The organism is Microbacterium mcarthurae (genome assembly GCF_046064585.1).
GTDB lineage: Bacteria > Actinomycetota > Actinomycetes > Actinomycetales > Microbacteriaceae > Microbacterium > Microbacterium mcarthurae.
In genome coordinates this window covers 394,758-451,869 of sequence record NZ_JAROCE010000003.1, presented here as the reverse complement: position 1 = coordinate 451,869, position 57,112 = coordinate 394,758, and the positions used below count along the sequence as shown (strand labels likewise).

Sequence of the window (57,112 nt, the reverse complement as noted above, 5' to 3'; positions counted from 1 at the left end):
GAGGCCGAGCACGGCCATCCCGACGAGGTAGAAGGCCACCGACCACGTCGTGCCGGTGGACTGCACCAGCGCGGTGGCGATGGTCGGGGCGAACGCGCCGCCGAGGATCGCGCCGATCGCGTACGAGATCGACACCCCCGAGAACCGCACGGAGGCGGGGAACAGTTCTGCGTACAGGGCCGCCTGCGGGCCGTACGTGAAGCCGAGGCCGACGGTCAGGATGAGGAGCCCGAGGAACACCAGCGCGATCTCCCCGGTGTTCACGAGCGGGAACAGCGTGACGGCGCCGATCGCGAGAGCGATCCAGCCGATGATGTACGTGGTGCGCCGACCGATGATGTCGCTCATCCAGCCGGAGAGCCATGTGAAGACGAGCCATCCGACGGACGCTCCGGCGACGGCCCACAGCACCGGGCCGCGGTCGAGCCCGAGCGGGCCGGCGGGGTTGGTGGCGTAGTTCTGGATGTATCCGCCGGTGGACATGTATCCGGCCGCGTTGTTGCCCGCGAAGACGAACGCGGCGATGAGCACGAGGGCCCAGTGCTTGCGGAACAGCTGCACGATGGGCGTCTTGGTCTCTTCCCGGCGCTCGGCGAGCTCGACGAAGACGGGGCTCTCCTCGACGCGCTTGCGAATGTAGTACCCGACGAAGATCAGGACGACGCTGAAGAGGAACGGCACGCGCCATCCCCACTCGAGGAAGGCGTCGCCGGGCGCGATGAGCGCCATGATCGCCATCATTCCGGATGCCAGGAGCAGACCGATCGGCACGCCGATCTGGGGCGAGGCGCCGAAGAGTCCACGCTTGTTCTTGGGGGCGTGCTCGACGGCCATGAGCACCGCGCCTCCCCACTCCCCACCGGCCGAGATGCCCTGCAGGATGCGCAGGAAGATCAGCAGGATCGGGGCTGCGACGCCGATGGCCGCGTAGGTGGGGAGCAGGCCGACGAGCGTCGTGGACACGCCCATGAGGATCAGCGTGACCATGAGCACCACGCGGCGGCCGTACTTGTCACCGAAGTGTCCCGCCAGGAAGGCACCCAGCGGCCGGAACAGGAAGCTGAGCCCCACCGTCAGGAACGACAGGATGAGCGCGATCCCGGGGCCGGCGGGCTCGAAGAAGATCGCGGCGAACACGAGCCCTGCCGCCTGGGCGTAGATGAAGAAGTCGTACCACTCGACGGTCGTGCCGACCACCGTGGCGAAGACGACACGGCGCCGATCGGCGGGAGTGGAGATGGTACCGGTCGGCGTGAAGCCGCCCGCTGTGGGAGAGATTGGAGAACTCATCGTTGGGTGTCCCTCTGTCGACGTCGCTGTCAGTCGGTCGGTTGAACCGCCGCGTCAGATCATATACGATTTCGAATACGACGCAATGAGCAGCGAAGGAGCCTCATGAGCACGACGGATGCCGCAGACCCGCGCTTCGCCGCGCTGCCCGCCCGTCCCGGGAAGGTCATCGCGGTGCACCTGAGCTACCCCTCGCGAGCCGACCAGCGCGGCCGACGGCCCGCGCACCCGTCCTACTTCCTCAAGCCGTCCAGCTCGATCGCCGCATCGGGATCGACCATCGAACGCCCCGCCGGCACCGAACTGCTGGCCTTCGAGGGCGAGATCGCCCTGGTGATCGGCGCGACCGCGCGGCGGGTCGCGGCCGACGAGGCATGGGGCCATGTGGCGGCGGTGACCGCGGCCAACGACTTCGGCGTCTACGATCTCCGCGCGAACGACAAAGGGTCCAACGTCCGGTCCAAGGGGCGTGACGGCTACACGCCGCTCGGCCCCCGGCTCATCCCCGCGGCGACCGTGTCGCCCACCGGCCTTCGCGTGCGCACGTGGGTGGATGGTGCGCTCGCCCAGGACGACACGACCGAAGACCTTCTGTTCCCGCTGACCCAGATCGTTGCCGACCTCTCGCAGCACCTCACGCTCGAACCCGGCGACATCATCCTCACGGGTACGCCCGCGGGCTCGAGCGTCGTCCTTCCGGGGGCCGTGGTGGAGGTCGAGGTCGACGCTCCCGGCGTGGCCGAGTCGCCCAGTTCAGGGCGCCTGGTGACGACGGTCGTCGAGGGCGACGAACCGTTCGACGACACGCTCGGCTCCCTCCCCTCCGTCGACGACCACCAGCGCGCCGAGGCGTGGGGCTCGCGCGAGAGCGCGGGGCTCCCCGCCGCACCCGCACCGTTCCGACTCACCGACGAACTGCGCGCGAAGCTCTCGCGGGTTCCTGTCGCCGCCCTCTCGGGGCAATTGCGCAAGCGCGGATTGAACGATGTCTCCATCGACGGCGTGGCCGCGATGCATCCCGGGTCCACGCTCGTCGGCCTGGCTCGGACGCTGCGTTTCGTCCCCCACCGCGAAGACCTGTTCGCCTCGCACGGCGGCGGGTACAACGCCCAGAAGCGCGCCTTCGACAGCGTCGGAGAGGGCGAGGTCATCGTGATCGAGGCCCGCGGCGAATCGGGGTCGGGCACGCTCGGCGACATCCTGGCCCTGCGCGCGAAAGCCCGCGGCGCCGCAGGCATCGTGACCGACGGAGGCGTGCGCGACTACGCGGCCGTCGCCGCGGTGGGTCTCCCCGTCTTCTCGCGTGGACCGCACCCGGCGGTGCTCGGCCGCCGGCATGTGCCGTGGGACACCGATGTGGCGATCGGGTGCGGCGGCACCACCGTCCAGCCGGGTGATGTCATCGTGGGTGACGGCGACGGGGTCATCGTCATCCCGCCCGCACTCGTCGAAGAGGTCGTCGACGCCGCCCTCGCTCAGGAGGAAGAGGATGCCTGGATCGCGACGCAGGTCGCGGCGGGACACCCCGTGGACGGTCTCTTCCCGATGAACGCGCAGTGGCGCGCCCGCTACGAGAAGGAACGTTCGTGAGGGCCGCGGAAGTGACGCTCAGCAAGTCGCAGCAGGCGTACCACTGGATCAAGGACCGGATCGCGCGTCAGGAGTTCACCCCGGGATACCGCCTGGTGCTCGGTTCGATCGCGAGCGATCTCGACATGAGCGTGGTGCCCGTGCGCGAGGCCATCCGTCAGCTCGAGGCCGAGGGTCTCGTGACGTTCGAGCGCAATGTCGGGGCGCGGGTGTCGATGGTGGACGACTCGCAGTACCGGCACAGCATGCAGGCCCTCAGCATCCTGGAGGGCGCGGCCACCGCGCTGTCGGCACGGGCGCTGACCTCCGACGATCTCCACCGTGCCCGCGCGATCAACGAACGCATGATCGAGACACTCGAGCACTTCGACCCGCGCGTCTTCACCGCGTTGAACCAGGAGTTCCACGCGATCCTGTTCGAGCGTTGCGCGAACCCGCGCATGCTCGAACTCGTCCAGGCCGAATGGGCCCGCCTCGGGCACCTGCGCGACTCGACCTTCAGCTTCGTGCCGGGTCGCGCCGCAGAGAGTGTCCGCGAGCACGAGAACATCCTCCGCCTGATCGAGTCCGCAGCCCCCCTCGGCGAGATCGAGAAGGCCTCGCGCCGGCATCGCGCTGCCACCCTCGACGCCTACCTCATCCACGAACACCCCGACGAGGTCCTCGGCCTCCCGGCGGTCTGACACAGGAAAGCATCCCCATGAGCGACACACAGACGCTGCAGCGGACCATCCCCGCCGATCTGCCCGAGCGCATCCGTCACTACATCGACGGCGCCTTCGTCGACTCTGCCGACGGCGACACCTTCGACGTCCTCGATCCCGTCACCAACGAGACGTACGTCACGGCGGCGGCGGGCAAGAAGGCCGACATCGACCGCGCGGTCGCCGCCGCACGGAAGGCCTTCACCGACGGACCATGGCCTCGCATGCTCCCCCGCGAGCGTTCCCGCGTGCTGCACCGCATCGCCGACATCGTCGAGTCCCGTGACGCGCGGCTGGCGGAGCTGGAGTCCTTCGACTCGGGCCTGCCGATCACGCAGGCGTTGGGACAGGCCCGGCGCGCGGCCGAGAACTTCCGGTTCTTCGCCGACCTGATCGTGGCGCAGACCGACGATGCGTTCAAGGTGCCGGGCCGCCAGCTCAACTACGTCAACCGCAAGCCGATCGGCGTCGCGGGCCTCATCACGCCGTGGAACACACCGTTCATGCTCGAGTCGTGGAAGCTCGCCCCGGCCCTCGCCACCGGCAACACCGTGGTGCTCAAGCCCGCGGAGTTCACGCCGCTGTCGGCATCCCTGTGGGCCGGGATCTTCGAGGAGGCGGGACTCCCCGAAGGGGTGTTCAACCTCGTCAACGGGCTCGGCGAGGACGCCGGCGACGCCCTCGTGAAGCACCCCGACGTGCCGCTCATCTCCTTCACGGGAGAGAGCTCGACCGGGCAGCTCATCTTCGCCAACGCGGCCCCCTTCCTCAAGGGTCTCTCGATGGAGCTGGGCGGCAAGAGCCCCGCGATCGTCTTCGCCGACGCCGACCTGGATGCCGCGATCGACGCGACCATCTTCGGTGTGTTCTCGCTCAACGGCGAGCGGTGCACCGCCGGTAGCCGCATCCTCGTCGAGCGGGCCGTGTACGACGAGTTCGTCGAGCGCTACGCCGCGCAGGCCGCGCGAGTGAAGGTCGGTTACCCCGACGACCCCGAGACCGAGGTCGGCGCGCTCGTCCACCCCGAGCACTACGCCAAGGTCATGTCGTACGTCGAGCTCGGCAAGACCGAGGGCCGACTGGTGGCCGGCGGCGGCCGCCCCGACGGCTTCGACGAGGGGAACTTCGTCCAGCCGACCGTCTTCGCCGACGTCGCCCCCGATGCGCGCATCTTCCAGGAGGAGATCTTCGGTCCGGTCGTCGCCATCACGCCGTTCGACACCGACGACGAGGCGCTGGAGCTGGCGAACAACACCAAGTACGGCCTCGCCGCCTACGTCTGGACGAACGACCTGAAGCGCGCTCACCTGTTCGCGCAGAACGTCGAGGCCGGCATGGTGTGGCTCAACTCCAACAACGTGCGCGACCTCCGCACCCCGTTCGGCGGCGTGAAGGCATCCGGCCTCGGCCACGAGGGCGGGTACCGCTCGATCGACTTCTACACCGACCAGCAGGCCGTGCACATCACCCTCGGCCCGTCCCACAACCCGACCTTCGGCAAAGGAGCCTGAGATGACCGACCGCAGCCAGATGACCCGCACCTCCTCGGGCTTCTTCGTCTCCGCCGAGGCGCCGATCCGCACCGACAACCCCATCCCGACGCCCTCCTCCCCCGCGCCCGACATCCTGCGCTGCGCCTACATGGAGCTCGTCGTCACCGACCTCGCGGCATCCCGGGAGTTCTACGTCGACGTGCTGGGGCTCTACGTCACCGAGGAGGACGGCGACGCGATCTACCTGCGCTCGACCGAGGAGTTCATCCACCACAACCTCGTGCTGCGCCAGGGTCCGGTCGCGGCGGTCGCGGCGTTCTCGTACCGCGTGCGCAGCGCGGACGACCTCGACAAGGCGGTCGCTTTCTATTCCGAGCTCGGATGCCGGGTCGAGCGGCGCCGTGACGGCTTCACGAAGGGCATCGGCGATTCCGTGCGCGTGGAGGACCCGCTCGGGTTTCCGTACGAGTTCTTCTTCGACACCCAGCACGTCGAGCGTCTGTCGTGGCGCTACGACCTGCACACGCCGGGCGAGCTCGTCCGCCTCGACCACTTCAACCAGGTGACGCCCGACGTGCCGCGCGCCGTCAACTTCATGCAGACGCTCGGCTTCCGCGTCACCGAAGACATCCAGGACGACGAGGGCACGGTCTACGCCGCGTGGATGCGGCGGAAGCCCACCGTGCACGACACGGCCATGACCGGCGGCGACGGCCCCCGCATGCACCACGTCGCCTTCGCCACGCACGAGAAGCACAACATCCTCGCCATCTGCGACAAGCTCGGCGCGCTCCGGCGGTCGGATGCCATCGAGCGCGGACCCGGGCGTCACGGCGTCTCGAACGCGTTCTACCTCTACCTGCGCGACCCCGACGGCCACCGGGTCGAGATCTACACGCAGGACTACTACACCGGCGACCCCGACAACCCGGTCGTCACGTGGGACGTCCACGACAACCAGCGCCGTGACTGGTGGGGCAACGCGGTCGTGCCGTCGTGGTACACCGAGGCGTCGCTCGTCCTCGACCTCGACGGCAACCCGCAGCCGGTGCGTGCCCGCACCGACGCGAGCGAGATGGCCGTGACGATCGGGGCCGACGGCTTCTCCTACACCCGCGCCCCCGAGGCATCCCCTTCTTCCGAGTTCAAGCTCGGCAACCAGCTCTAACGAGGCGCGAGTCGCCAGAATTTGTCGCCCAGGCTCGCCCGGAGGCGACAAATTCTGGCGACTCAGGCCGAAAGACACGGAGGAACGCATGCTCACCGAGCAGCAGATCGACCAGATCGCGGCCGAGCTCGCGGAGGCCGACCGCACACACACCATGATTCCGCGCATCACCGCACGGTTTCCGGATGCCACGGTCGTCGACTCGTATGCGATTCAGGGCCGCTGGCGCGACACGCAGATCGCGGCGGGCCGCACGCTCGTCGGGCGAAAGATCGGGCTGACCTCGAAGGCGATGCAGCACGCCACGGGGATCACCGAGCCCGACTACGGCGTCATGTTCGACGACACCGTGTACCGCTCGGGAGACGACATCCCGGTGGAGCACTTCTCGAACGTCCGCATCGAGGTCGAGCTCGCGTTCGTGCTGAAGCAGCCTCTCAAGGGACCGGACTGCACTCTCGAGGACGCGCTGGCGGCGATCGACTATGCCGTCCCGGCCCTGGAGGTCCTCAACTCCCACATCGAGCTCGAGGGTCGCACGATCGTCGACACGATCTCCGACAACGCCGCCTACGGCGCGATGGTCCTGGGCGACGTGCACAAGCGCCCCGACGAGATCGATCTGCGATGGGTGCCCGGCGTGCTCTCGCGCAATGGCGACATCGAGGAGACGGGGGTCGCTGCCGGGGTGCTCGGCCACCCCGCCACGGGCGTCGCCTGGCTGGCGAACAAGTTCGCGCAGCACGGCGCACGGCTCGAAGCGGGCGAGATCATCCTCGCCGGCTCGTTCACGCGCCCGATGTGGGTGTCGCGGGGCGATAGCGTGCTGTGCGACTACGGACCGATGGGAACGATCGAATGCCGCTTCGTCTAGCTCCGACTTTCCGCGACCGCCTCGCGGAGTCGTCCCGCCCCCTCGCGGGGATGTGGGTCTGCTCGGGCAGCCCCCTAGTGGCCGAGATCATCGCGGGCTCGGGGACCGACTGGATCCTCGTCGACATGGAGCATTCGCCCAACGGCCTCACGTCGGTGCTCACGCAGCTGCAGGCCATCGCCGCCTACCCGGCGACACCGGTGGTGCGCGTCCCCATCGGCGACACGGTCACACTCAAGCAGGTGCTCGACCTCGGCGCCCAGAACATCCTCGTCCCCATGGTGTCGTCCGCCGACCAGGCCCGTGAACTCGTGGCGGCGGTGCGCTATCCGCCGCGCGGCGTGCGGGGCGTGGGGTCGGCGCTCGCGCGATCGGCGCGATGGAACCGCGTCGAGGACTATCTCGCCGCCGCCGACGACCACGTCTCGCTCTTCGTGCAGGTCGAGACGGCCGAGGGGGTCGACGCCGCGGGCGACATCGCGGCGGTGGACGGAATCGACGGTGTCTTCGTGGGGCCCAGCGACCTCGCGGCATCCCTGGGTCTTCTCGGCCGGCAGACGCATCCCGACGTCGTGGCTGCGGTCCTGCGGGCCTTCACCGCGGTGCGCGCGGCCGGGAAGCCGGTCGGCGTGAACGCGTTCGACCCCGATATGGCGGAGGCATACCGGGATGCCGGGGCGTCCTTCCTCCTCGTCGGCGCCGACGTCGCTCTCCTCGCCCGAGGCTCAGAAGCCCTCGCGGCCCGGTGGTCGTCGGGCGGCGACGCCTCCGACCGCGCCAGCTACTAGCCGCGGTCGGCTCCCCTCCGGCGCTCCCCGCGAGCGACCCGCGGCACCACCGGTCAGCGGGCGACGAGCTCTCGAGCCGCGAGCTCGGCGAGCACGCCATCGGCCCATTCGCGCGCGACCTCCGCGGCATCCATCGGCCCACCGGCATCGTGGCGGCCGTACTCCCCCACCCGCGTGGCGCCGCACGCGGCGAGCGCTTCGTCGATCATCTCGCTCCCCCGCGAGTAGGTCTTCGTGTAGCTGCGGTCGCCGAGACCGAACACGGCATAGCGGATGCCATCGAGCCCCGGCCGCTCGGACAGGAGCCGCTCACGTAACCCGCGCACGGTCGTGGGCAGTTCGCCGTCGCCGTAGGTCGAGCAGACAACGAGGTGCACTCGGCCGGGGTCGAGGTCGGCGAGGTCCAGGTCGCCGAGGTCGACGACCCGCGTCTCGGCGCGATCTCCGAGGTGGCGCGCGAGGTCTTCCGCAACGAGCTCGGCGTTCCCCGACTCGGTGCCGAAGAGGAGCGTGACGGGCACGCTGCTCTCCCCGCCCGTTTTGGAGCGCGACACCGCAACCGTCGGGAGCGGGGTCGACGTGTCGGCCGCGGCGGCGAGCAGATCCTCCCGCGTGCGGAGCTTGGCCCGCACGCGGCCGGGCGCGGCCCGGAGCGTCTCGCGCGCGTCGATCCGTCGCCATCCGTCGAAGTCGACGTGATCGGGGAGGTCGAGGGCCGCGAGACCTGCCGCTCCGCCGGTGATCGCGCCCTTCGCCACGTCGTCGGCGAGGACGCGGGCGAGGCCTCTCGCGTCGGCGCGCTGATCGGGGATCGTGCCGCGCGGGCCGCGGCGCAGCCAGCCGGCCACGTAGAGTCCGGGCTCGATGCGCCCGTCCGGGTAGGCGCCGGGCTCGACGAGGGTCGTCGGATCCGCGGCGAATCCGACGGCGGTGACCACTGCGTCCGCGTCGAGCCGCACCGCGCCGTCGGCGCCGCGAAAACGCACGCCCTCCGCCGATGCCGAACCTTCGATCGCCTCCGGGGTGAGACCGAACCACCAGTGCACCTGCACCCGGGCGGTTTCGTCGGCGGCGCGCTCGAGCGTCCGGACGGCGTCGACACGGGCGTCCTTGCCCTCGGGCACCGCCGTGAGGTCGGTTCCGTGCACCGTGTGGCCGATGCCCGGGATAGCGGCGAGTTCGCGCACCATGACGGGGTCGAACTTGGCGGTCTCCGGCGCGGAACGCCCGACGACGTGCACGACACGGACATCGCCCGCGACGCGCCCGTGCACGGCGTCGTCGACGTCGCTCCCGTCGAGGTCCGCGCCCGTGCGAGCGATCAACCGCACGACGTCGAGCGCGACGTTGCCGTGGCCGATCACCACCACGCGAGGGCCGAGCGCGACGTCGTCACCGTGATGGTCGGGGTGAGCGTTGAGCAGTCGGGTCAGTGCCCCGGCACCCACGACCCCGGGAAGGTCGGCGCCCGGTACGGTGAGGCGCGCGTCAGCCGAGACACCCGAGGCGAGCACCACGGCGTCGAAAGCGGAGCGGAGCGCGTCGAGCGGGACGTCCTGCCCAACCGCGACGCCGCCGTGGAATCGCACGCCCTCCTCGGTGAAAAGGCGGTCGAACTGCCGCGACACCGACTTGGTGCCCTGATGGTCGGCGGCGACTCCGTAGCGCACGAGACCGTAGGGCACGGGCAAGCGATCAAAGACGTCGATCTCGGCGTGGGGGAAGGAGCGCCGAACCGCTTGCGCGGTGAAGCAGCCGGCGGGGCCCGAGCCGACGATCGCCACGTGGGGAACCATCGCAGCCGGGGCGGCGGACGGCGTCTCGGCGAGGGGGACACGAGCGGCAGCCGACGTGTTCCAGGTGACGGGAAGCTCCAGCATCCCGCGGAACACCCACCCACCGATCACGGCCGGGCGTTCCGGGTGCAGATCCACGCTGCGGAGGCGCTCGAACAGACGCGGCAAGCCGACCGTCGCCACCTCCGCCTTGGCGACCCAGGCGCCCAGGCACACGTGGACACCCTTGCTGAAGGCGAGGTGCGGCTTGACCTCGCGGCGGATGTCGAACTCCGCGGCATCCGCCCAGACGTTCTCGTCCCGGTTGGCCGAAAGGATGCAGATGCCGAGCTTCGCCCCGGCGGGAAGCCGCACCCCGGCGAGCACGGTGTCGGTCGTGACCTGACGCGAGTACAGCCCGATGGGTGCGATCCAGCGGATGGCCTCGTCGAACACCGCGGGCCAGAGGGAAGGATCGGCCTCGACCGCGCGGCGTTGGTCCGGGTGCTCGAGCAGAGCCCACGCGGCGACACCGAGGGCGTCGCGCGGCTCGTTGAGGCCGCCGCCGATCGTCATCTTGATGTTCGCGCGGATCTTCTCGATCGGCATCTCGTAGTCGGCGATGCGCAGCAGCGTCGAGATGAGCGAGTGATCGGGGTGCTTCGCGTGCCACGCGAGCATCTCGTCGAGGGCGGCGTCGACCTCGTCGAAAGAGCGCTTGCCCTTGGTCCACACCTCGGGGTCGTCGGCGTAGTTGCCGGTCGCGTCGATCAGCGTCTGCGACCAGCGCTGCAGATCTTCCTGGTGCACGTTGTGGAAGCCGAGGATCTCGCGCAGGTTCTCCGCCGCATACGGCGCCGCGAAATCCCAGATGATGTCGGCACCCGGCCCCTTGGCGAGCATCTCGTCGAGGTAGCGGTCCGCGTTGCGTTCGAACACGCTGGTCCACGTGCGCTTGACGACGCCCGGCCGCAGCACCGGTTGCCAGGCCTTGCGCTCGGGGTAGTGCTCCGGATCGTCACGGCGCAGCATGGAATGCCCCATGGCACGGATCTGTAGCGAGCCCTCCTCGTTCGCCGAGAACGTCTCCTGGTCGAACTCGGTCGTGTGCACGGCGTCATAGGTCGTGATGAGGTAGCGGCCCACGCTCGGAACCCAGTGCACGCCGCCTTCGGCGCGCAGTCGGTCGTAGATGGGGAACGGGTCGCGGTACAGGTCCGGGATCGTCACCCAGTCGGCGATCGGGGCGGGTCGGCTCACGGTGCACTTCCTCGTGTCGGTGTTCGGCGGCGAACAGTTCGAGTATGGTTCGATGCATACCCCGGGGAAAGCGGTTATTTCCGGTCTCATTCTTCGATAGAACCGATGTGAGGTGCGCCCGATGCCTGACGTGCCCGACTTCACGCTGCGGCAACTGGCCTATCTCGTCGCGGTGGCCGACGCCGGAACCATCGCCTCCGCGGCGGCGGACGTCCGCATCTCCCCGTCGACCCTCTCCGACTCGCTCGCCGACCTCGACCGGCTCGCGGGCACGCCGCTTACAGTGCGACGCCGCGCGCACGGGGTGTCGCTCACGAGCGCGGGGGCCTACGTCGTCGAACACGCCCGGCCTCTGCTGGCGGCATCCCGCGAACTCATGATCGGCCTGCGCGCCGAACCCGGAGAACTCGTCGGGCCCATCACGATCGGGTGTTACCCGACCCTCGCCCCCACCGTGCTGCCCCCGCTCCTGCACGACTTCGGTGAGGCCCACCCGCGGGTCGACCTCCACATCCGCGAGGCCACCCACGATCAGCTCGAGGGGCGGATCGAGTCGGGCGAGGTCGATGTCGCCTTCGTGTACGACACCCTGGTTCCCGGCCATCCGCGCCGCGAGCGCCTCTTCGCCCTGCCCGCCCACGTGCTGCTCGCCGCCGACGACCCCTTGGCCCAGGGAGAGAGCGTGCGGCTCGAGGACGTCGTGTCGCGCGACCTCATCCTGCTCGACGCCCCGCCGTCCTCGGCGCACACGCTGTCGCTGTTCGAGGCGCGCGGGCTCACCCCGCGAATCCGTCATCGCACCGCCAGCTACGAGGCGGTTCGCACACTCGTCGGCCGCGGACTGGGCTACGGCATCCTGGTGCAGCGCCCCGCGAACCCGGCCAGCTACGAGGGCTACCCTGTGGCCATGAAGGAGATCTCGCCGCCCGTCGATCCCGTCGGCATCGACGTCATCTGGTCGGCGACGATCGATCCACCCGAGCGTGTGCGAGCCCTGGTGTCGTTCGCTCGTTCGATCCGCTGGACGTCGTCGTGAGCGTGTTGCGCTGGGCGGTCAAGACGTCCCTCGTGGGCTACGTGCGCGGCATGAGCGACGGGGCGGTCGTCGTCGCGGGCGGCGTGCGCGAGACTGACGGCGGATTCGTCTTCGCCGGCGAGGGGCACCGGTTCTCCGGCAGCGTGACCTTCACCGGCCACGGGGGGATGATGCGCGTGACCCTCGCCGACCCGGCTCTCGTCGACCGCGCGGGCACGTGGGTGCTCGAGATCGCCGACCCCGACGACGACGGTGTGAGGCTGCCCTTCGCCACGGTCGCGGCGTTCGACGGATCCACCGGCACGGGGGTCGCGCTCACCGCCGACGGCGCGGACCTCTTCTTCGGCCCGTACGAGGCGGGCACACCGCTCGAGGATTTCCGCATCGGCTCTTGAGCCGATTGCCTCAGCCCAGAGCTGCCGCGAACGCGGAACGGCCGGGGCACCCGTGGGTCTCCCGGCCGTTCGTCGGCGGCTTTCAGGCGTCAGTCCTCGTCGTCATCGTCTTCCTCGTCGTCATCGCCCACGATCTCGATGTCCTCGACCTCGAGCTCAGGCGTCAGCTGGACGTGCACAAGCGCGTCGGGGAACGACGTCGCACCGGCGAACACGACGATGACCGCGTCGGCGAAGACGCCGACACCCACGGCCTCGAGGTCGGTGCGCAGGTCGATCTCGGCATCCACCTCGTCGTCGTCGAGCGCGTCCTCGATGTCGGAGACGACCTCGTCGACGATCGCGCGCCAGCGGTCCTCGCTGACGCCCAGGATCTCGGAGAGGGATGCCATGATCGCGTCGATGTCGGGATCGTCGACGTCGTCGATCTCGGGGTCGAGGTCGACCTCCACCTCGACGCCGGCGGCGTCCAGATGGGCGAGGCCGACGACGGTGTCGTCGTCGATGCTCGGCTCGTCGAGCAGTCCGCTCTCGGTGACGCGGCGGAGAAGGTCGTTCAGCACGGACTCAGTCATACAGGAACGATGCCACGACGAGCACCATCCGTGTAGCCCCTTGGCAACTCGCACGAGGAGTACCGCATTTCGTCACCCGTCGTCTACCCGGCGGCGGCTACGAGTCGCCCCTCAGAACGCCGAGGCGGGGGTGCGATACGTCGCACCCCCGCCTCGGAGTCGTCACTGAGGAATCAGCAGGCGACGATCTGAGCGTAGGCCGCCCTCTGCGGCGGATTCGACCACCCGGCCGCCGACGCGACTTGCTGAGCGATCAACGCACCCTGGAAGTAGAGCTTCTTGTCCGGGCTGAGGAAGTACCCCGCCCCGACAGGCTCCGTACCAGCCGGCATGGCCGCGTAGGAAAGGTCCAGGGAATTGACAGCCCTCCTTGCACGGTAGGCCGTTCCGTCTGTCTTGAAGTAGTCCGCGAACTGCACGTCGTCCTGGCAGTCCTGCCAGCCGGTTGCCACCTGCACGCTGCCCACGACGAACGATCCTCCCCAGTACAGCTGATCACCGAGCAGGAAGAACCCGGCGCCGACGGGCTTGGCACCCAGTGGAGTGAGGCCGGGCGCCCACGAGCGGTTGGCTGCGGCGGCGCCGCGGGCACGGAAGGCGGCACCTGTGGCCACCCGATACGTCGCCAGCTGCGACGGCCCGCTCTCCTGGGCGAACTCGGCCCATCCGCGTGCCGTGGCGACCCCCGTTCGGATGCTCGCGTTACCGAAGTAGAGAGCGCCGCCCGGAGTCAACCAGTACCCCGCGCCGACGGCCACCGCGTCGGAGGGAACGCTGTTGTAGATGGTGGGATTGACGGAGGTCTGGTCCGCGAGGAAGGCATTGCCCTGCGCACCCCGGTAGTCGGCGAACTGCCGGTCGACTTGCGGGTTCATCCAGCCAATCGCCTCGGTGACACCGGTCGCGACCAATGTGCCTCGGAAGCTGAGCACACCGTCACCGCTGAGGTAGTAGTCCGCACCCCGCGGCTCGGATCCGATGGGCGTCAAGCCTGTGGTCCAGACGGCGTCCTGCGGGATGGCACGCTTCGCCCGGTAGGAGGCCAGGTCAGCGGTACGGTAATCGCAGAAGGGGTCCTGCCCGTTTGCCCATCCGGCCCCCGAGGTGACGCCCGTCCGGATCGCGGCGCCCTCGTACCACAGATCCGTGCCGGCGAGGAAGTAACCGTAGCCCAATAGAGCGGCCCCCGATGGCGTGCCGCCGTAAACGGGGTTCCCCGCGACTGTCCCCGCGGCCCGCTCCGCGACCCCGTTCTTGAAGTAGTCGGCATAGAACTGATCGTTGTTGCGGAAGTACCAACCGACCGCACCGGTCACACCATTGGTGACGCCCTGACCGTCGAAGTACAGCACCCCGGTGCTGTCGAGCGCGTATCGAGCTCCGATCAGGTTGGCGTTCAGGGGCGCATTGCCCGCTATCCACGTGCTTTGGTTGGGGGTCGCACCCCGAGCGCGCAGAGCCTGTCCATCCGTGCGTCTGTAGGTGGCATAGAAGTAGTCGTTGTCGCTCCATGCCCCGACCGACGCGATTCCGGGGGCAACGAGCGTCCCCTCGAACCACAGCTCGTTCGTCGAGGTGCGGAAGTATCCGAAACCGAGGAGCTGTGCTCCGGCCGGCGCGTCCGTGTAGGTCTTCTGGTTCGGCTGCTCGCGGTGCGCACGCCGCACGATCCCATCGGAACCACGATAGTCGGCACGACTACCCTGATCCTTCGAGTCGTACCATCCCACCGCGTCGGCTACACCGGTGACGACGAGCTGTTCCTTGAAGTACAGGCTTCCCGCTGAGGTGAGGAAGTAGCTGTTGCCCAAGGGCACGGCGTCGGCGGGAAGGCTCGGGTAGGACTCCTCGATGCCCCTGTCCCAGAGTCGGTGCAGTTTGCCGTCCGCTGTGCGCACATCTGCATGCGTCCCGCCGGAGTCATTCCACGTCATCACTTTGTCGATCTGAAGATTGACCTTGTCCGCGCCCCAGTACAACGTGTTGTCTGCCGTGAGGAAGTAATCACTTGTGAGAGCTTTGACGTAGGCCACTCCCGTCGGCCGGAACGTCTGATCGGCCGGCCGCTCGTTACCCGCCTGATATCCGACGCCGTCGCGAGTCACGTACGTGCAAACCTGCTCGTTCCAGGTGCGGAACCACCACCCGCTTGCGGAGATGACGTCCGTTGCGATGAGACGACCCTGCCAATACAGCTCTCCGCTCGGGGTGAGGAAGTAGTCCGCCCCGACAGCGGCTGCGTCGTTCGGCATCGGTGAGTATGTGCGCTCGATCCGTTCGTCTCGCGCGCGCGCCAAGGCTCCAGAACTGAGGCGGAAGTCGCAGCAGGTGTTGTCGCGATCGGACCGCGCCACGGCCGATTCGACGGTTCGTGCGACGATCTTGTCGCGCCACCGGAGGACGCCGTCAGCGAGGAAATACCCACCGCCGAGCGCCGTCGCATTAGTCGGGATGCCCGTGTAAGGCGTGTCTGTCGCAGACTCGTACCGGGCGCGGTAGGCCTGCCCCGCCGTGGTGATGTAGTCCGCGTAGTTGGCCTGACCCACCTGGTGCCACCCCATGGCGCTGACAACGCCCGCCACCAGCAGCTTCCCCTGGTAGTAGAGCTCCCCGTTCGCGGCGTCGAAATGATACTCCGCGCGAATCGGCACTGCGCCTGCAGGCATCGGTGACAGCATGAGGTCGATCTTCTCGAACTTCATCCGGACGGCTGCCCCCGACTTGAGACGGAGGTCCGCGTGCAGATCACCACCGGAGGTGCACCATCCGGTCGCCACGTCGACGCCCGCGGTGGCGAACTTGTCGTCCCAGTAGAGGTCGCCGTTGGACGCGAGGTAGTAGAAGCCGCCCACAGGCTTCGCACCCGCGGGCACGTTCGTGTACGCGTTATCGCGAGGCCGGTGCTCCCACGCGCGAAGCGCCTTGCCCGACTGTGTCATGTAGTCGGCGTACGGGGCGTTGCGAGCGCGGTGATACCACCCCGCCGCCGAGGCCACCTGCGCGGCCACGAAGTTCGCCTGGTAGAAGAGGTCGCCATCCGGCGACAGGAAGTAGTCCGCCCCGATCGGCACGGCGTTCTCGGGCATCGGCGAGAAAGTGGCGATGATGTTCTCATCGTGCGCCCGAACGAGAACGCCCGTCGTCAACTCGATGTCGGCGAAGATCTCGTCATTGTCGGCCCATGCCACCACCGACCTCACGTTTCCGGTGACCGGCTTGGCATCCGTGTCCCAGACGAGATCGCCGGCGTCACTCAGGAAGTATCTCTGTCCCACGGGACGCATGCCAGCGGGCACCTTGTCGTATTCGGCCTCCACTCCGCTCCACTTGGCGCGGTACTTGCGGCCGTTGGACAGAACGTAGTCCGCGTACTGCGCGTTGTATCCGCGGTGGAACACGCCGACAGCCGTGACCACGCCGGTTGCCACTCGCGTGTTCTCGAACCACAACTCCCCGTTCGCGGAAAGGAAGTAGTTCGCACCGACCGGTTTCGCCCCCTTGGGGGTGTTGGCCCAGGTCTGGGCGATCGGATTCGTCTGCGATGCCCCCAGTGCGTTGGTGTTCGGCGCGACCGTCACGAGCGTGTTCGCGACGAGCGAGCCGGCAGTGGCCGTGATCGAATTGTCGGAAGCCCCCACCCCGATGTTGATGGGAGGCACGGCGTACTTCCCCGACGCGTCTGTGACACCGCTGTTCGAGCTCGAGCCGCCGTCGAAGGTGTAGCCAGAGGGCAGCGACACAACCACGGACGCGCCCTGGACTGGTTGGGAGCCATTGAGGAGGGACACCTGGACTCCGGTGAGAATTCCGCAGGCGACGGCGGCGTAGGTCGTGTTGTCGAATGCGAGGCGCAGGCCCGAAGCGGCGTGGGCAGGCGCGGCGGTGGCGACAGCGATGGCAGGAACGGCCCACGCCGCTCCGGCGAGGACGGTACGACGACCGATCGGCTTGGCCGTCGCCTGTCCGTCCTCGACGCTGACTCCCCGTTCGGGCACGTCAATGGTCACTTATGTCTCCCCTGAGGTAGTGCGGCCGTCTGCGGCCCCAAAATGCGAATAGAGGCATCGGGTGCAAGCCTCAGGGGAGACTTAACGGCGGATGAGGCGCGCCGATCGAACGCACGGCGGTGCCGCGCCACCGGGTGATCTAGCCGAAAGCGCGGGAGTTCAGCCCTCGGCGGAGGCTGGGCGGGGGTGTCGCGCCACAGTGATCACCCGCGGCGTCACCTGCCTGTGGAGGAACCGTGGACCGGGAGATCCCGCGGCTGCACGGAACTGCTGATATCCGGGCTCAGCGAGCGATCATGCGCTCCGCGGCCTCGACCACATTCGTCATGAGCAGGGCCACCGTCATCGGGCCCACTCCACCCGGGTTCGGGGACACGTACCCGGCGACCTCGGCCACGTCGGGGTGTACGTCGCCGTAGACGCGGTCTTTTCCGGTCTCGGGGTCGGTCTCGCGCGTCACACCGACGTCGAGCACCGCCGCACCGGGCTTGACGTGTTCGGGACGCACGATGTGCTTGACTCCGGCCGCGGCGACGATCACGTCGGCCTCGCGCAGGTGCTTCGCCAGGTCGGTGGTGCCCGTGTGGGTCAGGGTCACCGTCGCGTTGATCTCGCGGCGGGTCAACAGCAGCCCGATCGACCGACCGATCGTGACGCCGCGACCGACGACGACAACCTCCTTGCCCCGCAGGTCGTAGCCGTTGCGCAGCAGCAGCTCGATGACCCCGCGCGGGGTGCAGGGCAGCGGCGTCGTGATCGGTGCGTTGACGTTGAGCACGAGCCGCCCGAGGTTCGTGGGATGGAGGCCGTCGGCATCCTTCGCGGGGTCGATGCGCTCGAGGATCGCGTCGGTGTCGAGGTGCTTCGGCAGCGGCAGCTGGACGATGTAACCGTGGCAGGACGGGTCGGCGTTCAGGCCGTCGATGACCGCCTCCACCTCCTCCTGCGTGGACTCGGCCGGCAGCTCGACCTGGATCGAGTTCATGCCGATCGCCTCGGATTGCTTGTGCTTCATGCCGACGTAGAGCTGCGAGGCGGGATCGGCACCGACGAGCACGGTCGCGATCCCGGGCACGATCCCGCGCTCGCGCAGGGCCGCGACCCGCTCGGCGAGCTCCGTCTTGATCGCGGCCGCAGCGGCCTTGCCGTCGAGTCTCGTCGCCGTCATGGCATCCCTCTTCCTCGTGACGATCGGGGTCACCCCGTCACGCATAAACGCTTCTCACTCGCATAAACGCGTTCTGCCCGTGTTTATGGGCGCGGATCGCGTTTATGCCTCGGGCCCGGCCGCTCCGCAGGACGAGCGTGTGACCGGATGCCGAGCCCCCGCCGCCGAAGGACGGGAGCACCGGATGCCGGGCGGGGCCGCCGCGAGGGCGCCCCGCCCCGGCGGGGCTTACTGCTGCAGGTCGGGGTACAGCGGGAACGCCGCGGTGAGCGCGGCCACGCGGGAGCGCAGCGCCTCGAGGTCGGCATCCGGCTGCAGGGCCAGGGCGATGATGTCGGCCACCTCGGTGAACTCGGCGTCGCCGAAACCGCGGGTCGCGAGGGCCGGGGTGCCGATGCGCAGGCCCGAGGTCACCATCGGCGGACGCGGGTCGTTGGGGACGGCGTTGCGGTTGACCGTGATGTGGATCTCGTGCAGCAGGTCTTCGGCCTGCTTACCGTCGATCTGAGCGTCGCGCAGGTCGACGAGCACGAGGTGCACGTCGGTTCCGCCCGAGCGCACGGCGATGCCGGCGCTCTTGACGTCATCCTGCGTGAGACGGTCGGCGAGGATCGCCGCACCCCGCACTGTGCGCTCCTGGCGCTCCTTGAACTCGGGCGTCATCGCGAGCTTGAACGCCGTCGCCTTCGCGGCGATGACGTGCATGAGCGGACCGCCCTGCTGGCCCGGGAAGACCGCGGTGTTGATCTTCTTGGCCAGATCGGGGTCGTTGGTGAGGATGAGGCCCGAGCGGGGTCCGCCGATCGTCTTGTGCACCGTGGTCGAGACGACGTGGGCGTGCGGGATGGGCGACGGGTGGACGCCCGCGGCGACGAGGCCGGCGAAGTGCGCCATGTCGACCCACAGGTACGCGCCCACCTCGTCGGCGATCGCGCGGAACGCGGCGAAGTCGAGCTGGCGCGGGTACGCCGACCATCCGGCGATGATGACCTTGGGCTTGTGCTCGACGGCGAGACGGCGCACCTCGTCCATGTCGATCACCGATGTCTCGGGGTCGACGCCGTACGCGACGATGTCGTACAGGCGGCCCGAGAAGTTGATCTTCATGCCGTGGGTCAGGTGACCGCCCTGGTCGAGGGCGAGGCCCAGCAGCGTGTCGCCGGGGCGGGCGATCGCGTGCAGCACGGCGGCGTTCGCGCTCGCGCCCGAGTGCGGCTGCACGTTGGCGAACTCTGCGCCGAACAGCGCCTTGGCGCGCTCGATCGCGAGCGACTCGGCGACGTCGACCTCTTCGCAGCCGCCGTAGTAGCGGCGGCCCGGGTAGCCCTCGGCGTACTTGTTGGTCAGCACCGACCCCTGCGACTGCAGCACCGAGACGGGAACGAAGTTCTCCGACGCGATCATCTCGAGGTAGCCGCGCTGGCGGTCGAGCTCCCGCTCAAGCACCTGGGCGATCTCGGGGTCGACCTCCGACAGGGGGGCGTTGAAGTACGGATCGGTCATGCGATCTCCTTGACGATGGTTCCGGATGCCGCGGACTCGGCGAGTCCGCGGAGATACCGCATCGACCCAGGCGTGCGGTCGAATACCGTCAAGCGGTCGCTCCCCGGTGGTGGCCCACCTCAACGCCAGTCGCGACGTCTTCACATTACCGGGTCCGCGCGCGACGCGCCCGGGCCAGTCGCTCACGGGCGAGCTATCCCGGATGCCGCGCGCCGGCGCCCGCGTAAAATAGCGGCGTGACCGACACTCCCCACGTCCGCGCGCAGGCGCCCCTCGCCCCCGGAATGCGTCCGCGCCCGACGGCGGTCGAGATCGGGAGCGTCCTGTGCGGTATCGCCGCGTTCCTGAGCCTCGCGATCTGGGGCTTCACCGCGTGGCCGCTCCCGTGGAACATCGTCGCGGGCCTCGGAGCGCCCGCCTTGGCGATCCTCGTCTGGGCGCTCTTCGTTTCGCCCCGCGCGGTGCTGGCCGTTCACCCGTTCGTCCGCGCCCTCGTCGAGCTGTTCGTCTACGCCGCGGCGACGATCGCATGGTGGAGCATGGGTCAGGCCTGGATCGGCCTCGTGTTCGCGATCGTGGCCGTCACTTTCGGTGCCCTGAACGGCCGCCGGCGCCTGGCGTGACTCCCGACGTCGTCGCGCTCCTGCGGGCGGAGCTGGGCGATCGCGTCGACACCTCGCCCGCCGCGCTCGAGTCCGCGCGCGCCGACAAGTCCGGCCATGCGTCGGCCGGGTCGCCCCTGGCGGTGGTGCACGCGGCATCCGTCGACGACGTCCGAGCGGTTCTGCGTATCGCGACAGCCACCCGCACGCCGGTCGTCCCCCGCGGCGCCGGCACCGGGCTCGCCGGCGGAGCGAACACCGGGCGCGGCGAGATCTCGCTGTCGCTGCGCGGCATGGACCGGCTGGTCGAGGTCCGCCCAGACGACCTTCTCGCGGTGGTCGAGCCCGGCATCCTGAACGCCGAGCTGAACGCCCTTCTCGAACCCCACGGGGTGTGGTGGGCCCCCGACCCTGCCAGCCGCGCGATCTCGACGGTCGGCGGCAACATCGCCACGGGCGCCGGAGGGCTGCTGTGCGCGAAGTACGGCGTCGTCCGCGACGCGGTGCTCGGCGTCGACCTCGTGCTCGCCGACGGCCGACTCCTGCACCTCGGGCATCGCAGCGTCAAGGGCGTCACGGGCCTGGACCTCACCTCGCTCGTCATCGGATCCGAGGGCATCCTCGGCGTCGTGGTCGGTGCGACCCTCAAGCTCCGTCGCCTGGTCGCGGGTGAGCGCGTGACGCTGACGGCCCTGTTCGACGACGTGCGGACCGCCGCCGTGGCCTCCGCGGCCGTGACGGCATCCGGCATCCAGCCCGCGATCATGGAGCTCATGGATGCCACGAGCCTCGCGGCCGTGCACCGCCTGCTGTCGATGCCGGCTCCGCCCGCGGGCGCCGCGCAGCTCACCATCCAGACCGACGGACCCGTCGCCGCCGACGAGGCCCGGGCGATCGCGGAGGTGCTCCGCGGTGCCGGTGGCCAGGTGGCGGTCGCGGTGGACGACGCCGAGGGAGAGACGCTGCTGGCCGTGCGCCGCGCGTTGCACCCGGCGATGGAGACCCTCGGGACGACGCTCATCGAGGACGTCTCGGTGCCGCGCAGCGCCCTGCCCGCGATGTTCGACGCGATCGCGCGCATCGAGCGGAGGTTCGGCCTGAACATTCCCACCGTCGCGCACGCGGGCGACGGCAACCTCCACCCCAACTTCGTCTTCGACGGCCCCGACGTGCCCGCCGTTGTGTGGGATGCCGCCGAGGAGCTGTTCCGCGCCGCCCTCGACCTGGGCGGGACGCTCACGGGCGAGCACGGGGTGGGTGTGCTGAAGCGGCGCTGGCTCGCCGACGAGCTGGGGGACGACCAGTGGCGCCTGCAGCGCGACATCGCGCGCGTCTTCGACCCGCTCGGCATCCTGAATCCGGGCAAAGTGTTCGCAATCTGACCTCCGCGCACCGGGCGTAATCAGAACGTGACAAACGTCACGGCTCGGGCGCAGAACCCCCGCCTACCATGGAAAGACTGACTTTTGTGGGGGGTTCACCTATGACCGACGGCGCGAACGGCACCGACGGCGTCACCTACGCCTGGACTCCGGCCGAGCCCGCGAAGCGGAAGAACCGCTCGGGGCTGTGGATCGGCATCCCCGCGGGCGCGACCGCGGTCGCCCTCATCGCGGCCTCGCTGGTGCTCATCGCCCCCGGCGCATCCGTGGCGGGCGTGCAGATCGGCGGCTTGACGGCGGGCGCTGCGGCGCAGGCGATCTCGGCGCGGCTCGCCGACACGGAGATCACCGTCGAGAGCCCCGCGGGAGAGGTGACCGTCACCGGAGCAGACCTCGGCGCGACCGTGGATGCCACTGCCATCGCCGAGAAGGCCTTCGCCGACAACCCGATGTGGAAGCCGTCCGCGTGGTTCCCCGCCGGCACCGGCGTCGAGGTGCAGATCGACCCCGCAGAAGCGGCGACCGTGCTGCGCGACCGCGCCCCCGGCACCTACCAGGCACCGGTCGACGCGACCGTCGCCTTCGACGCCGGCTCGCAGACCTACGTGACGACCCCCTCTGAGGCCGGAGAGGGCATCGACATCGCCGCGGTCACCGCCGCGCTGCAGACCGCGTTCGACGAGGGCACGGTCGCCGCGACCGCACAGGCCGACCTCGTCCCGGTCGAAGCCCCCGTCACCACCGAAGAGGCCGACGCCGCCGCCGCTACGCTCAACGGCATCCTCGATTCCGCCGGCTTCTACGTGGGTGACGAACGCACGGTGCCGGTCGACCGCGCCGTCGCGGCATCCTGGCTCACCGTCACCTCCGACGGCGAGGGCGACTTCGCGATCACGGCCGACGAGGCGGCGATCCAGTCCGTCGTCGACGGTCTCGCGGGTGCTGTGGACCGCCCCGCCGTGAACGCCGACGTGATCGTCGACCGCGGTGGCGAGGTCATCCACGCCCGCGTCGAAGGACAGACGGGGCGCGCGATCGGTGACACCGCTGGCATCGCCGCCGCCTTCGCCGAGCAGCTGTCGGAGGGCAACGGGAAGTACGCGCTGAACGTCACCGAGACCCCCTTCGAGACCACCACGACAGAGCGGTGGATCGACGTCAACCTGAGCGCGCAGACCGTGACCCTGTACGAGAACGGCCAGGTCTACCGCAACTGGTCGATGTCGTCGGGCAAGAGCGGGTGGGACACCCACACCGGCAGCTTCCGCATCGGCTGGAAGACCCCCATGCAGGACATGGGCTGCGTCCCCGGTTACGACTGGTGCACGAAGGACGTCCCGTGGGTCGCCTACTTCAACGGCGACGAGGGCTTCCACGGCACCTACTGGCACAACAACTTCGGCACCCCGATGAGCCACGGCTGCATCAACCTCACGATCGCGAACGCCAAAGAGCTGTACGACTGGGCCTACCGCGGCACCGAGGTCTCGGTCCACTACTGATCGACCCGCAGACAGGGGCCGGATGCCAGCGGCATCCGGCCCCTTCTTCGTATCCGGTGCGCGGGCGGAAGCCGTGCGTCGCCACGGCGCAACCCCTGCATCCTGTGCCGTCGGGGCCCCGGGCGCCGCACCGGCCGGGGTTCCGCCGGAGTTATGCGGCGCGAAAAGGAGAAAGGTCGGATGCCATGGCATCCGGTTCCTTCTTCGCGCCCGGTGGGCGAGCAGAAGCCGCACGTCGCCGCGCGCCCGTGCCCGCCGGGCACAACTCCTGCACTCCGCGCCCGCCGGGTCCCCAAGCGCCGCACCGGCCGGGGTTTCGCCGGAGTTATGCAGCGCGAAGACAAGAGCGGGACGGATGCCGGTGGCATCCGGCCCCTGCTCGCCCCCGGTGCGCGAGCAGAAACCGCACGCCCGCCGGGCACAACTCCTGCACCCCGCGCCCGCCGGGGCCCAAACCCCCCACCCACGAGGGTTCCGCCGGAGTTATGCAGCGCGAAGACAAGAGACGGGCGGATGCCAGCGGCATCCGGCCCCTTCTCCGCACCCTGCGCGCGGGCAGAAACCGCACGCCCGCCGGGCACAACTCCTGCACCCCGCGCCCACCGGAGCCCCAAACCCCCCACCCACCAGGGTTCCGCCGGAGTTATGCAGCGCGAAGACAAAAGAGGGGCGGATGCCAGTGGCATCCGCCCCTCTCGGGTCGGGGAATCAACGCAGGGCGTCGATGATCCCGTTCAGCGTTGCGGAGGGACGCATGACCTTCTCGACCAGCGCGGTGTCGGGGCGGTAGTAGCCGCCGATCTCGGCGGCGTGGCCCTGCACGGCGAGGAGCTCCTCGACGATGGTCGACTCGTTGGAGGCCAGAGCCTCGGCCACCGGCGCGAAGACCGCGGCGAGGTCGGCATCCGTCGTCTGCTGCGCCAGCTCCTGCGCCCAGTACAGGGCGAGGTAGAAGTGGCTGCCGCGGTTGTCGATCGTGCCGAGCGCACGGCCCGGCGACTTGTCGTTCTCGAGGAACGTGCCGGTGGCGGCATCCAGCGTGTCCGCGAGAACCTGCGCACGCGCGTTGCCGGTGAAGCCGGCGTAGTGCTCGAGCGAGGCGGCGAGGGCGAAGAATTCGCCGAGCGAGTCCCAGCGGAGGTAGTCCTCCTCGAGGAGCTGCTGCACGTGCTTGGGCGCCGAGCCGCCCGCGCCGGTCTCGAACAGTCCACCGCCGGCGAGCAGCGGCACGATCGAGAGCATCTTGGCGCTCGTGCCGACCTCGAGGATCGGGAACAGGTCGGTGAGGTAGTCGCGCAGCACGTTGCCGGTCACCGAGATGGTGTCCAGGCCGTGGCGGAGACGGGCGAGCGTGTAGCGGGTGGCCTCGGCCGGCGGAAGGATGAGGATCTCGAGACCGTGCGTGTCGATCGTCGCGAGCGCCTGGTAGACCTTCGCGATGATCTGGGCGTCGTGCGCGCGGTTGACGTCGAGCCAGAACACGGCCGGAACGTTCGTGGCGCGAGCGCGGCGCACGGCGAGGTTCACCCAGTCGACGATCGCGACGTACTTCGTCTGCGTCGCGCGCCAGATGTCGCCCGGCTGCACGTCGTGCTCGATGACGACGTTGCCGTCGCCGTCGACGATCTCGACGCGGCCCGCGGCGCTGATCTCGAACGTCTTGTCGTGGCTGCCGTACTCCTCGGCCGCCTGCGCCATGAGACCGACGTTCGGGACGGTGCCGATGGTGGCCGGGTTCAGCGGACCGTTGGCGATCACGTCGTCGATGACGGCCTGGTAGACCCCCGCGTACGACGAGTCGGGGATGACCGCGAGCGTGTCGGCCTCTCCCCCGTCGGCGCCCCAGAGCTTGCCGCCGTTGCGGATGAGGGCGGGCATCGAGGCATCCACGATGACGTCCGAGGGGACGTGCAGGTTCGTGATGCCCTTATCGGAGTTGACGTACGACACGCGCGCGGCGGCGTCGACGGCCTTCTCGAACGCCGCAGCGATCTCGGCGCCCCCTTCGACCGAGCCGAGGCCCGACAGGATGCCACCGAGGCCGTTGTTCGGGTTCAGACCCGCGGCGGCGATGGTGTCGCCGTACTGCGCGAAGACGTCGGCGAAGTACGCCTTCACGACGTGACCGAAGATGATCGGGTCGCTGACCTTCATCATCGTGGCCTTGAGGTGCACCGAGAACAGCACGTCGTCGGCCTTGGCCTGGGCGACCGTCTCGGCGAGGAACGCGTCGAGAGCCGCGGCCGAGAGGAACGTGGCATCCACGATCTCGCGCGGGAGCACCTTGAGGTTGTCCTTCAGCACCGTGACCGTGCCGTCCTCGGCGGTGTGGCGGATGGTGAGCACGTCGTCGTGGGCGGCGACCCACGACTTCTCGTTGCTCTTGAAGTCGTCGTGCCCCATGGTGGCGACGCGGGTCTTCGAGCCCTCGGCGAACGGCTTGTTGCGGTGCGGGTGCTTCTTGGCGTAGTTCTTCACCGCGAGCGGGGCGCGGCGGTCGCTGTTGCCCTCGCGCAGCACCGGGTTGACCGCGGAACCCTTGATGCGGTCGTAACGCGCCCGCACGTCTTTGTCTTCGACGCTCGTCGCGTCGTCGGGGTAGTCGGGGACGTCGTAGCCCTGCGCTTGCAGCTCGGCGATCGCGGCCTTGAGCTGCGGGATGGATGCCGAGATGTTCGGCAGCTTGATGATGTTGGCCTCGGGAAGAGTGGCGAGGCCACCGAGCTCGGCGAGCGCGTCCCCCACGTGCTGCTCGGGCGTGAGTCGCTGCGGGAAGGCCGCGAGGATACGGCCGGCGAGCGAGATGTCGCGGGTCTCGACGTCGACGCCCGCCTGCGTCGTGACGGCCTGCACGATGGGCAGGAACGACGCGGTCGCGAGCGCCGGCGCCTCGTCGGTGTACGTGTAAATGATGGTGGAATCGGGCACGTCGAATCTCTCCGTAGAGGCGGCCAGGGTTGCGCTCCAGCCTATCGCACCGGCGCAAAGTCTCTTGATATCGAGATACTTCGGGGCGGTTCGTCGCTTCGATGTCCACAACACGCGGACGGCGGAGGTCGGCATCCGCGTGTTCTGGACACCCAACGGGGATGGGGGCGGTGCGCCACGCGGGTGGGGTGCCGGGACGGGGGCGGGGGCGCCGCTCGGGTGGGGCGCTCCTCCGGCGGGCAGCGCCGGAAACGGGGCGCGACGGCATCCGGAATGTTGCGCGGATCGGCGGGCCGGATAGCCTGGGCGCATGGCCGACCTTCGTCTCGTCGAACTTTCCGCCGCCACGATCGTGGCGGTGAACAACCTGTCGCTCAAGCCCGGGCAGGAGCAGTTCCTCGCTCCGGTGAGCTACGGCATCGCCGCAACGGTCATGGATCCGCAGACCTCCTGGCAGCGCGTCGTGGTCGACGGCGACGAGGTCGTCGGCTTCGTGAGCGCCAACTTCGACCCCGAAGCGCACGAAGAGCACTTCCGGTCGGTGCTGTGGCGGATCAACGTCGACGCCGACGACCAGGGACGCGGCGTTGGCCGCTTCGCCCTCGGCGAGCTGCTCGATGAGGCGCGCCGTCGCGGAATGGACCACGTCGACGTCATCTACGAACCCGGTGTCGGCGGCCCCGAGGCGTTCTTCCAGCGCGCGGGCTTCGAGCCGGTCGGTGAGACGGAGTACGGCGAGACCATCGCCCGCGTTCGCGTGTGAGGACGAGATCGTCGGCGGCGGGGGTGAAACGGCACCCCCGGGACCCCGACTCGCCCTTACCGTCGTGAGATGTCCTCCCCTCGCTTCTCCCTCCCTCTCGGCGTTGCCATGGCCGCGTTCGGTTTTGCACAGCTCGGAGCCGCCCCTCAGTGGTGGAACGTCGCCACGACCGTGGTGATGGTCTCGGGCGGAGCGATCCTGGTCGTGCAGGGGCTCATCTCCGCGGGACGGCGGACCCGTGGGCGGGCCACCGACGCGTTGTGAGCTCCGCTCGGATGCCGTGACGCAACCGTGCGCGCCGTGGTCAGCGCAGGTCGCGACGCAGGAACGATCCCGCTCCTACCACGACGACACCAACGAGCCACACGCTCGCGAGGAGCGCGGCCAGACTCTGATCAACGCCACCGTCGGCGAGGCCGAGCACGGACAGGTCCAGGCCTCCCGCCCGCAGAAACGTCGGCAGAGGCAACCACTCGCAGAACGTCGGCCACACCGGAGCGAGCATCACCGCGAGGCTCAACGAAATGGGCGCGACGAAGAGGGCCGGCAGATGCGCCTGCACGAGCAGCCCGACCCCGAGACCCCACAATGATGCCGCCGCGGCCACGACGATGGTCGCGGCCACGTCGCGGGCGTGGAGCCCGAGCAATGCGAACGCTGGCACCAGAGCCAGGCGTGCCCCCAGCAGCGCCGCCATCCCTACGGCCGCTCCCCCGAGAGCGGTGAACGGGATGCGGCCGACGAGCGCCCACCCCCGCGGTTGCACCGTGGCGCGTTGCGCCACCACACCGACACGGCGGTCGATCGTGTATCGGAACGAACCGTAGATCGCGGCCATCACGGCGGCGTAGACCGCGATCACCGTTGAGAGCGTTTCAGCGAGGAGGACCTTCTCCGCGTCCGGAGCGAGTGCGACATCCGTCGGAATGCTCGCCGCGATCGACGCCGACAGCACCGCGGCGACCCCCGCCACACCCACGAGGGGCAGGTCTCGCGCTGCGCAGAGCGCCTGTGACAGGACGGTGCGCTTCAGGCTCGTGGGCAGCGCGATCCGGTCGGTCATGGCGCCCCTCACGCGAACCGCCGCCGGCCGATGGCCCACGCGGCTGCCGCCAGCGCCACGGTCCACACCACGGCGATCGGGCCCGCGACGGCGGCCGGGAGAAGATCGGGATGGTTCTGCGGCGAAGCCAGCCCGGCGAGCGAGAGGCCTGGCGAGAACCGTGCCACCTCAGGCGCCGTCCCCAGCAACGCCAGTTCCAGAGCGAGCGGGCCAGCCAAGACCACGGCGGCGGCGACGTAGTAGTTCCCCACGACCCATCCGACGGATGCGCCCATGACCGAACCGAGCAGCGCACCCGGCAGCGCTCCGACGAGCGTTGCCGCCGCCCCGGCCGAAGGGACCGGGGCGATGCCGTGAAGGGGGAGAACGATTGCGACGACCGCGGACCACACCGCAACCACCCCCGTCGTCAGCAGGAGACCGACCGTGACAGCCGCCAGCGCCTTCGCCACGAACACCCTGCGGAAGCCGAGCTCGACCACCGTTCGGTTCATCGACACGTAGTAGAACTCCCGGGTCACCCCGAACGCTCCGGTGAATGCGGCGACGACGAAAGACCATCCGATCGGAGCGAGGGCGATCTGCGTCGCCGTCGTGGCATCCATGGTCGTGATGTGTCCGAGGGTGTCGTCGCTCGTCAGGATGATGAGCGGCACGAAGACCGCGAGCACGATGACCGCGAGCGTGCTGAGCCCGCTCCGCGCGCGGAGCACCTCCGAGCCGATCGCCCCGATCATGCGCGGCTTCCCTCGACCAGGGCGAAGTAGCGATCCTCGAGGGTGTCGCCCTCTGCGCGAACGAGGTCACGGAGCGCCCCCGCGTATACGACGGTTCGCTGAAGGATCACGACTTCGTCGACCGTGTTCTGCAGCTCACCGAGCTGGTGACTGGACACGAGGACCGTGCCACCGGCGGCGGCGTAGGCGCGCAGATATCGGCGAAGCCACCGGATGCCGTCCGGGTCGAGGCCATTGGACGGCTCGTCGAGAATGAGCGTGCGCGGTGTGCCCATGAGAGCCGCGGCGAGGCCGAGGCGCTGCACCATCCCGGTCGAAAAAGTCTTGACGCGCCGTCGAGCGTCGTTGCTGAGCCCGACTTCCTCCAGCACTTCGTCGACCCGCTGGCGGGGTGCGCCGACCGCCAGCCGCACGATCTCGAGGTGCCGCCGCGCGGTGATGCCGACCTCGAAGCCGAATCCGTCCATCTGGACCCCGACGTGTGCCGACGGCTGTGCGAGTGTGCGGAAAGGGACGCCGTCGATCAGGGTCTCCCCTGTGCTGGGGGATGTGAGCCCGACGATGGCGCGCAACGTGGTCGACTTGCCCGCACCATTCGGACCGAGGAGACCGACGATGCTCCCCCGGCGCACGGTGAAGGACACATCATCGACGGCAGTGCGCGAGCCGTACTTCTTCGTGAGGTGTCGTACCTCGATGGCGTTGTCTGTCATGACTGGCCTTCCTGAGAACCGGAGAGGGAGGAGGGGAATGCGGTGAGGAGCGTGGAAAGCGGCCCGGTCACGTGTGAGGACCACACCTGGGACAGGAGGGAGCGCGTCCCCAGCTGGACGAACGCGCGACCCGCGGACGGCAGCGCGTCGCCCGCAGCAACGTCGACCACCCCTACGGCGGTGGCCTCGACGCGCACGCCCGTGGCGGCGAGCGGCGTGAACGCGGAGATGGGGACCGAGAGGGTCCAGGATGTCTGTGGCCGGACGGTGCCGACGGCCACGCGCGCGTCGCCGAGGATGCCGCTGGTCATCAGTTCGACGGGGGTACCCGCGGTCACGGGGACGGCCGCGGAGCCATCGGCGGGCACTACGAGGACCGGCCTCCCGTCCACGAGCAGGAAACCGGCGGCGCGGGCGTCCGCGACGGGGACCACGGCAGCCGCCGTGATGATCGCGGCGAGAAGGGTAGCGCCCATCACGAGGCCGCGCAGGCGTCGCCGCCCCTGCCGGACACTGGCCGCGAGCCAGCGCGCGACCGGCACTCCGACGGCGACGAGCACCACCACTTGCAGGGCCAGGGCAAGGAACGCTCCGAGTGCCCCCGTCCCGGACAATGCCCGCACGGCGCGCTCGAGAGCGAACCACACCAGCGTGGTGGGAACGGCGACGCTGAGGAGGCCGAACGGGACGCTCCACCACCGCGCCAGCGCGCGGGGTGGCGGCTCGGTGCCGAAGAGGAGCCAGCGCACGGTCGCGCCGGCGTCGGCCATCGTCCGCGCGCGGAGATTCGGCTCATCGACGGCGCTCATCAGCGCGATGTAGCCGTCGAAGCGAACGAACGGGACGAGGTTGACGAGGACGACCGCCGCACATGCGCACGAAAGGACGAGAAGGGTGCGGCGCACGTCCGGGTCGGTCGTGAAGAGCGCCGCCAGAGCCGCCGCGCCGCCCATCACGGCGTGGACGGCCGGACCGGCGAGCGCGACAGCAACGCGCAAACGGCGGGACGGGAGGCGCCACGCGTCGGTGACATCGACGAAAAAGGCGGGGCCGAGGTAGAGCAGCATCACACCCGCTCGCCGCGGTCGGGCCCCCGCGGAGGTGAGCATCACGCCATGTGCGGCCTCATGGGCGAACGTCGCCGCCACGAGGACCACCGCGACGATGAGGACATCGACCATGGGAAGAGGGGATGTGAGAGCGGTGATCGCACCGCTGGCCTGCATGATCAGCGCCGCGCCGCCGAGGACGACGCACACAGCGGCCCCCCACGGCACCCAGCGCCCGAGAACGGGTCGCAGCACGCGATGGAGGACCTCGAACAGTTCGGGGGCGCGGAGTGTGGCGAACTGAATCGTCAGGGGCGGCCGATAGGTCATGCGCCCGGCCAGCGGTCGCTCCGATCCCTCGAGGAGACCCGCGTGGCGGAACCGATCGATGAGGTCCGCGAATGCGCCGGTCGGCTGCTCGGGCGCGAAACGCCGGTGCAGTTCGGCCACGCTCGTGGCCCCATCCATGGCGCGCAGCAGCTCGGTCGTCGCGACCGATGCGCGCGAGACCGGCACCCCGTCGACGGTGACGAGCCAGGAGTCCGGCCCGCCGGCGCGCTCGAGGCGAACGGATGCCGACAGCCGTGGCGGCGCGGCATTGTGGGGGTTCTGCACGTCAGCCGGCACGGTACTCACCGCCCTCGACGCGGCTGTGCAGGAGCATCATGCTCTCCGCGTCCGCGTCGCCCGGACTGCGGACGGGGATGACGTCCGGCGCGAGGAAGCCCGCTTGCGTCAGCTCGTCCGCCACCGTCGCGGCGTCGAGGAGGTGGAGTCTCGTCGTGAGGACGGGTACCGGCCCCGGCGCAGTCGGGAGGGGTAGCGGCATCCAATTGACCAGTCGGCGGGAACCGACGGCGTCGACCTGTTGCGATTGCAGATAGACGACCGTGTTCCCGCCGGAACGAACGGAGATCTCGCGATCCACCGAGGTGCGCAGCGTGCGGTGAACGGCGTCGCCGGCGACGGAGAGCACGAGGGATCCGGACGGGCGGAGATGGCGCCGGACGGCGGCGAACAGGCGGCGACGATCGTCCCGTTCGAGCAGAGTGATCGATGTCGCCGCGAGAACGGCGAGGTCGAACACCCGGCCGAGGTCGAATGTCCGCATGTCGGCGAGGACGAGATCGCACGCCGAGCCGGCGGGGAGCGCGTTCCGCAGGCGCTGCAGCATCGATGGGGAGAGATCGAGTGCGGTCACCGTCTTGCCGATGCGGAGCAGCGGAAGAGTGACCCGCCCGGTGCCGGCGGCGAGATCGAGCACCGCGGGCCCGCTCCGGCGGGCCACGGCGAGCACTTCTCGGATCTCGGAGCGGTCGGGACCGACGAGCTCGTCGTAGAAGCGCGCTCCGTGACCGTCGTAGACGTCACACGGCTCGGCGGTGCACGCGGCCTCGTCGAGTCGACGGCGCACGGTGGCGGTGAGGGGAGCGGTCATGAAACCTCGTTCCGTGATTGCAGGGGTCCGTCGAGGGGGACACGAGAGGTCGTCTCCCCCTCGACGGCGTTCAGGTGGCGATGGTCACCGCGGCAGCGGCGATGGCGATGAGGTAGGTGGCGTGCTCCCACCACTCCATCGGCGCGTCGAGCTCATCGAGTTCGTCGAAGCGCAGCGCGAGATCATTGGACATGTGTCACCTCCTCGGGTGCATCAGGACGGAAGGAGCGCGAGCGACGTCGGCAGCTCCGCCTAGGTGGCTGAAAGTGCGATGAGACCGATCGCCACCCCGTAGCCGAAGCCGCGAAGCCAGTCCCACCCGTCGTCGGGCGCCTCCAGCAGGTCGAGCTCGACGAAGTCGAGCGTGGAAGTCGAATGCATGTCACCTCCTCAGGTGCGCGTTGAGACGGTCGATCGGCTACGTCAGGTCGCGACGGCCGCAGCGATCCCCACCACGGTCAGGCCGCTCAGGACACCGACGTAGAAGCTCTCCCAGCTCGGGGTCTCCATCTCGTCGAGTTCCTCGAAGCGCAGCCGGGGTGCAGCAGCGGTTGAGGTCATGTCTGTTCACCTCCTCTCGGTTCGTCGGGATGCGCGGGACGCGGCTCGGCGTCGGCGAGAGCGTCGGATCTCACCGTTGCCACCGGGCGCCCTCGAGCAGGTCACGGAAGTCCGCAGCGTGGAGTCCAGGGAGAGCCGGGCCTCGCCCGCCCCACCGCTGCTCCGCGCGGCGCGCCATTGATGCCCGGGCATCCGCGTCCGGCATGGACGCAGACGGCAGCTCCCATCGAGCGATCAGTGCATCGATACCGGCCGCCGGGGTGAGAGGAAGCGGCGCATCATGGGCCGCCTCACGCCAGAATGTCTCGAGCGGACCGGCATCCCCCCAGCGCGTGTCGCCCTCCTCGATGCACTGCCACACGCGCCCGATGATTGCGGCCGTGGCGCGCATCTTCGTGGTTCGGGCAACGAACGACACCTCGTGTGCGAGGTACCAATGGCGGGGGCTGAAGGGCGCGCGTCCGCGCAAGGCGGCCGAGCGCTGCGTGGCCGCGTTGCACCGCGCGATGCGGAGGCGAACCGCGTCGGTCAGGGCGCCATCGCCCAGCGAGATCAGGGCACGCCCCAGCGCCACGGCATGAGCGTGGGCCCGCCGGTGGGACCGCGCCGCCGTGCTGGCACCCGCGAGCCGCAGCACGGCCTCCAGACACGCGGAGCGCACGTCGAGAGCGGCCAGCGTGCGGTAGTGGACGTCGTCGAGAATCGCGTAGCGGGGACGCAGCGCTTCGCCCAGGAGCAGGCTCGCACCGCCGGTAGCGCGCACGATGGCGACAGCATTGCATTCGGCCGAGGTACCGAGGGTCGTGGGTACAGCGACCACGTCGAGCCCCGGAACCGCATCAGCCGGAAGGGCCACGACCGCAGAGTGTGCCGCGCGGTCGAGCGCCCACTCCAGAGTGCGCGGAGCGGTGACACCGACCGCCGCGACCGCCGCCGCATCCATGGCGGTTCCACCCCCGATCACGACAATGACATCGCTTCGGTGCGCGCGAAGGCGTTTGCTGAGCAGAGCGACCGTCGCGGCATCCACGGCATCCGCGTCCACCGGGAGGACGAGGTCGACCCCGGCGAGGCGATCCGCCCGATCGACGAGACGCGCGTCGACCACCGCGGCCGCCCGGCGCCCCGCGGTCAGCGCGGCAACGACGGGTTCCGTGCGGGCCGAACCGGTGAAGAGAGTGGTTCGCCGACGCGGTACACGGGCGCTCACGCCGCACGCTCCGCGACCTGTGCGAGTCCCGCACGGATAGCGGAGTCGAGCTGGCCGAGCTCACGGGCGTCGAGCCCGTATGCAGGTATGAGCTGGATACCGTCGATCCCGGGGTGCACGACCGCGCCCGCGTCGGCGATGGCTCGGACGACATCCGCCACCCTGCGGGCGGGCAGACGCGAGCTGCTCGGCGCCCCGTGCGCGAAGGGCCCGGAAGGATCGCGGAGGGCGAGCGCGAGGAACGCGCCCCGACCGCGCACCTCGGCGCCCCACCCGTCGCGAACGAGCCTCTCGGCCAGTTGGCGGACGCCCCTTGCCACCGCCTCGATGGCGTCAACGGTTGCGGCACGGCGGAATTCGTCGGCTACCGTCACGATGGCTGCCGCAACGCCCGGTGTTCCGGCCTGCGTCTCGCCGTGGACGAAGGTGGTGCGGCGGTGACGGAACTCAGAGGCGACGCGGGCGCCGACGAGAAGCGCCGCCGCACCCAGGGCGCCGTTGGTGAGCGCTTTCGAGAGGATGAGGACGTCCGGCGACCGCGACCAGGTCGACGACGCGAAGAGCGGCCCCGTCCGACCGAACCCGGTGGCGACCTCGTCGGCGACGACGAGGAACCCGTGTTCGTCACGAAGATCCAGGACCGTCTCGACGAAGTCAGGATCGAGCGGGAAGGCGCCCGTGCCGAGAACCGGTTCCAGGACCACCGCCGCGATGCGTGCTCCCTCGCGCTGAACCAGGGATGCCAACTGAGCGCCGCCGTCCGCATGATCGACGTGCCGGACCGCCCGTCGGTCGAGGGCATACGCCCCCTGCGCCAGGGCGTCGCCGCTCAGGGCGTGACTGCCGTACATCGTGCCGTGGTAGCTGCCGCGCAAACCGACGATGACCGTGCGGGCAGACTCTGCGCGCTCGATCTGGTACTGGCGCGCCAGTTTCATCGCCGCGTCGTTGGCCGCGCCGCCGGACGTCGAGAAGATCACGCGGCGATAGCTGTGACGCCCGGCGAGGTCGAGCAGAGCATCGGCGGCGTCCTGTGCGGGACGGTGCACGCCGCGAAAGAGGGTCAGGTACGACGCCTCACGCAACGCCGCCGTGACGGCGTCGGCGATGCCCTCATGCCCGTAGCCCAACGGCACATTCCACAGTCCACTCGTCGCGCACAGGCGCGTAGAGCCATCGGCGTATCGGATGAGATGCCCATGTGCCGCGACCGCGACGCGATCGGGCGGAATGTCGGGATCGGCCGACGACAGGGCGGGCCAAACGGCGTTCACGCGCCTCCCCCGGCGACGGCGTCGGCCGATAGGGCAGGGACGCCCGGTCGGACGCCCAGAAACTCGACCGCCTCACTGCACAGTCGCTCGCCCGCCGAAAGGGCAACCCCCAGCTCTGCGGAGACTCGCTCGGCGGCGGTCGGCAGGTCGGCAGACCTCTGGACAGCGGCAACGACGGCGACGGAGTCCGCGGGGAGGCGGTGCCGCCGTCGGGTGCGAAGGTCGGCGAGGGTGAGTCCGGACGGTGTCTTCACGAGGAACGGGTCGTCGCATTGCGGTTCCACGACCACCCCGTCGGTATCGAGCGCGGACCATCCGAACCCGTCGACCAGGAGAGGGGCATCGTCGCTCGGAAGCGCGCCGATCAGGTGGGCGGCACGCAGAAATCGCCCGAGCCACGGTCGGCAGGCAAGATCGTCCACGAGCTGCCCCGCCTCGGTAATACCAGCGAGCGCGAGCCAGCGGGGCTGCGGTGCGTCCACCTCGTTGCCCTTGACCGTTCCGCCTTGCGCCCCGGCGGTCGTATGCCCGTCGGCGTGGAAATGCAGCGAAGCCGGGACGCGCTCGGCGAACGGATCGCGCAAGACGTCTTCATCGGCGAGGCGCAGCCGCACGTCGGTCAAGGGGGACGTGAAGACACCGGACGAGCGCGCGAGGTCGGCGTCGGCCAGAAAGGCTCGCCATCCGGCCGCGTCGAGGAATCGCACCGCGGTGGGACCGATCAGCTCGACGTACGCCGCGGCAGCGTAGTGCTGAAGTTCGACGCTGTGCCCGGCAACGTGCAGGGTGTCGCCGATGTCGTCGAAAGCACCGTCGTAGGGGATGACGTGCGCCGCCGTCTCGACAGACGTGCCCCGTGGCACGAACATCACATCGCCGGGGCCGAGCGTCGCGTGGACCGCCCCGAGGGCGACGCCAGGGTGACAGAACACCGCCCGATCGAAGGACCTGTGACGTCCTGTGATCCATTCCACGACGATGCGCGCGTCGCGCACATCCGCTGCCCCTCGGGTCACCGCAAACACCCCTTCTCGCGTGCACCGCGCACTTCCGGAGCGCGGGGGCCTCCGCCGGAGGGGGGACCCGGAAGAAATGTATACGTGTTATTCCGCGCCGCTCGGGCGGCGGTGGGGCGAATCACCCGAGCGTTCGAAAGCGATCACCATCGCAACCGTCTGGTGTCACTTTCGGTGGCAGAACAGACGGATGCCACGACCCCGAGGCCGTGGCATCCGTTCTCCTCACACGCGAGAGGTCAGACGAGCGACTCCCGCCACGAAGCGTGCAGCTGCGCGAACTTGCCCGTCCCGGCGATGAGTGCCGCGGGGGTGTCGTCCTCGATGATGCGGCCGTGCTCCATCACGAGCACACGGTCGGCGATCGCGACCGTCGACAGGCGGTGCGCGATGATGATCGCCGTGCGATCGGCGAGCAGCGTCTGCAGAGCGTCCTGGATCAGCCGCTCGCTGGGGATGTCGAGCGATGCCGTCGCCTCGTCGAGAATGAGCACCGCCGGGTCGGCGAGGAACGCGCGCGCGAACGAGATCAGCTGGCGCTGCCCCGCGGAAACGCGCCCGCCGCGCTTGTTCACGTCGGTGTCGTACCCGTCGGGCAGCTTCTCGATGAAGCCGTCGGCGCCCACGGCCCGCGCGGCCGCCCGAATCTCGTCCATCGTCGCGTCGGGCTTGCCGAGGGCGATGTTGTCGGCCACGGTTCCGCTGAACAGGTATGCCTCCTGCGTCACCATGACGATCGCCCGGCGCAAGTCCTTCGGGTGGAGGCGGCGCAGATCGACGTCGTCGAGGGTGACCGCGCCGCGCGTCGGATCGTAGAACCGGGAGACGAGCTTGGCGAGCGTCGACTTGCCCGCCCCGGTCGTGCCGACCAACGCGACCGTCTGCCCCGCCGGGATGTCGAGCGTGAAGTTCGGCAGGATGACGCGGTCCTCGGAGTAGCCGAAGGTGACCTCGTCGAAGCGCACGTGACCGCGTGCGCTCCACAGATCGACCGGATCGGTCGGGTCGGGAACCGTGGGCTGCTCCTCCAGCACGCCCGACACCTTCTCGAGCGCCGCCGTCGCGGACTGGTACGAGTTGAGGAAGAACGCGACCTCCTGCAGCGGAGCGAAGAAGTTGCGCACGTACAGCACGGCCGCGGCGAGCACGCCGATCTCGAGCGCTCCACCGATCACGCGACCGCCGCCCCACAGCAGCACCAGCGCGACAGAGACGGATGCCACGGCCATCAGCGCCGGCTCGAACGTGCCGAACAGGCGGATCGAGCGCATGTTCACGTCACGGTACTGACCCGCCAGCTCCCCGAACTCGTCGTCGTTGCGCGGCTCTTTGCGGAACGCCTTCACGGCACGGATGCCGGTCATCGTCTCGACGAACTTCACGATCACCTGCGCGCTGATCACGCGCGACTCCCGGTACACCACCTGCGACCGGCGGTAGAACCAGCGCATGAGCAGGAAGAGCGGGATGCCCATGACCGTGAGCACGAGGCCGGACTGCCAGTCGATGAGGAAGAGGGCTCCGAGCGTGAACACGCCGTAGAGCACTCCGGACACGAGCTCGTTCAGCCCCCCGTCGAGCAGTTCGCGAATGGTGTCGAGATCGCTCGTCTGGCGCGAGATGATGCGCCCCGACGTGTAGGACTCGTGGAACTCCAGGCTCAGCCGCTGGGTGTGCAGGAAGATGCGCTTGCGCAGATCCAGCATCACGGCCTGCGTGAGGCGTGCCGCGACGACGACGTACCACCCGATCAGCACCGCCCCGCCGATGCCGGCCGTGAGGTAGATCGCGACGACGAGGATCGTCGGCATCCAGTCGTTGTTCGAGATGACGGCCGGCAGCGCGTTGTCGATGCCGTACGCGATGAGCGCCGGCCCGGCGACGCGCAAGGCGGTCGAGACGACGAGCACCGCCGCGGCCAGCACGAGCTGCCCTCGCAGCGGCGAGACGAGCGAACCGAGGAGCCGCAGCGAGCGCTGACGGATCGCGCGGCTCTCTTCGCGGGTGTAGTCGGAGCGATCCTCGCCGCTGGTCCCGGAGACGGTGGTGCTCATCGGGTCGCCTCCTTCTCGGGCGTGGATTCGTCGGCGGATGCCGAGGTCTCGGTCGCCGTACGGATCACGGGGATCGCGCCGGTCTGGGCCTCGCGCTCGGCCTCGGCCTCTTCGAGGCTGGAGATCACGTGCCGGTAGGCCTCGCTCTCACGGAGCAGGTCGGAGTGCGTTCCGACGGCCGCGATCCGGCCGTCCTGCAGCAGCGCGACGCGATCGGCGAGCGTGACCGTCGACGGCCGGTGGGCGACCACGAGGGCCGTGGTCTCGCTCAGCACTTCGCGCAGGGCGTCCTCGACGAGGGCCTCGGTGTCGACGTCCAGGGCCGACAGCGGGTCGTCGAGCACGAGCACCGAGGGACGCGCCGCGACCGCACGCGCGAGGGCCAGTCGCTGCCGTTGTCCCCCGGACAGGCTCAGACCCTCTTCCCCGATGACGGTGTCGAGACCGTCGGGCAGGTCGTGCACGAAGTGCGCCTGCGCCACCTGGAGGGCCTCGCGCAGAATCGCCTCCGCCTCGGGCGACCCCTTCACCAGGTCCTCGCGGCCGAGGAGGACGTTCTCTCGCACGGTCTGCGAGAACAACGTGGCGTCCTCGAAGGCCATGCCCACGTGGCGACGCAGCTCGGCGAGCCGGAGGTCGCGCACGTCGACGCCGTCGAGGAGCACGCGGCCGCCCGTGACGTCGTACAGACGCCCCGGCAGGGTCGTCAGCGTCGTCTTGCCCGACCCCGTCAGGCCGACCAGCGCCATGGTCTCGCACGGCCGCAGGCTCAGGTCGACGCCGTCGAGGAGATCCGGCTCGGTGTCAGCGGCATCCTGGTATCGGAAGTGCACGCCCTCGAGCACGAGCTCACCGCGGGGCTCGGTGATCGTGCGGGGCTCGGCGGGGTCGACGATCGTGTTCTGCTCGTCGAAGACCTCGAAGATGCGGTCGGTCGCCGTGCGCGCGTCGAGCAGGAACGAGAAGAGGAACCCGATCGACTCCATCGGCCACCGCAGCACCGTCGCCATCGCGAAGAACGCCACGAGCTCGGCGACCTGCAACTGCCCCAGCTGCGTCAGGACGATCCCCGCGCCGAGGCACACGGCGAAAGCGATGTCGGGGAGCAGCACCAGCCAGAACCAGATCCAGCCGATGGCCCGCGCCTTGCCGAGCTCGGTCTCGCGCAGCGACTCGGCCTGGCGCGTGAACTTCTGCAGCGCGTGCTTTCCGCGGCCGAAGGCCTTGAGCACCCGGATGCCGTGCACGCTCTCCTCCACCGAGGTCGCCAGGTCTCCGGCCTGGTCTTGGCTCTGCCGCGCGAGCGCGCCGTAGCGCTTCTCGAAGCGGTAACCGGCGTACCACAGGGGCGCGGAGGCGACGAGGAAGAGAGTGCCGAGCAGCCAGTGCCACCGGAAGAGCAACACGGCGCCGATGACGATGGTCAGCACGTTGACCACCAACAGGATCACGCCGAAGGCGAGCCACCGGCGCAGCATGCTGATGTCCTGCATCATGCGCGACAGCAGCTGACCCGACTGCCAGCGGTCGTGGAACGCCACCGGCAGACGCTGCAGACGCGAGTAGAACGACTGCCGGAGGTCGTACTCGACCTTCGTCGCGGGGGCGAGCACGAACCACCGGCGCAACCACACCATGGCGGCCTCGGCGAGGCCCAGACCGAGGATCAGCAGAGCACCCCAGGCCAGCGCGCCGGGGTCACCCGAGCCGATGGGCCCGGCGACCACCTGTTCGAGCACGAGCGGGATCGCGAGGGCCAGCACGCTCGCGCCGAGCGCGCTCACGGCACCGAGGGCGAGTCGCGGCAGCACGGGCCGGGCGATGGGCAGAAGCCGGGCAAGGGAGCGCAACGTCGACAGGTGCGGACGGTCTTGTGCGGTGGTCATGATCCTTGTGGGGTCGAAGCGACGCGCCGGAGTGGGGGCGCGAGAGAGGGGGATGCCAGGGATCGGCGGGATCCGCCGGGACGTGCGACGCGGAAGCGGGCGGAGCGCTACGAGTGACGCGCAGGGCGAGCAGCGACGGAGAGAGCGGCACACACGACGGGGGCGTCGATCTGGTCCATGGCATCCTCCTCGGTCGTTGCGCAGCCGCCGGGGGGCGCGGCAGCTTTTCAGAATATGCCTGAGAGTTCACTGAGGGCAAGAAGTGATTCGCGCGCGACGATGGTGCACATCGTGTGAGTGCCGGCCCCCGATCGGATCGGACCGCCATGATCGGGCGCCGCCGCACCGCGCCGACGAGAGTGGAACGCGAAGGGAGCCACCGTGATCGCTGCACTCAACCGCCTGGTCGATCAGATCGAGGCGCATCTCTCGGACGATCTCGACATCTCCGCGTTCGCGGCCGGCGCCGGGACGACCGAGTACCACCTTCGCCGGATGTTCTCCACGCTGACCGGGATGCCACTGTCCGAATACGTCCGGCGTCGGCGCATGGCCGTCGCGGCCGCCGACCTCGTCGGATCGGACGACCTCCTGAGCATCGCCGTCCGGTACGGGTACGGCTCGACCGAGGCCTTCGGGCGGGCGTTCCGGGCGGTGCACGGCGTGAGCCCCGCGGATGTTCGACGCGACGGCGGCCCCCTTCGCACGCAACCGCACATCAGGTTCCACCTGACCGTCGAAGGGAACACCACCATGGACACTCGTATCGTCGACCGCCCCGCGTTCCGGCTGATCGGGCACGCGACGCGCGTCCCGCTGCAGCATCACGGCGTGAATCCGCACATCCAGGCCCACATCGCCGCACTGCCCGCTTCCGAACACGAGCGGTTGAAGGGACTCAGCACGTCGGAGCCCGTCGGCCTCCTGCAGGTCAGCGACGATGTCGACCCCGACTACACCGAGGGCAGTCCGCTGACATATCTGCACGGTGTCGCCGTGACGACGGAGGAGCAGATTCCCGCCGACCTGGACATCATCGACGTCGAAGGCGGAACGTGGGCGGTGTTCCGCGCCGAGGGCGAGTACCCCGCACGTCTTCAGGAGGTCTGGGCGGCCACCGCGAGCGACTGGTTCCCCTCCCACCCGTGGAGCCTGCGCCCCGGCCCCTCGATCGTGGCCGTGCTCGAGCGCTCGGCCGACTTCCGTTCGGCCGTCTGTGAACTCTGGCTCCCCGTCGAGCGGGTGTGACCGCCCCGCGGCTCAGGCGGCGGCTTCGCGTTCCAGGAGCCGCCGCTTGACGTCGACGCCCCACGCGAAGCCCCCCATCGTGCCGTCGCCGCGCAGCACGCGGTGGCACGGCACGAACAGGGCGGGCGCGTTGCGGGCGCAGATGGATGCCGCCGCCCGCACCGCCGTGGGCGAACCCAGAGCCGACGCGAACCCGGTGTAGGTGAGCGGCTGTCCGGGGTGGATGCCGCGCAGCGCCGCCCATCCGCGGTGCTGCAGCGGGGTACCGAACTGCGCGACCTCGACGTGGTCGATCGCGGCGAGATCACCGGAGTAGTACGCCGTGACGGCAGCGGCGGCCCGCGTCGTCCCCGCTCGCACCTCGGCGGGGCGGTTCTTGGGGTGAAGGCGCGCCAACACGGCATCCACGTCATCCGTCCACCCCGCCACGAGCACGCGCTCGGCGTGGTCGGCGAGGATCGCGAACGGGCCGTCGGGGGTGTCGACGAACTGGAGGGTCGCGGGCGCGACAGCGGGGGTGTTCACGGGGCGGGCTCGCTTTCGAGGGACGGGGACACGGAAACGGAGGCGGGGGCGCGCCATGCTTGGGTCACGGGCGCGGCGTACCAGTAGTGGGCCATCGCGTAGCTGCGCCACGGAGCCAGACGCTCGGACCATGCGGTGAACCCGGCGGGCTCGAACGGGAGGCCCAGCGCGGCGGCGCCGGCGCGGGCCGCGACGTCTCCGGGGAGCAGCACGTCGGGGTCTCCGAGCACGCGCATGCGGACGTAGTCGGCGGTCCACGGGCCGATCCCCCGCATCGCGAGCAGTCGTGCCCGCTGCTCGACGCCGTCGTCGCCGGGGCCGATCATCAGCGACCCGTCGGCGAGCGCAGCGGCGGCCTCGACGATCGCGCGGCGGCGGGCCTGGGGTCCGCGCAGCACGTCGTACCCGTGCTCGGCGATCACCGCGGGCTCGGGGAACAGCGTCATGGGCATGCCGCCGATCTCGGTGTGCTCGCCCAGCTCCGCCGACAACCGCCCCTGCATCGTCCGGGCCGAGGCGACGCTGATCTGCTGCCCGATCATCGCGCGCAACAGCATCTCGGCGGCATCCATGGCACCCGGCACGCGCACCCCGGGGATCGCGGCGACCGCCGCGGCGAGTTCGGGATGCCGCGCGAGCGCGTCATCGATCGCGAGGGGGTCGGCGTCGAGATCGAACAGTCGTCGCACGCGCGCGATGAGGGTGCCGAGGTCGGACAGCGCGGTCAGTCGCGCGCGCAGACGCAGCCGCGCGTCGGCATCGCGGCGTACCTCGAACCACGCCGGCCCGCCCGGCATCCGGATCACCCGCGCGAAGGAGGCATCGTCGCCCATCTCGACGCCGGGGATCGCGTGCGCTCGCATCCAGCCGAACAGGCCCACGGTGTCGATGGGGCCCCGGGCAGGGAGCGCAAGATCGATCTCTCCGACGGGGACGGCGCCCGCTGCCTTCGAGCGTCTCGCTCGCAGCGCCGTCGGCGGCATCCCGAACACCTCGCCGATCGTCTCGGTGAACTGCCGCACACTCGAGAACCCCGCCGAGAAGGCGACATCGGTCGCCGAAAGGTCGGTGCCCACGAGCAGAGCGCGTGCCGTATGCGCGCGATGCGCGCGGGCGAGGGCGAGCGGGCCGGCCCCGAGTTCGGTGGTGAGGAGGCGGCTGAGGTGGCGTGAGGAGTACCCGAGCCGCCGCGCCAGGCCCGGTACGCCCTCGCGATCGACCACGCCGTCGGCGATGAGGCGCATCGCCCGGGCCGCCACGTCGCCGCGCACATCCCACGCCGGAGAGCCGGGAGCGGCTTCGGGCAGACACCGTTTGCAGGCGCGATAGCCGGCCTCATGCGCCGCAGCCGACGTGGCGTAGAACGTCACGTTCGCCTCTTTCGGCGTGCGCGCGGGGCAGCTCGGCCGGCAGTAGATGCCGGTGGAGCGCACGGCCGTGACGAACTGTCCGTCGAAGCGCCGGTCACGCGACTGGATCACGCGGTAGCGCTCGTCGAAGCCCCGGGCGTCAGGGGCGGTGATCGTCATGGCATCCACCCTGCCACCGACCACCGACATGCTCCGGCGGAATTCGGACACGAGCGTGGGGTGGAATCGAGTGTCCACGACACGCCGTGTCGAGCGGCTGTGGTGCGGCGTGTCCCGGACACTCGGCGGGCGAGAGACCGGAGAAGCGCGGGTAGGCCCTCAAGCGCTGCGGTACGCGCCCTGCTGAGTCACAAGCAGCAGCACGATGCACACGACGACAGCGCAGAGAACGAGCGCGACGACCAGCGACCGCGCTCGATCCGGACCCCCAGCCATGCGAGCACTCTACGACGATCGCCCGACGTGCCGCGAGTCGAACCCGGCCTCGCCAGTCGAGCCGGTCCGCGGCGCGGGTGCGAGGTGCTGTCCGACGTTCGTGGCCCCGGGGCGCCGGACGTGGCCCCGGGGCCACAGAAGTGCACCGGAACCCCGGATGCCACCGCGGCGCCGACCCTCACACGGTCGGCGCCGCGTCCGGCAACGGCCGGGGACTCAGCGCTCCGCGACCGCGAAGCCGCCGGAGGGCAGGAGCACCGAGATCTCGCCGTCGAACGCGGTCGTGCGCAGCAGCGCGCCGCGCGCGTCGTAGACGCGGACCGTTCCGCCGCCCGACACGGTCGTGCGCTGCAGCGCCCGCGCGCTGGACTGCACGAGCTCGCTGCGGCTCCCGGCGCCTTCGAGCACAAGGCGCGACACGAACGGCCGCACGATGAGCCCGTCGAGGACGAGGTCGCCGCGTTGTGCGGTGACGTCGATCTGGGTCCGGCGTTCCGACACCGCGGCCGTGAGCGCGTGCGGCAGCAGCGCGCCGGGCGTCGGCGAGATGCCCTGAGCGGGTCCGGTCACGTTCAGCACGCCGTTCCCGCGCCAGCGCGAGAGCGACCGCTCGCCCGGCTGCGAGAACACGACCGGCTCGACCCAGCGCTTCGTGTCGGCCGAACCGATGTCCCACGTCGCGCTCTGCCCGGGCTTCAGGGTGAGGGCGTCGCCCGACCAGCTCGACTCCCCCGTCCACGACTCGGGCGTCGACACCGTGCCGTCGGTGGACATGGCATCCTCGGCCTCCACGAACGCCAGGCCGACGCGGTCGGTGACCGAGGTGAGCGCGGTGGCCCGCGCGGCGATGGCCGGGTGCGCGTCGAGCGCGAGAGCGGTGAGCAGGCCGTGCATCGTCGATTCGGCCCCGCTGTTGCGGTTGACCGTGCCGTCGGGCTGCAGCCCGTCGAAGGTCACGCCCGTCGCGGGGTCGTACATGCGCGCCCCGGCATGGTTGGCACCGAAGAACCAGGCCGCTTGGATGCCGGCGAGGTCGGCGAACGCGCTCGACCCGGTGGTGTCGGCGAGCGCGATGAGCGACTGCACGCGCGAATCCGCCCCGTACGCGATCTGCACGCGGTCGGTCGGGCTCGGGAACCAGCCGTTGTCGGGGCCGCCCGCGGTCAGCAGCGTCGTGGTGAAGCCGGTGGCATCGACGATCGCCGGCTCGGCCAGCGCGGGATCGTCGAGCACATCGGCCGCGACGGCGAGGGCGGCGGGCATCTGCGAGCCCCACGCGTGCCACATCGCCGGCGACTGCGCCCACGGCAGCACCGCGCCGTACGGCCATTCGCGGGAGGATCCGGATGCCATCGCCGCCACGCCCTCGGCGAGCTGTCGCGCCGCGGTGGTCGAGGAGTCGTCCCCGGCGCGCACGGCGGCGGCCAGGCCGAGGACCGCCTCGGCCGTGGCATCCGCCCCGTCGACGATGAGCCACGCGGGGACCTTCTCGCCGTCCGCCTCGACGTACTCGCCGTACTTCGAGAGGACGTCGCGCTCGATCGCGCCGCGCGACAGGGCGAGACGCTCCTTCAGGAACGCGGCGAAGTCGGGGTCGTCGTCGGCGAAGGCCGCGCACCCCTCGCCCAGGGCCCACACGGTGCGGGCGAGCCAGTAGCTCGGACCGGAATCCGAGGGGTCGGGCAGCTCCACGGGCTCCGCCGAGGGGTTGAGGTCGCCGTCGGGCTGCATCCACAGCACGACGTTCCCGGCATCCGGGCCTTCCGTGGTCTGGTGGTAGGCGACGGTGCGCAGCAGCTCGTACGCCTTCTGCCGGCTGTCGCCGTCACCGGTCTGCTGCCAGTGGCGCAGGTAGACGACGGCGGCGCGGGTGGTGTCGTCGGCGTTGTAGGCGCCTTGGCCCCAGTCGCCGGTGGCGGGGTCGAGGGGGCCGCCGCCGATGCGCTCGAACGTGCCCCCGTCGCGGGCGTCGGCGTAGGTCCACGGCGCAAGGAGCGTCGGGTCCTCGGCGAGGCGGTACGTCGTGTGACCGGGGACGTCCGAGGACGGCCTCGGTTCGTCGAGCAGGAAGTCGAGGTGGTCGAGGTTCGTCAGCGGCGCGGCGGCCGCGGTGGCCGGCACCGGGGCGGCGGCCGGGGCCGGGGCCGAAGCCGAGGCCGGGGCGGAAGCCGGGGCCGAAGCCGAGGCCGGGGCCGAAGCCGAGGCCGGGGCGGAAGCCGGGGCGGAAGCCGGGGCGAGCGCCGACGCCGGGGCGGCGCTCAGCGGCACCGCCAGGGCGACCGCGCCCGCGAGGGCGAGGCCGCGCGCACTCCATCGTGCGTTCATGGGGGGATCCTTTCGATGGGGGTGGGGGCACAACTCCTGCAGAACCGTCCGCCGCTCGCCGGGCGGCGAAGCCGGCGGCGATTCTGCAGGAGTTGTGACGCGTCGGCCGCGAGGACGCGGACGCGGCGCGGGCCTTAGTCGGTGCGCTCGAGCAGGGCGGCGCCGATCTTCGAGTCCGCCATGCCGTAGAACACGAAGTGACGGCCGTCGATCTCTTCGATCGCGGTCGGGAAGACGACGTTCGGCACGATGCCGCTGCGCTCGTCGTCGGTCTCGGGTGCCAGCAGCGGCTCGGGCGTCCGAGCGATCACGCGGCTGGGGTCGGTGGCATCCAGGATGAGGGCACCCGCGGCGTAGTTGACCTTCTGCTGCTGCGAGAACGCGCTGTCGATGACGCCGGTCACGCCGTGGTGCAGCACGAGCCACCCCTCGGGGATACGCAGCGGCGGCGGTCCTCCGCCGATCTTTACGGCCTCGAAGGGGAACTCCGGCCCCGCGACGAACCGGTGCTGCTCCCACAGCGTGAGGTTCGCGAGGTCGTCCCGGACGGATGCCACGGGCACGTAGCTGATCCAGATGGACTGCCGCTCGTCCTCGACTCCGGCCGGCACCCGCACGCCCTGGCCGGGCTTGGTCTCGCCGAGGTCCCACATGGGCCGGTGCAGGACGGCGAACGCCTCGGTGCCGTCGGGGGCGGTGACGGGCTCGGGAAAGAACACCGTGTCCTTGTTGTGGAACAGGTTGAGGTCCATGTCGAGGTCGTCCTGGTAGCGGAACAGCACGGGTCCGAGACGCCGCCACGCGCGCAGATCCTCCGACACCGCCACGGCCGTGCGCGGGCCGAGCGGGCCGTAGGCGACGTAGGTCATGACGTGCAGGCCGAGGGCCTCGATCCAGGTCGTGCGCGGGTCTTCGGTGCCGGCGTTGTCGGCGCCGCGTTCCCACCCCCGGTCGGGCTGAAGCACGACGCCCTCGCGCTCGACGGCGACGGGCACACCCTCTTCCACGACGACGCGGGCCAGGCCCACGCGCGAGACGTTGCCCTCGGCCACCAGGCGCGGCAGGAGATACAGCTGTCCGTCGGGGCCGCGACCCGAGGCCGGGTTGAGCACGCCCTCCGCTTCGTCGGCGTTGCCGGGCTCGGGGGTCATCACCACACCCACACGTGTGAGGCGGTAGGGGACAGGGGATTCGGGGGTCATTGTCATCCTTTCACTCCGGATCCGAGGTCGTTCGAGGTGAAGTAGCGCTGGAAGATCAGGAACAGCGCCACCGCGGGGGCGGCCAGCACCACGGCGCCGGCCATCATCGCGCCGAACGGGTTGGCGGTGGATGCCGCGATGGTCGAGATGAAGTTCGCGAGCGACACCGCGAGGGGCTGCATCGTCGCGTCCTTCGTGATGAGGAACGGCCACAGGAATTCGTTCCAGGGGCCGATGAAAGTCAGCAGCACCGCGGTCAGCAGCGCGGGGCGCACCAGCGGGAGCGCCACGTTCCACAGCAGGCGGAACTCCCCCGCACCGTCGATGCGCGCGGCGTCGAACAGCTCGCGGGGCAACTGAAGGAAGTACTGCCGGAAGATGACGACCGCGGTGGAGTTGATGAAGAACGGCAGGATCATGCCGAGGTAGCTGTCGGAGAGCCCGTAGTCGCGGGCGATCATGACGTACAGCGGGATCATCAGCAGCTGAAACGGGATGACCTGCACGAGGAGCACGAGGGCGAAGGTCGCCGAGCGTCCACGCCAGGCGAGGACCGCGAGCGCATAGCCCGCGAGCACCCCGAACACGATCGTGCCGACGATCACTCCCCCCGTGAAGATGCCGGAGTTCACCAGCCCCTGCAGGAGATTGATGCGCCCGTCGATCGCGGTGTAATTCTCGAGCGTCAGGTTCGACGGGTGCGGGAAGGCGCCCGCGATCGAGGGGTCGGGGCTCGTCTGCAGCGATCCCACGACCATGTAGTAGAAGGGGAACAGGAACGCCAGGGCACCCACGGTGAGGACGCCGTACGTCACGATTTGGGATCTCATGATTCCTCCCTTCCCACGAACCGGCGCTGGAGCGCCGCGATGATCAGCACGAACACGATGAGCACCACGCCGATGGCCGCGGCCACGTCGGGGTTCTGCTGCTCGATGCCCTTTTGGTAGATCAGCAGCACGGGCGAGGTCGACGCCCCGTTGGGGCCGCCGCCGTTGGTGAGCAGGTAGGGCTCGGTGAAGAGGTTGGCGCCCGTGATGGTCGCCAGCAGCACGACGAGGAACGTCGCGGGGCGGACGCCGGGAACGGTCACCGCGAAGAACTGGCGGAGGCGTCCGCCGCCGTCGACCGACACCGACTCGTACAGTTCACGCTGGACGTTCTGCAGCGCCGCGAGGTACAGCAGGATGTAGAACCCCAGGCCCTTCCACGTGACGAACAGCGCGATCGTCGGCATCGCGAGCGCGGAGTTGACCAGCCACGACGGGTTCGGCGCGAGCGGCCCCAGCACGTTGTTGATGAGGCCGGTGTTCGAGAACAGGAACAGCCACACCGCGACGACCGCGACGGATGCCGTGACGTAGGGCACGTAGAACGCGACGCGGAAGAAGGCGCGGGCGCGGACGACACGATCCAGGGCCGTGGCCAGAAGGATCGACAGCACGACGGTGAGCGGAACGTTGATGAGCAGGAATACGCCGACGTTGCCGAACGATCGCCACACCGCGGGATCGCTCAGGGCGGTGACGTAGTTGTCGATCCCCACGAAGGGACGGTCGACCTGCGCGCCGGGGGCGGTGAAGAAGTAGTCGTGGAACGACATCCACACCGCGAAGACGATGGGGTAGGCGAAGACGACCCCGATGAAGATCAGGTAGGGGGCGGAGAACAGGATGCCGAGCGGCTGCGCTCCGAACGGGCGGCGGCGCTTCTTCCCGGCATCCACCCCGCCCCCGGCGCGGCCGTGCCGGCCGGGGTCTCCCCCGGTCCGTCCGGCCGCACCGGCGACGGTGGCGGTCATGTCAGTTACCGCCCGCCAGCTGGTCGATCTGGGTCTTGGCATCCGTCAGGAAGGTCGCCACATCGCCCTCGCCGAAGATCACGGCTTTCGAGTATCCGTCGCGGAACGCCTGCCAGATCTCGACGGAGTTGACGACGTTGGGCACCTCGACGGTCCGTGCGGCCTGGTCGCCGAACTGCTCGTACGCGGGGTTGGCGGAGAAGTAGTCGGAGTACGTCGACGTCAGGTCGGTGCGCAACGGCATCTGGCCGGTGCCCTCAAGCCAGGCGCCGTCCTGCTCCTCGCTGGTGGCGAACTTCAGCACATCCCACGCGGTGCCCTTGTTCTCGCACGCGGTGAACAGGCCGATGTTCTTCGCGTCGCTGAAGGTCCAGGTCTCGTCGGCCGCGGTGCCCTGCTCCGTCGGCACCGGCACGGCGCCCCAGTTCACCTTGTCCTCGTACACCGAGACGGCCCACGGGCCGACGATCGCCATCGCGGCCTGGCCGTCGGCGAACGAGTCGCCCTGATACTGCTCGTTCCCGGCGAGCTGCTCGGCGTAGATCGTGCGCCAGAAGTCCGCGACCGCTTCGCCGTCGGGGCCGTCGAAGGTGGCCTGGCCGTCCTCGACGAGCTGCGTCCCCCCGGTCTGCGCCGCGTACAGCGGGTAGAAGTCGAACCACGACTGGAAGAACTCGCTCGTGGGGGCGGGGTTGATGGCGTACGGCGCGACACCCGCCGTCTTCAGGGTCCGCGCGGTGGTGAGGAACTCGTCGTATGTCGACAGCTGCGGGCTCTCGGGGTCGAGACCCGCCTGGGCGAAGAGGTCCTTGTTGTAGAAGATCATCACGGGGTTGCTCTTCCACGGCAGCTGGTAGAAGCCGCCGTCGTCGGAGCGGTACTGCTCGGCAGGATCGCCGCTGCGGTCGGTGATGTACTGCTCGCCGTCGGGGAACTCCGACAGGTTCACCAGGCCCCCCTGCCGTTCGAACCCGGGCACGGCCGCGGGCGAGGTGTTGAACACCAGGCATGGCGCGTTGCCGGCGGTGATCGCGGCGCCGATCACCTCTTCGCTCGAGGACCCCGCGGGAATCTCCTGCGCGGTGATCTGCTCGTCGGGGTGGTCGGCGTTCCACGCCTCGACCATCTGCTCCCCCCAGGCGATCTCGGCGTCGTTGTTGGAGTACCAGATGGCGATGGGGCCGCGGGCGTCCATTCCTCCCGTTGCACCGCCGCCTCCGCTGCACGCGGAGAGGGCGAGGATGCCGGTGGCGGCTACGGCTGTGGCGAGAATGCGTCGTCGCATGTCTTCCTCCTTGTGGGGCGGGCGGGGGCCCGCGGGTGTCAGCTCCGCGTCGGCGGCGCGGTGGAGTCGCGCACGCGGAGGACGGGGTCGGTGAGGGCGAGGGTCTCGGGTTCTGCTCCGGCGATGGCCTGGAGCAGGGCGCGCGCGGCGGCGGCTCCCCACCCGCGCGCGTCGGTGGACACGCTCGTGAGGGCCGGGAACAGGTGACGACCGAGCTCGGTGTCGTCGAAGCCGGTGATCGAGAGATCGCGGGGCACCGACAGGCCGCGACGCTGCGCCGTGCCGAGCCCCGCGATGGCCATGTTGTCGTTGGAGTACACGATCGCCGTGGGCGGGACGTCGGCGTCGAGCAGGGAGGTGGTCGCCCGAGCGCCGTCGGCTGCGCTGAAGTCGGTCTCGACGACGCGGGTCCGGATGCCACGCGCCCGCGCGGCGTCCTCGAACGCGGCCGCGCGGTGGCGTCCGTGCAGCATTGCGAAGGGTCCCGCGACATGAGCGATGTCGGTGTGGCCGAGGTCGGCCAGGTGGTCGACGGCGAGCCGGATGCCGGCACCGTCGTCGACCGAGACCGACGTGAAGGGGCTGGGACCGGCCGGGACGCCGAGCGTCACCGCGGCGAGCCCGAGGCTCGCGACGAGGTCGATGCGCGGGTCGTCGGCGCGGAGGTCGGAGAGGATCACGCCGTCCACGCGGCGGTCGGCCGCCAGGCCGCGGTAGGTCTCCTGCTCTTGACGGCCGGGCGTCGCCGCGGCGAGCACGAGTACCTGACCCGAGACGGAGAACTCGTCTTCCACTCCGGCGATGAAGGACGGGAAGAAGGGGTCGGCAGCGATCACGTCGGGGCTGCGTCCGATGACGAGCCCGCACGCGAACGAGCGGCCGACGCTCAACGAACGTGCGCGGAGGCTCGGGCTCCAGCCCATCTCGGCCGCGACGGAGAGGATGCGGTCGCGCGTGTCGGGGGCGACACCGGCGCGGCCGTTCAGCGCGAACGACACGAGGCCCTTGCTGACGCCGGCGCGGCGGGCGACGTCGGCGATCGTGGGTCGGGTCTGGTCGGTCATGCATCACCTCACTGTGGCATCCGGTTTCTAAACCGGTTAAGACCTACACTAAACCGGTTCAGACGCAGCGTCAACCACGTCCGCCGAGGTCGGCGCACGCTTTCCCGTTCGGAACGTGCAGTTCCCCGCTCCGAACGTCATCTCGCCCCTTGAGCGCCCACGGATGCAACCCCTCGCCGACGTCGGTGACCCTGGGTAGCGTGAGCGGCATGAGCGAACGCGAATACGACCTGATCGTCATCGGCGCCGGCCCCGTCGGAGAGAACGTCGCCGACCGCGCCGTGCAGGCCGGGCTCACGGCCGCCATCGTCGAATCCGAACTCGTGGGCGGCGAGTGTTCGTACTGGGCGTGCATGCCCTCGAAGGCGCTCCTGCGCAGCGGGGCCGCCCTCCGTGCGGCTCGCGACGTCGACGGAGCGAAGCAAGCCGTCACCGGCGACCTCGACGTCGCCGCCGTTCTCCGCCGCCGCGATTCGATGACCAGCAACTGGAACGACTCCGGTCAGGTCGAGTGGCTCGAGGGCGCCGGCATCGATCTGGTTCGGGGGCATGGCCGCCTCACGGGAGAGAAGATGGTGCGGGTCACGGCCGATGACGGCACGAGCGTCGATCTCATCGCCCGCCACGCGGTCGCCGTCTGCACCGGCTCCGCTGCCCTCCTGCCCGACATCCCCGGGCTGGCTGACATCGAACCGTGGACGAGCCGCGAGGCCACCGCGGCCCAGAGCATTCCGGCATCCCTCGCCATCCTGGGCGGCGGTGTGGTGGGCGCAGAAATGGCCACCGCCTACGCCAGCCTGGGCGCCGCGGTCACGATCATCGCCCGCTCCGGGCTCCTCGGGGGCACCGAGCCGTTCGCCGGAGAGCTCGTCGCCGACGCCCTCCGCGAGAGCGGCGTGACCGTCAAGACGGGCGTGGATGCCACGGGCGCCCGCCGCGACGACGACGGACGCCGCGTTCTCGACCTGTCCGACGGCACGACCGTGACGGCCGACGAAGTACTCGTGGCGACCGGCCGCGTCCCCCGCACGAGCGATCTAGGCCTCGAGACCATCGGACTCGACGCCGGCTCGTGGCTCGACGTCGACGACACGATGCTGGTGCGCGGCTTCGACTGGCTCTACGCCGTCGGAGACGTCAATCACCGCGCACTCCTCACGCACCAGGGCAAGTATCAGGCGCGCGCCGCGGGAGACGTCATCGCGGCTCGGGCCAAGGGCGACGAGGTCGATGACGCCCCGTGGGGCGCGCACGTCGCCACCGCCGACCACGATGCCGTCCCCCAGGTGACCTTCACCTATCCCGAGGTGGCATCCGTCGGTCTGACGGCCAAGAAGGCCGAGGAGAAGGGCCTGAACACCCGCGTGCTCGACTATGACCTGGCGCACGTCGCCGGGTCGAGCGAGCAGTCCGATGCGTTCGTCGGGCGCGCCCGCGCCGTCGTCGATCTCGACCGTGGCGTGCTCGTCGGCGCGACGTTCGTCGGACCGGACATCGCCGAACTGCTCCACTCGGCGACGATCGCCGTCGTGGGCGAGGTGCCGGTGAAGCGTTTGTGGCACGCCGTGCCGTCCTACCCCACGGTCAGCGAAGTGTGGCTCCGCCTGCTCGAAACGCTGGGGCGTGATTCCGCCTGATGCGCCCCGCCTCCCGGCGGCGAGAAGTATTGCTGACCCGAGTCCAGATTGTCGTACGATTCACCTGGTGGATCGCGCTTCCACTCGGAGTCGTAGGGGTTGGGTAAGGTGCCGTTTCGCAGCAAGGAAACGTTGCAGGTGTGGCTCAACGAATTCGCCGCGGATGGCGCGCACGGAACCAGCGCCGCGTACGTGGCAGACCAAGAGCCGGTAGACGGGCGCGACAGCGGCCTGGTGATCTTCCCCCTGCGCAACGCCACGACGTCGATCTATCTTCAGCCGATCGAGACCGGCGCCCCGGACTGGCGCGTCACGATTGAGGCGCAGCCTGAAGTGACCGAGCTCTCTCCCGAGGCCGTCTACGACCTGTGTCGAGAACTGCAGAACGCCGCCGCATTGTGCGCGTTCCTCCAGGCGAAGCCCGTCGAGCACATGGCTCAGCGCAACGGCGGCACCCAGGACTGATCAGGCGACCGACGACTCGCTCGCTGCGGCGGCGTCGACGCGCCGCGCCTCGTCGCGCGCAGCTTCCGTGGTGTGCGTGAGGAACGCAGCGAGATCGGCCTCCACCTGCGGCTCGAGGCGCCCGATGATGCGCTCGCACATCCGGTCGAAGCGGGCCAGTTGCGACCACGGCTCCTTCTCGAGGTCGACGACCAGGTGAATGTGGTTAACCCGACGGTCGTTGGCATCGAACTCTCGACGCAGGATGCCACGGCGGACGAGCCGCTCCACCATCGTCGTCACGCCGGCCGACGTGACCCCGAGATGTCCGGCCAGCTCGGACGGACGGATGCCCGGGTGCGCACCCACGTACGCCAGGGCCTTGGCATCGAGTTCATTGACGCCGAGCTGCTTGCGCGCCTGGGCGGCGGCCTTGTCGCGTTCGCGAATGTAGAAGGCTAACGCCGCCATCAAGGGCGAAGAGTCACCCGCGACCTCCGTCATCGAACCGCTCCCTACGTTGTTCATGCCCCGAAGCACTATACCTAACTCCTTAAAGTTCTGAGACTGACCATTAGGTTTCGCAAATGTCAACGAACGCGACACTCAACCTCGTTTACTAACGATGTTAATTACCTGCTATGTTGATCATCACCGGGGTTGACAGCCAACCGGCAACCCGCCGCACTGCATGAAAGGGAACCGCGATGGTCCACCGTCTTCTCGCCCGGATGCGCATCACGCCCGCGCGGCGTTCGACCTTCCAGCCGGTCTCGGACCGCTCGGCTGTGCCCCTCATGCCCACCGTCGTGGTCGCCGCGGCCATCACGGTCTCCGTCGGCACGACCGGCGCCGTCCTCCCCCTCGTCCTCTGATCCCCCGCACACGCTAGGAGTCACCATGGGAAAGCTCTTCTACGGTTCCGACCCGCAGCCGATCGAAATCGACGACCGTCTGCTGCAGTACCTTCAGGTCGTCACCTCGACCAAGCTGCGGCGCAGCGAGTCCTTCACGTTCACGTGGACGGACGCCGCCGCCTCGCACGCACGCACGACCCTCTGGATCCAGACGGCGATCCCGCTGCGATTCCTCTACGTGAGCCCCGAGGCCGAGCGACTGTCCGGCGCGTACCTGCGTCAGCTCGCGGACCAGGCTGCGATGTCATCGGGTCTGATGCTCGACGCCGCCACCTGGCAGCAGAACGAGAGCGCGCACCGCGCCCCCCTCGCCGCTGCCGCCTGACCCTTCCACCCCAGTGCACCCGCCCTCGTCGACGAGGGCGGGTGTCGTCGTTCCTGGGTCTGTACGGCCCTGACGTCTGCGTGCGTCCCCGGCACCGCTCCGCGTAGATTGACGCCTATGGCGCGTTCCGTCGCACTGCTACGCGGGGTCGGTGGACCCACGGCCCTGAAGATGTCCGCGCTACGCGAGGTGCTGGCATCCGCGGGCCTGGGTGAGGTCACGACGCTGCAGGTGGCCGGGAACATCGTGCTCGACGATGGCGGCCGCTCCCCCGATGAGGTCGCCGGGACGATTCAGGCTGCCGTGCGCGGAGGCTTCGGCTTCGACCTTCCGGTGCTCGTGCGTTCGCACGCCGAGCTGGTGGACGCGCACGCGCGCAATCCTTTCGCCGATGCGGCCGAAGGACGATGGGTGCAGACGGTGTTCCTCGACTCCGTCCCCGCGGTGAGACTGGATCTCCCCGGTGGCATCCCCGAGGAGGCCGTGCTCGACGGCCGCGAGGTGTTCGTCCGCTACCCCGAGGGGATCGGCGGCTCCACGTTGCAGGCGGGATGGTTCGAGAAGCGCCTCGGCGTGACCGGCACCGCTCGCAACGCCAACACGATCGCGAAGCTCATCGCGCTCAGCGCCTGAGCCGGCGACGCGAGGTTCGGGCGCGAAACGGCGTTTGGGGCGCGGCATCCCCCGCCCCAAACGGCGAATTGCGCCCCAAACCCCGCCGGAAGCGGCGTCAGTGGAAGAAGTGCCGCTCTCCCGTGAAGAACATCGTCACGCCGGCGGCCCGAGCCGCATCGACGACCTCGGAGTCCCGCACTGAACCGCCGGGCTGGATGATCGCGGAGATCCCCGCGTCGATCAACACCTGGGGCCCGTCGGCGAACGGGAAGAAGGCATCGGATGCCGCGATCGAGCCGGCGGCACGGTCACCGGCTCGCTCCACCGCCAGGCGGCACGAATCGACGCGGTTCACCTGACCCATGCCGATGCCGACGGTCGCGGATCCCTTGGCGAGCACGATCGCGTTCGACTTCACCGCGCGGCAGGCCTTCCACGCGAAGATCAGGTTCGTCATGTCCTCGTCGACGGGCCGCTCGCCCGAGACGAGCTCCCAGTTCTTGGCGACGGACTCGATGTCGTCGGGGAAGCGATCGGCGTCCTGCAGGAGCAGACCACCCGAGACCAGGCGCACGTCCATCGGCTCCTGCCGCCAGTCGGCGGGCAGCTGCAGCACGCGCAGGTTCTTCTTCAGCTTGAACACCTCGAGGGCTTCCGGCTCGAAGTCGGGGGCGATGATGACCTCGGTGAAGATGTCGCGCAGGTTCTCGGCCATCTTGAGCGTCACCGTGCGGTTCGCGGCGATGACGCCACCGAACGCCGACACCGGGTCGCACTCGTGCGCGCGCAGGTGCGCCGAGGCGATGGGATCGAGAGCGTTGGGGGCGGTGACCGCAATGCCGCACGGGTTGGCGTGCTTGATGATGGCGACGGCGGGCTTGACCATGTCGAACGCGGCGCGGAGGGCCGCATCGGCGTCGACGTAGTTGTTGTACGACATCTCCTTGCCCTGCAGCTGCGTCGCCTGGGCGATGCCGTGGCCGCCGACGCGCGTGTAGATCGCCGCGCGCTGGTGCGAGTTCTCCCCATACCGCAGGGTCGACAGGCGCTCGGCCTGAATGGTCAGGTGCGCCGGCAGGTCGATGTCGTCGCCGAGCGTCCCCTCGGCGAACCACGTCGACACGGCCGTGTCGTACGCGGCGGTGTGCGAAAACGCGCGCGCGGCGAGCTCGCGACGCTGGACGAGCGAGGTGCCGCCGTCGCGCTGCAGGGCCTCGACGATCGCCGGGTACGACTCGGGCGAGACGACGATGGCGACGTTGGCGTGGTTCTTGGCGGAGGCGCGCACCATCGCGGGGCCCCCGATGTCGATCTGCTCCACGACGTCGTCGCCCTCGGCTCCGGAGGCCACGGTCTCGACGAACGGGTACAGGTTCACCACGACGAGCTCGAACGGAAGGATGCCGAGCTCTTCGAGCTGCGCTTCGTGACTGGCCAGGCGCAGGTCGGCGAGGAGCCCCGCGTGCACGCTCGGGTGGAGGGTCTTCACACGGCCGTCGAGCGACTCGGGGAATCCGGTGACCGCGGAGACGTCGGTGACGTCGAAACCGGCGTCACGAATGGTCGCGGCGGTGGAGCCGGTCGAGACGATCTCGACGCCGGCCCCCGCGAGTGCCTGGGCGAAGTCCAGCAGTCCGGTCTTGTCGCTCACCGACACCAGCGCGCGGCGGATGGGGACGACGTCACGGGGACGGTAGTCGGCGGGGTCGTGGCGGGGTCCGGCCATGGCTGCGGCTCCTGTGTCTCGTGTCGGGGTTCGGAAGGCGCGGGCGGGTGGCCGCCGCGAGGTTCAGGGGGTGCGGGATGCCACGGCATCCAGATCGAGGTCGCCCTCGGCGATGCGACGGACGACGTCGATCAGCAGACGTCGTTCGACGGGCTTGATGCGGTCGTGGAGCGAGGTCTCGTCGTCGCCGGGGAGGACGGGGATCCGCTCCTGCGCGAGGATCGGCCCCGTGTCGACGCCCGAGTCGACGACGATGACGCTCGCACCGGTTTGGGTCGCGCCCGCGCGAAGCGCATCGCGCACGCCGTGGGCGCCGGGGAACTCGGGCAGGTAGGCCGGGTGGGTGTTGATGATGCGTGGTTCCCACTCGGCGACGAGATCGGCCGGCA

The 57,112-nt window shown here is 69.8% G+C and carries 50 protein-coding genes and 1 riboswitch (2 of these 51 only partly in view); of the genes, 19 read left to right on the top strand and 31 right to left on the bottom strand.

Annotation, left to right across the window (positions count from 1 at the left end; all coding sequences use genetic code 11):
* Nucleotides 1-1,290, bottom strand: the 5' portion of a protein-coding gene (locus P5G46_RS12210) for an MFS transporter (RefSeq protein WP_239274947.1). It extends 102 nt beyond the left edge of the window; the window shows 1,290 of its 1,392 coding nt (coding positions 1-1,290); the start codon lies at nucleotides 1,288-1,290; its stop codon lies off the left edge, out of view.
* A 105-nt stretch (nucleotides 1,291-1,395) separates the two neighbouring features.
* On the opposite strand from P5G46_RS12210, the gene P5G46_RS12205 reads away from it, so the two are divergent.
* The 6 genes from P5G46_RS12205 to P5G46_RS12180 all read left to right on the top strand — a co-directional run bounded on the left by P5G46_RS12205 (nucleotide 1,396) and on the right by P5G46_RS12180 (nucleotide 7,907).
* Complete coding sequence (locus P5G46_RS12205) at nucleotides 1,396-2,880, top strand: fumarylacetoacetate hydrolase family protein (RefSeq protein ID WP_375094633.1); 1,485 nt, start codon at nucleotides 1,396-1,398, stop codon at nucleotides 2,878-2,880.
* Nucleotides 2,877-3,563 (top strand): GntR family transcriptional regulator, encoded by a 687-nt coding sequence (locus tag P5G46_RS12200; RefSeq protein ID WP_239274945.1) that lies wholly within the window; start codon nucleotides 2,877-2,879, stop codon nucleotides 3,561-3,563. Before P5G46_RS12205 ends, P5G46_RS12200 begins: the two co-directional genes overlap by 4 nt.
* A 17-nt stretch (nucleotides 3,564-3,580) precedes the next feature.
* Complete coding sequence (gene hpaE / locus P5G46_RS12195) at nucleotides 3,581-5,095, top strand: 5-carboxymethyl-2-hydroxymuconate semialdehyde dehydrogenase (RefSeq protein ID WP_239274944.1); 1,515 nt, start codon at nucleotides 3,581-3,583, stop codon at nucleotides 5,093-5,095.
* Nucleotide 5,096: 1 nt separating this feature from the next.
* Nucleotides 5,097-6,245, top strand: coding sequence for a 3,4-dihydroxyphenylacetate 2,3-dioxygenase (hpaD, locus tag P5G46_RS12190; RefSeq protein ID WP_408905793.1), 1,149 nt, complete (start codon nucleotides 5,097-5,099; stop codon nucleotides 6,243-6,245).
* Nucleotides 6,246-6,333: 88 nt separating this feature from the next.
* Complete coding sequence (locus P5G46_RS12185) at nucleotides 6,334-7,119, top strand: 2-keto-4-pentenoate hydratase (protein WP_375094636.1); 786 nt, start codon at nucleotides 6,334-6,336, stop codon at nucleotides 7,117-7,119.
* Nucleotides 7,104-7,907 (top strand): HpcH/HpaI aldolase family protein, encoded by an 804-nt coding sequence (locus P5G46_RS12180; RefSeq protein WP_239274941.1) that lies wholly within the window; start codon nucleotides 7,104-7,106, stop codon nucleotides 7,905-7,907. Before P5G46_RS12185 ends, P5G46_RS12180 begins: the two co-directional genes overlap by 16 nt.
* 53 nt (nucleotides 7,908-7,960) lie before the next feature.
* On the opposite strand, the gene P5G46_RS12175 is transcribed toward P5G46_RS12180, so the two are convergent.
* Complete coding sequence (locus P5G46_RS12175) at nucleotides 7,961-10,942, bottom strand: cytochrome P450 (protein ID WP_375094637.1); 2,982 nt, start codon at nucleotides 10,940-10,942, stop codon at nucleotides 7,961-7,963.
* A 121-nt stretch (nucleotides 10,943-11,063) separates the two neighbouring features.
* On the opposite strand from P5G46_RS12175, the gene P5G46_RS12170 reads away from it, so the two are divergent.
* Together P5G46_RS12170 and P5G46_RS12165 are read left to right on the top strand one after the other, a co-directional pair.
* Nucleotides 11,064-11,978: a LysR family transcriptional regulator gene (locus P5G46_RS12170; protein WP_239274939.1), complete on the top strand. Its 915-nt coding sequence runs from the start codon at nucleotides 11,064-11,066 to the stop codon at nucleotides 11,976-11,978.
* Nucleotides 11,975-12,373 (top strand): HtaA domain-containing protein, encoded by a 399-nt coding sequence (locus P5G46_RS12165; RefSeq protein WP_375094639.1) that lies wholly within the window; start codon nucleotides 11,975-11,977, stop codon nucleotides 12,371-12,373. Before P5G46_RS12170 ends, P5G46_RS12165 begins: the two co-directional genes overlap by 4 nt.
* Nucleotides 12,374-12,462: 89 nt before the next feature.
* Here P5G46_RS12165 and P5G46_RS12160 read toward each other — a convergent pair whose 3' ends face one another.
* The 4 genes from P5G46_RS12160 to glyA all read right to left on the bottom strand — a co-directional run bounded on the left by P5G46_RS12160 (nucleotide 12,463) and on the right by glyA (nucleotide 19,626).
* A complete protein-coding gene (locus P5G46_RS12160; protein WP_239274937.1) occupies nucleotides 12,463-12,948 on the bottom strand; it encodes a cytochrome C5 in 486 nt (161 codons plus the stop codon).
* Nucleotides 12,949-13,121: 173 nt separating this feature from the next.
* Complete coding sequence (locus P5G46_RS12155; RefSeq protein ID WP_408905792.1) at nucleotides 13,122-16,955, bottom strand: hypothetical protein; 3,834 nt, start codon at nucleotides 16,953-16,955, stop codon at nucleotides 13,122-13,124.
* A 283-nt stretch (nucleotides 16,956-17,238) separates the two neighbouring features.
* Nucleotides 17,239-18,123, bottom strand: coding sequence for a bifunctional methylenetetrahydrofolate dehydrogenase/methenyltetrahydrofolate cyclohydrolase (locus P5G46_RS12150; RefSeq protein ID WP_239274935.1), 885 nt, complete (start codon nucleotides 18,121-18,123; stop codon nucleotides 17,239-17,241).
* Between the two features lie 228 nt (nucleotides 18,124-18,351).
* Entirely contained in the window at nucleotides 18,352-19,626 is a 1,275-nt protein-coding gene (glyA, locus tag P5G46_RS12145) for a serine hydroxymethyltransferase (protein ID WP_239274934.1), read from the bottom strand.
* Nucleotides 19,627-19,683: 57 nt separating this feature from the next.
* A riboswitch (ZMP/ZTP riboswitch) is annotated at nucleotides 19,684-19,769 on the bottom strand.
* Nucleotides 19,770-19,862: 93 nt separating this feature from the next.
* Here glyA and P5G46_RS12140 point away from each other — a divergent pair.
* From P5G46_RS12140 to P5G46_RS12130, 3 genes are all read left to right on the top strand, one after another.
* Nucleotides 19,863-20,249 (top strand): YrdB family protein, encoded by a 387-nt coding sequence (locus P5G46_RS12140; protein ID WP_239274933.1) that lies wholly within the window; start codon nucleotides 19,863-19,865, stop codon nucleotides 20,247-20,249.
* Nucleotides 20,246-21,610: an FAD-binding oxidoreductase gene (locus tag P5G46_RS12135; RefSeq protein WP_408905791.1), complete on the top strand. Its 1,365-nt coding sequence runs from the start codon at nucleotides 20,246-20,248 to the stop codon at nucleotides 21,608-21,610. The genes P5G46_RS12140 and P5G46_RS12135 overlap by 4 nt, the downstream gene beginning before the upstream one ends.
* A gap of 101 nt (nucleotides 21,611-21,711) precedes the next feature.
* Nucleotides 21,712-23,112: a L,D-transpeptidase family protein gene (locus P5G46_RS12130; protein WP_375094643.1), complete on the top strand. Its 1,401-nt coding sequence runs from the start codon at nucleotides 21,712-21,714 to the stop codon at nucleotides 23,110-23,112.
* A gap of 708 nt (nucleotides 23,113-23,820) precedes the next feature.
* On the opposite strand, the gene P5G46_RS12125 is transcribed toward P5G46_RS12130, so the two are convergent.
* A complete protein-coding gene (locus tag P5G46_RS12125) occupies nucleotides 23,821-26,040 on the bottom strand; it encodes an NADP-dependent isocitrate dehydrogenase (protein WP_375094644.1) in 2,220 nt (739 codons plus the stop codon).
* 310 nt (nucleotides 26,041-26,350) lie between these two features.
* Here P5G46_RS12125 and P5G46_RS12120 point away from each other — a divergent pair, with 310 nt between their 5' ends.
* Nucleotides 26,351-26,803, top strand: a complete 453-nt coding sequence (locus P5G46_RS12120; RefSeq protein WP_239274929.1) for a GNAT family N-acetyltransferase — start codon at nucleotides 26,351-26,353, stop codon at nucleotides 26,801-26,803.
* Between the two features lie 69 nt (nucleotides 26,804-26,872).
* Nucleotides 26,873-27,067, top strand: a complete 195-nt coding sequence (locus P5G46_RS12115; RefSeq protein WP_239274928.1) for a hypothetical protein — start codon at nucleotides 26,873-26,875, stop codon at nucleotides 27,065-27,067.
* A 40-nt stretch (nucleotides 27,068-27,107) separates the two neighbouring features.
* Here the strand turns inward: P5G46_RS12115 and P5G46_RS12110 are convergent, their stop codons facing one another.
* The 13 genes from P5G46_RS12110 to P5G46_RS12050 all read right to left on the bottom strand — a co-directional run bounded on the left by P5G46_RS12110 (nucleotide 27,108) and on the right by P5G46_RS12050 (nucleotide 39,804).
* A complete protein-coding gene (locus tag P5G46_RS12110; protein ID WP_408905790.1) occupies nucleotides 27,108-27,866 on the bottom strand; it encodes a hypothetical protein in 759 nt (252 codons plus the stop codon).
* An 8-nt stretch (nucleotides 27,867-27,874) separates the two neighbouring features.
* Nucleotides 27,875-28,603, bottom strand: coding sequence for an ABC transporter permease (locus P5G46_RS12105; RefSeq protein ID WP_239274926.1), 729 nt, complete (start codon nucleotides 28,601-28,603; stop codon nucleotides 27,875-27,877).
* Nucleotides 28,600-29,316: an ATP-binding cassette domain-containing protein gene (locus P5G46_RS12100; protein ID WP_239274925.1), complete on the bottom strand. Its 717-nt coding sequence runs from the start codon at nucleotides 29,314-29,316 to the stop codon at nucleotides 28,600-28,602. The genes P5G46_RS12105 and P5G46_RS12100 overlap by 4 nt, the downstream gene beginning before the upstream one ends.
* Nucleotides 29,313-30,980: a daptide biosynthesis intramembrane metalloprotease gene (mpaP, locus tag P5G46_RS12095; RefSeq protein ID WP_239274924.1), complete on the bottom strand. Its 1,668-nt coding sequence runs from the start codon at nucleotides 30,978-30,980 to the stop codon at nucleotides 29,313-29,315. Before mpaP ends, P5G46_RS12100 begins: the two co-directional genes overlap by 4 nt.
* A gap of 1 nt (nucleotide 30,981) precedes the next feature.
* Nucleotides 30,982-31,803, bottom strand: coding sequence for a daptide-type RiPP biosynthesis methyltransferase (gene mpaM / locus P5G46_RS12090; protein ID WP_375094648.1), 822 nt, complete (start codon nucleotides 31,801-31,803; stop codon nucleotides 30,982-30,984).
* A 70-nt stretch (nucleotides 31,804-31,873) separates the two neighbouring features.
* A complete protein-coding gene (gene mpaA3 / locus P5G46_RS12085) occupies nucleotides 31,874-31,996 on the bottom strand; it encodes an MpaA3 family daptide-type RiPP (protein WP_275437870.1) in 123 nt (40 codons plus the stop codon).
* 59 nt (nucleotides 31,997-32,055) lie between these two features.
* Nucleotides 32,056-32,184 (bottom strand): MpaA2 family daptide-type RiPP, encoded by a 129-nt coding sequence (mpaA2, locus tag P5G46_RS12080; RefSeq protein WP_275437869.1) that lies wholly within the window; start codon nucleotides 32,182-32,184, stop codon nucleotides 32,056-32,058.
* A 42-nt stretch (nucleotides 32,185-32,226) separates the two neighbouring features.
* Nucleotides 32,227-32,364 carry an MpaA1 family daptide-type RiPP gene (gene mpaA1, locus P5G46_RS12075; RefSeq protein WP_239274922.1) on the bottom strand — a complete coding sequence of 46 codons (138 nt, stop codon included), beginning with the start codon at nucleotides 32,362-32,364 and terminating at the stop codon, nucleotides 32,227-32,229.
* Nucleotides 32,365-32,434: 70 nt separating this feature from the next.
* A complete protein-coding gene (locus P5G46_RS12070) occupies nucleotides 32,435-33,574 on the bottom strand; it encodes an iron-containing alcohol dehydrogenase (protein WP_239274921.1) in 1,140 nt (379 codons plus the stop codon).
* A complete protein-coding gene (gene mpaD / locus P5G46_RS12065; protein WP_375094650.1) occupies nucleotides 33,571-34,848 on the bottom strand; it encodes a daptide-type RiPP biosynthesis aminotransferase in 1,278 nt (425 codons plus the stop codon). The genes P5G46_RS12070 and mpaD overlap by 4 nt, the downstream gene beginning before the upstream one ends.
* Nucleotides 34,845-35,864 (bottom strand): daptide biosynthesis RiPP recognition protein, encoded by a 1,020-nt coding sequence (gene mpaB / locus P5G46_RS12060; protein ID WP_408905789.1) that lies wholly within the window; start codon nucleotides 35,862-35,864, stop codon nucleotides 34,845-34,847. Before mpaB ends, mpaD begins: the two co-directional genes overlap by 4 nt.
* 239 nt (nucleotides 35,865-36,103) lie before the next feature.
* Nucleotides 36,104-37,918, bottom strand: coding sequence for an ABC transporter ATP-binding protein (locus P5G46_RS12055; protein ID WP_408905788.1), 1,815 nt, complete (start codon nucleotides 37,916-37,918; stop codon nucleotides 36,104-36,106).
* On the bottom strand, nucleotides 37,915-39,804 hold the full coding sequence (locus tag P5G46_RS12050; protein WP_408905787.1) for an ABC transporter ATP-binding protein: 1,890 nt from the start codon (nucleotides 39,802-39,804) through the stop codon (nucleotides 37,915-37,917). The genes P5G46_RS12055 and P5G46_RS12050 overlap by 4 nt, the downstream gene beginning before the upstream one ends.
* Nucleotides 39,805-40,185: 381 nt before the next feature.
* Here P5G46_RS12050 and P5G46_RS12045 point away from each other — a divergent pair, with 381 nt between their 5' ends.
* Nucleotides 40,186-41,052 (top strand): GyrI-like domain-containing protein, encoded by an 867-nt coding sequence (locus P5G46_RS12045; protein ID WP_408905786.1) that lies wholly within the window; start codon nucleotides 40,186-40,188, stop codon nucleotides 41,050-41,052.
* A 12-nt stretch (nucleotides 41,053-41,064) separates the two neighbouring features.
* Here P5G46_RS12045 and P5G46_RS12040 read toward each other — a convergent pair whose 3' ends face one another.
* The 8 genes from P5G46_RS12040 to P5G46_RS12005 all read right to left on the bottom strand — a co-directional run bounded on the left by P5G46_RS12040 (nucleotide 41,065) and on the right by P5G46_RS12005 (nucleotide 51,059).
* The gene (locus P5G46_RS12040; RefSeq protein WP_239274916.1) at nucleotides 41,065-41,577 is read right to left on the bottom strand and encodes a methylated-DNA--[protein]-cysteine S-methyltransferase; all 513 of its coding nucleotides are present in this window, start codon (nucleotides 41,575-41,577) and stop codon (nucleotides 41,065-41,067) included.
* Nucleotides 41,574-43,106, bottom strand: a complete 1,533-nt coding sequence (locus tag P5G46_RS12035; RefSeq protein WP_239274915.1) for a DNA-3-methyladenine glycosylase 2 family protein — start codon at nucleotides 43,104-43,106, stop codon at nucleotides 41,574-41,576. Before P5G46_RS12035 ends, P5G46_RS12040 begins: the two co-directional genes overlap by 4 nt.
* A 492-nt stretch (nucleotides 43,107-43,598) precedes the next feature.
* Nucleotides 43,599-45,707, bottom strand: coding sequence for a hypothetical protein (locus P5G46_RS12030; RefSeq protein ID WP_408905785.1), 2,109 nt, complete (start codon nucleotides 45,705-45,707; stop codon nucleotides 43,599-43,601).
* A gap of 134 nt (nucleotides 45,708-45,841) precedes the next feature.
* A complete protein-coding gene (locus P5G46_RS12025) occupies nucleotides 45,842-46,909 on the bottom strand; it encodes a glycoside hydrolase family 130 protein (RefSeq protein WP_408905784.1) in 1,068 nt (355 codons plus the stop codon).
* A gap of 2 nt (nucleotides 46,910-46,911) precedes the next feature.
* Nucleotides 46,912-47,739 (bottom strand): carbohydrate ABC transporter permease, encoded by an 828-nt coding sequence (locus P5G46_RS12020; protein WP_375094657.1) that lies wholly within the window; start codon nucleotides 47,737-47,739, stop codon nucleotides 46,912-46,914.
* Nucleotides 47,736-48,710: a carbohydrate ABC transporter permease gene (locus tag P5G46_RS12015; protein WP_239274911.1), complete on the bottom strand. Its 975-nt coding sequence runs from the start codon at nucleotides 48,708-48,710 to the stop codon at nucleotides 47,736-47,738. Before P5G46_RS12015 ends, P5G46_RS12020 begins: the two co-directional genes overlap by 4 nt.
* Nucleotide 48,711: 1 nt before the next feature.
* Nucleotides 48,712-49,995, bottom strand: coding sequence for an extracellular solute-binding protein (locus P5G46_RS12010; RefSeq protein ID WP_408905783.1), 1,284 nt, complete (start codon nucleotides 49,993-49,995; stop codon nucleotides 48,712-48,714).
* Nucleotides 49,996-50,033: 38 nt separating this feature from the next.
* Nucleotides 50,034-51,059: a LacI family DNA-binding transcriptional regulator gene (locus P5G46_RS12005; RefSeq protein ID WP_408905782.1), complete on the bottom strand. Its 1,026-nt coding sequence runs from the start codon at nucleotides 51,057-51,059 to the stop codon at nucleotides 50,034-50,036.
* A 209-nt stretch (nucleotides 51,060-51,268) separates the two neighbouring features.
* Here P5G46_RS12005 and P5G46_RS12000 point away from each other — a divergent pair, with 209 nt between their 5' ends.
* Nucleotides 51,269-52,696 carry a dihydrolipoyl dehydrogenase family protein gene (locus tag P5G46_RS12000; RefSeq protein ID WP_375094659.1) on the top strand — a complete coding sequence of 476 codons (1,428 nt, stop codon included), beginning with the start codon at nucleotides 51,269-51,271 and terminating at the stop codon, nucleotides 52,694-52,696.
* Between the two features lie 108 nt (nucleotides 52,697-52,804).
* Complete coding sequence (locus P5G46_RS11995) at nucleotides 52,805-53,161, top strand: hypothetical protein (RefSeq protein ID WP_408905781.1); 357 nt, start codon at nucleotides 52,805-52,807, stop codon at nucleotides 53,159-53,161.
* Here P5G46_RS11995 and P5G46_RS11990 read toward each other — a convergent pair whose 3' ends face one another.
* On the bottom strand, nucleotides 53,162-53,668 hold the full coding sequence (locus P5G46_RS11990; RefSeq protein WP_408905780.1) for a MarR family winged helix-turn-helix transcriptional regulator: 507 nt from the start codon (nucleotides 53,666-53,668) through the stop codon (nucleotides 53,162-53,164).
* Between the two features lie 179 nt (nucleotides 53,669-53,847).
* On the opposite strand from P5G46_RS11990, the gene P5G46_RS11985 reads away from it, so the two are divergent.
* The 3 genes from P5G46_RS11985 to P5G46_RS11975 all read left to right on the top strand — a co-directional run bounded on the left by P5G46_RS11985 (nucleotide 53,848) and on the right by P5G46_RS11975 (nucleotide 55,015).
* On the top strand, nucleotides 53,848-54,015 hold the full coding sequence (locus tag P5G46_RS11985; RefSeq protein ID WP_408905779.1) for a hypothetical protein: 168 nt from the start codon (nucleotides 53,848-53,850) through the stop codon (nucleotides 54,013-54,015).
* A gap of 25 nt (nucleotides 54,016-54,040) precedes the next feature.
* On the top strand, nucleotides 54,041-54,382 hold the full coding sequence (locus P5G46_RS11980) for a DUF7882 family protein (RefSeq protein WP_239274904.1): 342 nt from the start codon (nucleotides 54,041-54,043) through the stop codon (nucleotides 54,380-54,382).
* A 117-nt stretch (nucleotides 54,383-54,499) separates the two neighbouring features.
* Nucleotides 54,500-55,015 (top strand): DUF1697 domain-containing protein, encoded by a 516-nt coding sequence (locus P5G46_RS11975; protein WP_408905778.1) that lies wholly within the window; start codon nucleotides 54,500-54,502, stop codon nucleotides 55,013-55,015.
* 97 nt (nucleotides 55,016-55,112) lie between these two features.
* Here P5G46_RS11975 and purH read toward each other — a convergent pair whose 3' ends face one another.
* Together purH and purN are read right to left on the bottom strand one after the other, a co-directional pair.
* Entirely contained in the window at nucleotides 55,113-56,723 is a 1,611-nt protein-coding gene (gene purH, locus P5G46_RS11970; protein WP_408905777.1) for a bifunctional phosphoribosylaminoimidazolecarboxamide formyltransferase/IMP cyclohydrolase, read from the bottom strand.
* A gap of 63 nt (nucleotides 56,724-56,786) precedes the next feature.
* Nucleotides 56,787-57,112: the 3' portion of a phosphoribosylglycinamide formyltransferase gene (gene purN / locus P5G46_RS11965; RefSeq protein WP_408905776.1), read on the bottom strand. It continues 274 nt past the right edge of the window; the window shows 326 of its 600 coding nt (coding positions 275-600); its start codon lies off the right edge, out of view — the gene reads right to left on this strand; the stop codon is at nucleotides 56,787-56,789.

Excerpts from the sequence above, each read along its gene's own strand:
- P5G46_RS12205 (WP_375094633.1), top strand. The coding sequence starts at position 1,396 with ATGAGCACGACGGATGCCGCAGACCCGCGCTTCGCCGCGCTGCCCGCC.
- hpaE (WP_239274944.1), top strand. The coding sequence starts at position 3,581 with ATGAGCGACACACAGACGCTGCAGCGGACCATCCCCGCCGATCTGCCC.
- hpaD (WP_408905793.1), top strand. The coding sequence starts at position 5,097 with ATGACCGACCGCAGCCAGATGACCCGCACCTCCTCGGGCTTCTTCGTC.
- P5G46_RS12185 (WP_375094636.1), top strand. The coding sequence starts at position 6,334 with ATGCTCACCGAGCAGCAGATCGACCAGATCGCGGCCGAGCTCGCGGAG.
- P5G46_RS12180 (WP_239274941.1), top strand. The coding sequence starts at position 7,104 with ATGCCGCTTCGTCTAGCTCCGACTTTCCGCGACCGCCTCGCGGAGTCG.
- P5G46_RS12170 (WP_239274939.1), top strand. The coding sequence starts at position 11,064 with ATGCCTGACGTGCCCGACTTCACGCTGCGGCAACTGGCCTATCTCGTC.
- P5G46_RS12160 (WP_239274937.1), bottom strand. The coding sequence starts at position 12,948 with ATGACTGAGTCCGTGCTGAACGACCTTCTCCGCCGCGTCACCGAGAGC.
- P5G46_RS12150 (WP_239274935.1), bottom strand. The coding sequence starts at position 18,123 with ATGACGGCGACGAGACTCGACGGCAAGGCCGCTGCGGCCGCGATCAAG.
- glyA (WP_239274934.1), bottom strand. The coding sequence starts at position 19,626 with ATGACCGATCCGTACTTCAACGCCCCCCTGTCGGAGGTCGACCCCGAG.
- P5G46_RS12130 (WP_375094643.1), top strand. The coding sequence starts at position 21,712 with ATGACCGACGGCGCGAACGGCACCGACGGCGTCACCTACGCCTGGACT.
- P5G46_RS12120 (WP_239274929.1), top strand. The coding sequence starts at position 26,351 with ATGGCCGACCTTCGTCTCGTCGAACTTTCCGCCGCCACGATCGTGGCG.
- P5G46_RS12115 (WP_239274928.1), top strand. The coding sequence starts at position 26,873 with ATGTCCTCCCCTCGCTTCTCCCTCCCTCTCGGCGTTGCCATGGCCGCG.
- P5G46_RS12110 (WP_408905790.1), bottom strand. The coding sequence starts at position 27,866 with ATGACCGACCGGATCGCGCTGCCCACGAGCCTGAAGCGCACCGTCCTG.
- P5G46_RS12105 (WP_239274926.1), bottom strand. The coding sequence starts at position 28,603 with ATGATCGGGGCGATCGGCTCGGAGGTGCTCCGCGCGCGGAGCGGGCTC.
- P5G46_RS12100 (WP_239274925.1), bottom strand. The coding sequence starts at position 29,316 with ATGACAGACAACGCCATCGAGGTACGACACCTCACGAAGAAGTACGGC.
- mpaM (WP_375094648.1), bottom strand. The coding sequence starts at position 31,803 with ATGACCGCTCCCCTCACCGCCACCGTGCGCCGTCGACTCGACGAGGCC.
- mpaA3 (WP_275437870.1), bottom strand. The coding sequence starts at position 31,996 with ATGTCCAATGATCTCGCGCTGCGCTTCGACGAACTCGATGAGCTCGAC.
- mpaA2 (WP_275437869.1), bottom strand. The coding sequence starts at position 32,184 with ATGCATTCGACTTCCACGCTCGACTTCGTCGAGCTCGACCTGCTGGAG.
- mpaA1 (WP_239274922.1), bottom strand. The coding sequence starts at position 32,364 with ATGACCTCAACCGCTGCTGCACCCCGGCTGCGCTTCGAGGAACTCGAC.
- P5G46_RS12055 (WP_408905788.1), bottom strand. The coding sequence starts at position 37,918 with ATGAGCACCACCGTCTCCGGGACCAGCGGCGAGGATCGCTCCGACTAC.
- P5G46_RS12050 (WP_408905787.1), bottom strand. The coding sequence starts at position 39,804 with ATGACCACCGCACAAGACCGTCCGCACCTGTCGACGTTGCGCTCCCTT.
- P5G46_RS12035 (WP_239274915.1), bottom strand. The coding sequence starts at position 43,106 with ATGACGATCACCGCCCCTGACGCCCGGGGCTTCGACGAGCGCTACCGC.
- P5G46_RS12030 (WP_408905785.1), bottom strand. The coding sequence starts at position 45,707 with ATGAACGCACGATGGAGTGCGCGCGGCCTCGCCCTCGCGGGCGCGGTC.
- P5G46_RS12025 (WP_408905784.1), bottom strand. The coding sequence starts at position 46,909 with ATGACCCCCGAATCCCCTGTCCCCTACCGCCTCACACGTGTGGGTGTG.
- P5G46_RS12020 (WP_375094657.1), bottom strand. The coding sequence starts at position 47,739 with ATGAGATCCCAAATCGTGACGTACGGCGTCCTCACCGTGGGTGCCCTG.
- P5G46_RS12015 (WP_239274911.1), bottom strand. The coding sequence starts at position 48,710 with ATGACCGCCACCGTCGCCGGTGCGGCCGGACGGACCGGGGGAGACCCC.
- P5G46_RS12010 (WP_408905783.1), bottom strand. The coding sequence starts at position 49,995 with ATGCGACGACGCATTCTCGCCACAGCCGTAGCCGCCACCGGCATCCTC.
- P5G46_RS12005 (WP_408905782.1), bottom strand. The coding sequence starts at position 51,059 with ATGACCGACCAGACCCGACCCACGATCGCCGACGTCGCCCGCCGCGCC.
- P5G46_RS12000 (WP_375094659.1), top strand. The coding sequence starts at position 51,269 with ATGAGCGAACGCGAATACGACCTGATCGTCATCGGCGCCGGCCCCGTC.
- P5G46_RS11990 (WP_408905780.1), bottom strand. The coding sequence starts at position 53,668 with ATGAACAACGTAGGGAGCGGTTCGATGACGGAGGTCGCGGGTGACTCT.
- P5G46_RS11985 (WP_408905779.1), top strand. The coding sequence starts at position 53,848 with ATGGTCCACCGTCTTCTCGCCCGGATGCGCATCACGCCCGCGCGGCGT.
- P5G46_RS11980 (WP_239274904.1), top strand. The coding sequence starts at position 54,041 with ATGGGAAAGCTCTTCTACGGTTCCGACCCGCAGCCGATCGAAATCGAC.
- P5G46_RS11975 (WP_408905778.1), top strand. The coding sequence starts at position 54,500 with ATGGCGCGTTCCGTCGCACTGCTACGCGGGGTCGGTGGACCCACGGCC.
- purH (WP_408905777.1), bottom strand. The coding sequence starts at position 56,723 with ATGGCCGGACCCCGCCACGACCCCGCCGACTACCGTCCCCGTGACGTC.